This is a genomic window from Chelativorans sp. ZYF759 (genome assembly GCF_012911015.1).
GTDB lineage: Bacteria > Pseudomonadota > Alphaproteobacteria > Rhizobiales > Rhizobiaceae > ZYF759.
On record NZ_WVVV01000007.1, the window covers coordinates 164,726 to 214,775 of the forward strand.

Genomic DNA, 50,050 nt, shown 5'->3' on the forward strand with positions numbered 1-50,050 from the left:
GCGATCGGAAATCTCCTTGTCCTTGGCCAGCGTGTTGTGGATCAGCGTGAAGGTTCGCAGGTTCTGCTTCAGCGTATCCGCCAGCGCCTCGGAAGCCTCGCGACGCACCTCGCCATCGGGATCCTGCAGGCGGTTGAGCGTCGGTTCAAGCGACAGTTCCTCGTCGCCCACGCGAAAGCGAAGCCCCGTCATCGTCTCGTCGAAGAGCCGGTTCCATGCGCCGCGCCCCGTCAGCGATTTCTCATGGAAGAGCTGCTCGATGCGGTCTTCCAGTTGGTAGGGCCGGTCCATGCGCAGGTCGACGACCCATGGCCGGTAACGGGCAAGGCCCGGCGACGTCTCCAGCGCCCGTTCGATGACCGTGTCGTCGATGCGGTTCAGTTCGAGCGGAAAGAAGAGGAGGTGAGACCCGATGTCGGTCAGCTTCTGCTGTACGTCGCCATAGAGCTTGGCGCGGGCCGGGTCGGAGGTATCTCCCGCGTAGAGCAGGCCGGCATAGGAACCTATGCGCCCCGTCAGGTCCTCCAGTGCATCGAACTCCTCGATGGCCTGTCCCAACCGGCCCTCAGGGCCCAGGGCTGCTTCATCCGCCAGCCTGCCCTTCCACATGCCTTCGAAGGCGGTGGCATTTTCGGCCGCGCGTGTGAGATCGCGCGCAAGTTCAGGCGACTCCATCCCGGGATAGAGGTCGGCGAGGTTCCATTCCGGCAAGTCGCCGAACTGGCGCTGCGCATCGCGCGCTGACGGTGAGCGCGATTCGGCAATTGCCTGCACGCTTGGCTGGTTGGCCTTCATAGAACGTCCTTGCCTCATCTCGTGATCGCCCCCGACCCCGAAATCCTGCTCCATGTCGATCCGCGTCCTAAGAAATCATTCACCCGACTTCTTGAACTCTTGTTCACGGGGATGTGCCACTTTGAAGCAGGCCCAAGCCGCAACCACAATTACGGATCGCAAGCAGACTTCATGTCACGAAGAATCCTTATTGTCGACGACGACCCTGTCCAGTTACGCCTGCTCACGGCGGTACTGTTGAAGCTGGGCCACAGGCCGCTGGCCGTGGCGAGCGGTCAGGCGGCGCTGCAACAGCTTTCCGGGGACGGTGCGCAGACCATTGCCGCGATGGTGCTCGATCTGGTCATGCCGGCCATGGATGGTCTTGCCGTGCTCGATACGATGCGGCGCCAGGGCGTGAGGGTACCCGTCATCGTGCTGACGGCACAGGGCAGCATCGAGGTCGCGGTTTCGGCCATGCGGGCAGGCGCTTTCGATTTTGCCGTCAAGCCGGTCGCACCGGATCGGCTCGGGAAACTGATCGAGAACGCGCTGAAGGTGGGATCGGTGGAAGCCGGGAGGGCGCCGCACGGGCACAAGGCAGCGGCTGAAGCAGGCGTTGGTGATTTCGTCGGCCAGAGCGCGGCCATGGAGCGCGTCCTGCGACTGGCGCGCAAGGCTGCGACCGCGGAGATACCGGTGCTGATCGAAGGCGAGTCGGGCGTCGGCAAGGAACTCGTGGCCCGTGCGGTTCATGCGGGGTCGCCGCGCAATGACCAACCCTTCGTCACCGTCAATTGCGGCGCCATTCCCGAAAACCTCGTCGAGAGCATCCTGTTCGGACACGAAAAAGGCTCCTTCACGGGAGCAACCGAGAGGCATGTCGGCAAATTCGCCGAGGCCGATGGCGGCACGCTGTTCCTCGACGAGGTTGGCGATCTGCCGATCAGCGCCCAGGTGAAACTCCTGCGAGCCGTCCAGGATGGCGAGATCGACCCCGTGGGAGGCCGAGCGACGCTCCAGGTCGATGTCAGGATCATCTCCGCCACGCATCGCGACATCCTGCAGATGGTCAAGGATGGGGAGTTTCGCGAGGACCTCTTCTATCGCCTTCACGTCTTCCCCATCCACGTTCCGGCTCTCAGGATGCGGCGCGGCGACATTCCGCACCTCGTCAGGCATTTCCTGGGGCGGGCATGCCGGCAGGCCGGACGCAATGTGGCGGGCCTCACGGCCGAAGCCCTGGAGTTGCTGACGGCGTGCGACTGGCCGGGCAACATCCGCCAGCTGGAGAACGCAATATTGCGGGCCGTGGTGCTGGCCGATGGCGACACGCTGACAGTCGACGAGTTCCCGCAGATACGCGCGCTCGTCGAGGGGATCGACGCCGTGCGCAAGGAAATCGCGGCGCCGCCAATGGCCGACGAAGAAATTATCGCCTCCTTTGCCCAGGCGCTGGCCGAGCCCGACCAAGACGCCGCCGGGCCGGCGAGCCTGCTGGCCGCCTTGGATGAGGTCGGCGAGGTTCGCAGCCTCGCCGGGGTGGAGGAAGACCTGATTCGTTTTGCCATCTCCCACTATGGCGGGCAGATGAGCGAGGTTGCCAGGCGGCTCGGAATCGGGCGCTCCACCCTGTATCGTAAACTGAAGGAATTCGGCATCGAGGTGGAAAAGAGCGGAGAGCGAATCGCCTCCTGAGGTGCGCGTCAACGCTTCGTTCACCATGGCGACCGGGTCCGAAGGAATGTGGCAGGCGGCCATCTGGTTGCCACCGTCTCGTCCCATTTCTCCTTCTATAATTGCTGATTAACCATTAGTATCGATACTCAGGCCAGTAGGGTGACCCGGGGGACGATATCCGGGGAAGCCAGGTTTCAAACCACAGGCGTAGTTTTGAAAATCACAGCGAAGACCACACTGGGGACAAGGGTCTTGGACAGAGCAACGGCATTCGTGCCGCTCTCGCTCGCCTTGGCGCTGGTTATCCTCCTGATGGCGTCCGTTTCGGCAAGCGCGGAGACCCGGACGCTCAGGCTGCACTTCACGCACACCAATGAGCGTGCCGAGATCACCTTCAAGCGCAACGGGCGCTACATCAAGGAAGGCCTCGACAAGATCAACTGGATCCTACGTGACTGGCGGCGCAACGAGGCCACCGAGATGGACCCCCAGGTGCTGGATCTCCTCTGGGAAGTCTATCAGCAGTCGGGCTCGCGCGCCTATATCCACGTCATTTCCGCCTATCGCTCGCCGGCCACGAACCAGATGCTGCGCAGCCGCAGTTCGGGCGTTGCCGACAACAGCCAGCACACGCGCGGCAAGGCGATCGACTTCTTCCTGCCGGACGTCTCGCCCGCCAAGCTGCGTGAACTCGGACTGCGCCGTCACGGCGGCGGTGTGGGCTACTACCCGAGCTCGGGCTCGCCCTTCGTCCATCTCGATTCGGGCAGCGTGCGGCACTGGCCGCGCATGAACCGCCAGCAATTGATGGCAGTGTTCCCGGACGGCAAGACCATTCACGTGCCGAGTGACGGCAGGCCGCTTCCCGGCTACCAGCAGGCCATGGCCGAATATGAATCCCGTCAGCGCGGCCGCGGCTCCGTCCAGGTTGCGAGCGGGGATTCCTCCCCGGCAGGCTCCTCGTCAGGGGGCGGGTTCCTGAGCGCGCTGTTTGGCGGCAATCGTTCCTCTTCCAACCAGCAGGCTGCCCAGGCCGCCGCTCCGGCAAGCGCGGGCACTGCGACCGCCCGCGCAGCCGCACCGACACCTTCGGCCCCCGTGCGCCAGAGCGAAGAGCGCCCGGCCACGCCGGAGACAATCCTGGCCGCCCTTCCGCCCAGCCGGGTTCCGATCCCCATGACCGCGCCGCGGCCTTCCGCCCCGGTAGGCGTTGCAACGCAGGCCGCGCCTTCGCCGGAGGCAGCGCCCACGGCGCAAGCCGTGGCAGAGGCCCGTCCCGTGCCGCCCGCCGAGGTGCCCTTCGAAGTGCGCGACGAAGCTGAAATCCTGCGCGAGCTGGAAGAGCGGCGCTCGGCGCAGACGACGCAGACTGCCCAGATGGCTCCCATTCCCATGCCACGCCCTGATCGCGGTGCGCCGGCCGAATCGTCGCTGGTGGTCGCCTCTGCCGACTCCATCCCCGAATCGATTTCCGCGCTTTCCAGCCAGTCACGTGATGCCGGAAGCGAAGCCATCGAAGGGCTGTTGGCTTCCGCGGGCGGTGGGAGCGTGCCTGTTCCCCTCATGCGGTCGCGCGCCTCCGAGCCGGAAGCACCGACATCCGGCATGATGGCCGGCGACAGCGAACGTTCGCCCATCGTGTTGGCCGCGCTTCCCGAATCCGCGTCCGCGCGCGCCAGCGGCGCCCTGTCGAACAGCGATAGCGCGGATGCCGCCGCCGCCAAGCAGCGCGCCCTCGCGGCGACCGGCGACAACCGGCTTGCACCGATTTCGGCGGCTGCCTCGCCGCGTCGTGCCATCATGGCCCGTCAGGAAGGCGTCGATGCGGTCGCGGCTCTCGATTCGGGCGTGCGCACGACCGGCAAGTCGGCGCGGCCGAGCGTGCAAGATGCACGCACCCGCTCGCGCCGGCCCCAAAACATGCCGGTCGAGGCCGAGAGTGCACGCTGGGCGTTCGAGACGGCCTCGATCAGCACGGTCACCAATGGAACGCGCGCGCCGTCCTTTGCCCAGGGTCCGCTGACCAGCACACCGCAGGCCGTCTACACGGCCGGTTTCCAGCAGGTCGCGGTTGCTGACGTGCACCGGTTCCGCGGCAACGCCGTGCAGTTCATGTCGGTTGCGCGCTTCCGCGCCAACTGAGGCTAGGACAAAGGGGTCAGGCGCGGCGTAGCCGCGCGGCCTCGCGTGCGAGATCCTCGATCGCCTGCCAGTCGCGGTTCTCCACCAGATCGGCCGGTGCAACCCATGACCCGCCCACGCAGACGACGTTAGGCAGTGCCAGATAGCGATCGGCGCTTTCGCGCGTGATCCCGCCGGTGGGGCAGAAGCGCGCTTCCGCCAGAGGAGAGGCCAGCGCCTTCAGATAGTCGGCGCCGCCTGCCGGTTCCGCCGGGAAGAACTTCATCATTGTCAGTCCTTCTTCCAGCATGGCCATCGCTTCGCTCGGCGTTGCCACGCCCGGCAGGAACGGCACGTCGCTGATATTGGCCGCATCGATCAGTTCCTGCGTGGTACCGGGGCTGACAATGAAACGTGAACCGGCCGCCGCGGCCTCCTGGAACTGAATGGCGTTGCGCACCGTGCCGGCGCCGACGATGATTTCAGGCGCTTCGTCCGCGATCAGTCGGATGGCGTCCAGCGCATGCCGGGTACGCAGCGTGATCTCGATGGCGGGCAGGCCGCCGCGCATCAGTGCCTGCGCGAGCGGCACAGCGTCGGAGAGCCTGTTGATCACGAGGACGGGCAGGACGGGTTGTCCGTCGAGAACCGCAACCAGGGATTGGTTCTTCATGGCGTGCCTGCTTCCTTCTGCTTCCTTCATCGCGCCGATTATCAGACGCTGCGGAAGCTGTCCATTTCATACGCGGCCTTAGCCCGCTGCCTCAGGAAGGACGCGCACGCCAGCGGCTGAGAAGACCCGTCGAGGGCAACCGGAAGCGGGATCGCCCGGACGGAACGCACGCCAGAGCCGCCAAGGTCGACGCGCAGGCTTCTCCGGTCTCCGGGATAGCGGAACCTCGCTGGAAGTTTCGGAGGGCCTTTTCGGTCGCCGGGCCGAATATCGCGTCCTGGGCGAGTTGAAATCCATGCCGTCCGAGGCGCGCCTGCAATTCGCGCACAGCTTCGCCCTGCGATCCGTGTTTAAGGACCTGCGGCCCGGGGCTGTTCTTTGCCGTCCTTGCATGGCGCTCATAGGCTGCCTTGAGCCGCGTGTCGTAGGCGTTCCTGTGGAAGGCAGGGCCGTTGTAGCCACGCGCGAAGGCCTGCCAGTCATGGCTGCGCAGCGCCCGTGTCAGACCGGACCGGTCGATGAAGGCGGCCATCAAACGGACCTGGCCGGCAATTCCCGACCGCGCTTCGACAACGAAGGCATCGACGCTGGAATAGCCGAGCCAGTCCCAGTGGGCGCCCATCACCTGCCCCAACCCCCAGGATGTAGATTCCCAGGCCGCCTTGCGATCGATTGCTGCGGCGCGTTCGAGAAGTGTCCAGCGCGCCGGCTGCCCGGCAGGGTTGGCAATGGCGCCAGCCTTTGGCGAGGATAACCCCGCCCGGCGCGCCCGATCACGCGCATTCGGGCCAAGTCGTCGGTCGAAATAGTGCCCCTCGAACCTGATCAGCGGTTCGTTGCGGCCATTGACCATGGCGAATGGCCGCAAGGCGGTCTCGAGTTGCGCCACTGCCAGTAGCAGCGCCGGTTCCAGCGCGCGCTCCTCTGCCACCTGCACGAATTCTCCGATGATGTCCTGCGATGCCATGACGATGGTCTCCGATGTTGGGTGCGAAGATCATCTTGTGCCCATGGCGAGGGAGGTGGATCGGACGATGCCGTAAATCGCCCGCACCCCGCCTCGGCAATGCTGGAAGGCCATGGAACCTGCCGCTTTGGCTTGCGCCATGACGGCCATCGGCCTATGGGCAGCCGATGATCTCATCCACGCCCGAACGCGGCCTGCTGGTCGCAGCGCTCTACAAGTTCGTGCCGCTACCCGGCTTCCGCGATCTGCGACAGCCGCTGCTCGATCTCTGCCTGCAGCTCGGCATCCGGGGAACGCTGCTGCTTGCCGAGGAGGGCATCAACGGCACGGTGGCGGGCCCGCGCGCCGCGGTGGCCGAACTGATCGCCTGGCTGGAAGCGCGCAACGAAATCGGCCGCCTTGACGTGAAATATGCCGAGGCCGCGGAAGCGCCGTTCCATCGGATGAAGGTGCGGCTCAAGCAGGAGATCGTCACGCTGGGTGTCGAGGGCATCGATCCGGTCGGCGAGGCCGGCATCCGCATCCGCGGCGAGGAATGGAACCAACTGATCGCCGATCCCGAGACCGTGGTCATCGACACGCGCAACGACTACGAGGTCAAGCTGGGAACGTTTCCCGGCGCGCTCGATCCCGGAACGCAGACCTTCAGGGATTTCCCCAGCTGGGTGGCGGCCAATCGCGACCGGCTGGAAGGCCGCAAGATCGCGATGTTCTGCACCGGCGGCATTCGTTGCGAGAAAGCGACCGCGCTCATGCGCCAATCCGGCTTCGACGATGTCTATCATCTCGATGGTGGCATCCTGCGTTATCTGGAGGAGATGCCGCCAGAGGAGAACCGGTGGGAAGGGGAGTGTTTCGTCTTTGACGAACGCGTCGCGGTCCGTCACGGGCTGGAACGTGGCGAGGCGCGCCTGTGCCGAGCCTGCCGGCGGCCTTCTACACTGGAAGAGCGGCAATCTCCCCTCTTCGTGGAGGGTATTTCCTGCGTCCATTGCCATGACGAGCGAACGGAGGCCGATCGGCTTCGCTACCGCGAGCGGCAGCGTCAGCTGGAATTGGCGGCCCGGCGGCGGTCGGGCCAGCATATGGGCGGCCGGAAGTGACTCCCGATCTAGGATACGCCTTGGCTATGATGCGGGCGACCGCGGCAAAAGCTTGAGTAAATAGGGCCGGCAGGATTAACTTTCGGTTAACGGAATCGGTCCATTCTTCAGGGATCGAATCGGCTTTCCTCCTCCCAAGACGGTTCGCTCGGGCGGCCACAGTGGCCGCCCATTTTCTTGGCAAAGTCTTTCTCGCCCTTGTCAGCGTGGCCGCCATTTGCGATCTGCTTAGTCAGATCAGCAAGGGGACGGGCATGAGTGAATCGGGATACGCGGTCGTGACAGGGGCGGGGTCGGGCATCGGCCGCGCCGTGGCGAGCGCGCTCGTGGCCCATGGCTGGAGCACCGTCTTCACCGGGCGCAGGCTGGAGAAGTTGGAGGAGGCCGCCGGCGAGGCGCAGGCCGGCGCGCGTGGCGACGCCCGTGCCGTGCCGATTGCCTGCGATGTCTCGCGGCCCGAACAGGTCGAGCGGCTGTTTGACCGGGTTGCCGAGGAGTTCGGCCGGCTTGACCTCCTGTTCAACAATGCAGGGATGGGCTTCAAGTCGATGCCGATCGACGAGATACCGGTCGATGTCTGGCACGACGTCGTCGACGTGAACCTGACCGGCTCGTTCCTTTGCGCGCGGGCCGCTTTCGGGATGATGCGCAACCAGGAACCGATGGGCGGACGCATCATCAACAACGGTTCGATTTCAGCCCATGCACCGCGCCCGGGCTCCGTTCCCTACACCACCACCAAGCACGCCATCACGGGGCTGACCAAGACACTCGCGTTGGACGGCAGGCCGTTCGACATCGCATGCGGGCAGATCGACATCGGCAATGCGTTCACGGAAATGGCCGCCCCCATGGCTGAGGGTGTCCCTCAGGCCAATGGGGAGATCGCGCCCGAGGCGGTCATGGACGTGCGCCACGTCGCAGACGCCGTTCTCCACATGGCGGGGCTGCCGCTTGACGCCAACGTGCTTTTCATGACCGTGATGGCCACCAAAATGCCGTTCGTCGGACGGGGCTGACCCGCGAGGCTGGGCCTTGCGGGCACGGCACAAGATGGAGACGGGGATTCTTGGAAGGGTTCATTGCCGGCTATGAGGCCTACATCGCGCTGGCGCTCGTCGTGTTGCTCTTCATCGGGTTCATGACCGAGCGTTATCCCGTGGAGGTAACTGCGGCGGCCGGGGCCGCGGTTTTCCTGGTGCTCGGTTTCGTGCCGGCGGCCGACGCCATGTCTGTGTTCTCCAATTCTGCGCCGATCACCATTGCCGCGATGTTCGTGCTGACCGGCGCGCTGGTGAGGACCGGGGTGATCGAGGGCTTTGCATCTAGCGTGCTCCAGCGATCGACCAACCGTCCGGTTCTCGCCGTCGCGATGCTGCTCCTGGCGACGATCGCTGCGTCGGCCTTCATGAACAACACGCCGATCGTCCTGATTCTCATCCCCATCGTTGTGCGTATGGCGCACTCGCTGGGCATGGCTTCGACGCGGCTCCTGATCCCGATTTCCTACGCCGCCATTCTCGGTGGCACGTGCACGCTGATCGGGACGTCGACCAATCTGCTGGTCGACGGCGTGGCACGCCGGGAAGGGTTGGAAGCCTTCACGATATTCGAGATCACTCCCGTGGGCCTGGCGGCGGCGGCCACGGGGATCACCGTCATGCTTCTTTTCGGCCGCTTCCTGTTGCCCGACAGGCGCGAGGAGGTGGCCCGCAGCGAGGGCGTCGAGACGGAATTTCTATCCGAGCTCATGGTGCGGGCCGAGGGCACCTTTACCGAGCAGAAGATTTCGCGAATCGCAGCGCTCAACCGCCCGGGCCTGCGGATCCTGGCAATACGCTCGGGTGGCGGGCTGATTCGCACCGGGATCCCGGATTACCAGCTCAAGAAGGGGGATTCGCTCGTCGTCCTGGCCAACACGTCGGAACTTCTCACCCTCAATGAACGCAAGACATTGCGCGTGGGCTTGCGGCGAGGCGCTGAACGCGGCGGCGGGCTGGTCGCCGTCGAAGCGGTCGTGGCACCCCAGAAGTCGACGGTTGGCGAACGTATCGCGGATCTCACGCTTGGCCGGCGCTTTGGCGTACGGGTGCTGGGCGCACACCGCCACCGCCACATACCAGGCCCCGATCTCGAAAACGTGCGTCTCCGGCCGGCCGACAAGCTGCTTCTCGAAGGGCCTCCGGCAAGTTTCGACGCGCTTGCCGAAGAGGCCGAACTGATCTCGGTCTCGCGGCCCTCTGGGCGCGCCTACCGCCAGAACAAGGCGCCCATCGCCATCCTGGCGGTTGCCTCGGTGGTTTTCCTCGCGGCCATGAATTTCATGGATATCGGCATACTGGCGATGATCGCGGTGGCCGCCATTCTTGTCCTGCGTTGCATCGACAGCGAGGAGGCCTGGGGCTCGATCGAGGCATCCATCCTGATCCTCATCTTCGCGATGCTGATCGTCGGCGTGGGCCTGCAGAATACGGGGGCGATCGCGCTGATCGTCGACCTCACCATGCCCGCCATGGTCGGCATGCATCCGTTCCTGATGCTGCTCGCCGTCTATGTCCTGACCTCGGTGCTGACGGAAACGGTCACCAACAATGCCGTCGCCGTGCTTGTGGCGCCGATCGCGATCGCTCTGGCGCTGCAGTTGCAGATCGACCCTCGGCCCTTCGTGGTCGCCGTGATGTTTGGCGCCAGTGCGAGCTTTGCCACGCCGATCGGCTACCAGACCAACACGCTCGTCTATGGCGCGGCCAATTACCGCTTCTCCGACTTCGTGAAGGTTGGCATCCCGATGAACATCTCCGTGGGACTGGCAAGCTGCACGGCGATCTATTTCTACTACGGGATGTAGCGATCAGCCTTCAAGGAAGCTTCGCATGCGCTGGAGTGCCCGCTCGATGTTTTCTTCGGAATTGGCGTAGGACAGGCGGATGTAGCCTTCGCCCAGGACCCCGAAATCCGGGCCGCCGATAAGCGCCACGCCGGCATCCTCGAGCAGCGAGGAGGCAAGCTTCTTTGCCTGCCAGCCGGTGCCGGCAATATTGGGGAAGGCGTAGAAAGCGCCCTTGGGGGTTATGCAGCTTACGCCCGGCAGCGCGTTCAGCCCGTCGACGACGAGCGTTCGGCGTCGGTCGAAGGCGGCCATCATGCGCGCCACCTCGTCCTGGGGTCCGTCGATGGCGGCGATGCCGGCAAATTGCGACGGGGCGTTGACACATGACCAGCAATTGACCGCGAGCTTGCGCACCTTGTCGTAGAGGCCCTGGCCCCTGCCTGAATTCGGCCAGATCGACCATCCCATGCGCCAGCCCGTCATGGCCCAGGTCTTCGACCAGCCGTTGAGCACGATCAGCCGGTCGCGGATCTCGGGAAACTGCAGGAGCGAGGTATGCGCCTCGCCGTCATAGGTCATGACGTCGTAGATCTCGTCGGACAGGATCGCCACATGCGGGTGGTCGTCGAGGCCTTTCACGAGCTTCTCGATCTCTGCGCGCGGTGTCACGCCGCCGGTCGGATTGGCCGGAGAGTTGAGGATCAGGAGCCGTGTCTGCGGGGTGATCAGCGACAACGTCTCATCGGCCGAGAAGGCGAAGCCGTTTTCCTCGCGGATCGGCACTGGGACCGGCTCGGCGCCGGTGAACTCGATCATCGAGCGGTAGATGGGAAAGCCGGGGTCGGGATAGAGGATCTGTGCTCCAGCTTCGCCGAACATCAGGATTGCGGCAAACATGGTGGGCTTGCCGCCCGGCATGATCATGATCTCCTCCGGCGAAACCTCGACGCCGGTCGTCGTCAGGGTCCGGCGCGCGACTGCCTCGCGCGTGGCCAGCAGGCCGTTGGCTGGCGTGTAGCCGTGATGGCCGTCGCGCAGCGCCTTGATCGCGGCCTCCACGATGTGCGCGGGCGTCTGGAAATCGGGCTGGCCTATGCCCAGATTGATGATGTCCTTGCCCTGCTGGGCCAGCGCCGTGGCGCGGGCGAGCACGGCAAAGGCGTTTTCCTCGCCGATGCGATCGAATGCTGAAATCGTCTGGACCATCACGTGCGAACCTCCCGGGCAATGCACTGGACGCCATAGCTGCATATGCTGCATAGCTGCAAGCCGTGAGGATACATGCATGCCAGAGCTTTCAGACTGGTCGCCCAGACCGCTCCCCACTCGTGCGCCGATGGATGGGCGCTTCGTCCGTCTCGAACCCATCGATCCCCGTGTCCATGCCGAGGGTCTGTTCGATGCGTCGACGACACCCGATGCCGGCGACCGTTTTCGGTTCCTGTCGGATTTTCCGCCGCCCAATCGCGAAGCCTTCGACGAGTGGATCATCAAGGCCAGTTCGACCGTCGATCCGATGATGTTCGTGCTGATCGACAAGACGACGGACAAGATCGGCGGGCGCCAGAGTTTCATGCGTATCGATGCCGGAAATGGCGTGATCGAGGTGGGCAACATTCTCTGGACCGGCCTTGTGGCACGTCGGCCCGCCGCCACCGAGGCACTTTTCCTCTTCGCGCGCCATGTCTTCGACGATCTCGGCTATCGCCGGTTCGAATGGAAGTGCAACGATTTGAACGAACCGTCCAAGAGTGCCGCGCTGCGCTTCGGCTTCCTGGCCGAGGGCGTTTTTCGCAAGCACATGGTCGTCAAGGGCGAAAACCGTGACACGGCATGGTATGCGATGACCGACGAGGACTGGCCCACCATCCGTGACGCCTTCGAGGCGTGGCTGGACCCGTCCAATTTCGACGAGACCGGGAACCAGGTTGCTCGACTTCAGGCGCTGAGGGAAGAGATCGAGAATGGCAGGACGGCTTGAGGGCAAGCGGGCGGTGGTGACGGCGGCAGGGCAGGGCATCGGCCGCGCCATCGCCGAGGCATTCGTGGCGGAGGGCGCCGAGGTCTTCGCCTCCGACGTCAACCCTGACCTTCTCGCCGATCTTGCAGGGGCGGATGTCGCAGCGCTCGATGTCACCTCGGCGGAGGCGATCGCATCCTATGCCCGCCAGGTGGGCGCGATCGACGTGCTCGTCAATGTGGCCGGCTACGTCCATCACGGGACCGTTCTCGACTGCTCGGAAGACGATTGGGATTTCTCCTTCGATCTCAACGTGAAGTCCATGCACCGGATGATCCGCATGTTCCTGCCTGGCATGCTGCAACGCGCTGCCGCTTCGGGGATTTCGGCCTCGATCGTCAACCTGTCGTCGGGCGCGTCGTCGATCAAGGCTGCGCCCAACCGCTATGTCTACGGCGCGACCAAGGCGGCGGTGATCGGACTGACGAAGTCGGTCGGGCTCGATTTCGTGGCACGCGGCATACGCTGCAACGCGATCTGCCCCGGCACGGTGCGCTCGCCCTCCTGGGAGGCGCGAGTCGAGGAACTCGGCAGGCAGATCGGCGGACGCGACAAGGCGGAAGAACTCTTCGTCTCTCGCCAACCCATGGGACGGGTTGGAAAGCCTGATGAAATCGCCGCGCTGGCGGTGTATCTGGCTTCAGACGAGTCGGCCTTCACCACAGGCACGGCGATCCCTATCGACGGAGGCTGGACGCTTTGAAACCCGAAACCCGCAGTGCCATGATCGGCGCAGCCGTCTTCCTGGCCATTTTCGGCATAGTGGGCTTCTTCATGCCCGGCATCCTCATTGCGCTGGCCGAGACGTCGCCATGGCTGGCAGTCGTGATCGCGGCGCTCTTCATCGGCGCGTTCTTCATCGTCTTCTGGCTTCGCGGCCGCTATCAAGATCGCAGGAGGGGCTGATGCGGGTCCTCGTTACAGGCGCGGCAGGAATGATCGGCCGCAAACTCGTCGCCCGGCTCATGCAGGAGGAGGCCATCGGCGATCGCGCGATCACCGCCCTGGACCTGCACGACGTCGTTCCGCTCGAGCAGGAATCGATTGCTTCAGCGCATGTCGCCATCCATGTCGGCGACCTCTCCGAGCCCGGGGAAGCGGCAAAGCTGATGCGGGAGAAGCCGGACGTGATCTTCCACCTGGCCGGCGTTGTCTCGGGGGAGGCGGAAACCAATTTCGCGCTTGGCTACAGCGCCAACCTGGACGGCGCGCGTCTCCTCTTCCACGCGATACATGAGGCAGGGCATTGTCCGCGGGTGGTCTTCTCGTCCTCCATCGCTGTCTTCGGAGGCCCGTTTCCGGACGTCATTCCCGACGATTTCCATACGGTCCCGCTTGGCTCCTACGGCACCCAGAAGGTAATGGTCGAAGCGCTGCTCGTCGACTACACGCGGCGCGGGCTTCTGGACGGTGTCGGCATCCGCCTGCCATCGATCAGCGTGCGCCCCGGCAAGCCCAACAAGGCCGCCTCCGGCTTTCTCTCCAACATCATTCGCGAGCCGCTGGTCGGACGCGAGGCAATTCTGCCGGTGCCGCGCGACGTGGTGCAGACCCATGCCAGCCCGCGCTCTGCGGTCAGCTTCCTGTTGCATGCCGCGCAACTCGACGGTGCCGCGATCGGACCGCGGCGCAATCTGAGCATGCCAGGGGTCGCGGTCACGGTCGGCGAACAGATCGAAGCTCTGGAGCGGGTCGCTGGCAAGGAAACGGTCGCGCTGATCCGGGAGGAGCACGACGAAGCGATCTGGAGCCTGGTGCAGAACTGGCCGACCCGATTCGAGGCCAGGCGGGCGCGCGATCTGGGTTTTGTCACCGAGCAGACCTATGACGAGATCATCAAGGCCCATATCGAGGATGAGCTCGGCGGCTGAGTTCAGGCCGAGAGCGCAGCCAGAAGCAGGGTGAGGCCGAGCAGGAAGACCAGGGCGGCACCGGAGATTTCGATGCCGGCATGGATTCTGTTGCCGGCGCGTCCGTCTCCGCCGATCGCCACCGCCCAGTTCTTGGCCATCACGGCCAGGGTGGCGAGCACGGACACCGTCAGCGCGGTGCCGATCGCCATGGCGAACACCGACACGATGCCGCTGATCCAGAGCCCGTTCAGAAAGGCAAAGGACAACACCACCAGCGCGCCGGTGCAGGGACGAACGCCGACGGCGACGATGGCCGCCCAGGCCGTCTTCCAGTCGAAGCGGTCCCCCGAGATCAGCCTGGGATCGGGCGCGTGGCTGTGGCCGCATGTGGAGCAGACTTCATCCGGACCGTGATGATGATCGTGATGGTGGCCGCCTTGTTCATGAGCATGGGACGCGTGACCCGTCGCGACCGCGGCAGACAGGCTGCGGACCGGGGCGCCCCAGAAAAGGGCTTTCAACCGCGGAAAAGCCTTGCGCCACAAGAGCCAGGCTCCGAAGGCGGTCACCAGCGCGTAGCTTGCCACCTCGAGGTACCGGGTTGCGTCCGCCATCGAGAATGCCGTCCCGCGCAGGAACAGGAAGACCGCGCTCATGACCACGATCGCCGTCACCGCCTGCAGCAAGGAGGAGAGGAAGGACAGCAGAACGCCGCGCCGAAGCGCGACTTCGTTGGCGAGCATGTAGGAGGAGATGACGGCCTTGCCGTGGCCGGGCCCGGCGGCGTGGAAAACGCCATAGGCAAAGGAGATCGAAACCAGCATCCAGGCGCCCGTGCCTTCGTCGCGCATGGTGCGCAGCGCCGTCGTGAGCGTGCGGTAGAACCCTTGCTGCTGTACGTTGATCCAGGCGAGCCAGCCGCCAAAGAGACCGGTCGTCGGCAGGGCCGCTTCCGTGGCCCCGATGCCGAGTGGGCTCTGGGCAAGAGCCTGTCCCGTGGCGGCCGCGAGAATGAGCCCGCAAACGGCCAGGCAAAGCGCTCCGGTTGTCGTCCCCCTCAAGAGACCCCTCCTTGAAATGGTCTTATCCGCTTGCCTGGCAATTCAGCTGCAGGCGGGTGGCAAACAAGCTGCTGTAGTCGACGCCGCCGGGCTCGTTGAAGAATGCCTCGGTCAAGGTGTCCTGGTTCTGCTGGAGCGCCTCCATCGGATCGGGACGTATGACTTCCCTGCTGCAATCATCCGGCATGCCGGCGACTATCATCAGGTCGTCCTCGTAAAAATCGATGGCGGTGAAAAAGGTCGGGTCGTAGACGCCGAAATCGACCTTGCCATCGAGGCGCAAGGTTTCGGAGGGATGGGATTCGAAGGCCACGATGAGGTGATCGCCGTCGAAATTGGCGATCATGCGCTCGGGCGCTTCCATGGAAACGCGTATTCCCTCCCGGTTGACCATCTGGAAGTAGTCGAACTCGGCCAGAGATTCGTGGATGACGGAGGCCACTTCCTCCAGTTCCGCCGCACTCAGCTTCAGGTCCCGGTCGGTATCGAACTCAAACAGCACCGTGCTGGAAAAAAGCTCGTCGAAGCGCCACACATGCCGCAACCACTTGACCTCGCGATCGGCCGACACCCCGACTTCGAGGCGTGCTTCCGCCCAGATGTGCGGATGCGCCTTCGCGCTCGCGCTCGCGCCAATGGCCAGGGTGAGCGCCAAGACCAGGATTTGCGTCAGTCGAAGCATGTGTCCCGTTTCTGTCGTGCGAAGCAGTGGAGATTCTATCAGAAAGCTGGCGAAAATGGGACACCTGCCGATCATTCAGACGCGGGCGTTGTCCTTGAACCATTTGGCGAGGAAATCGACCAGGACCCTCACCTTGGCGGGCAGGTAGCGTCGATGAGGATAGACGGCAAAAATTCCTCCATTGCGCGGCGCGAATTCGTCGAGGACGGTGACGAGACGACCGGACTCCACGTCTTCGCGGGCGATGAAGTCGGGCAGCGGCGCCACGCCCAGTCCGGCGAGGGCGGCGGCCAGCGTCACGCGAGGGCTGTTGGCCTCGATCGGTCCGGAGACGGCGACGCTCACCATCTCGCCGCTTTCCTTCTGGAACGGCCAGTTGGACAGCCACCGTCCATTGGTATCGATGATACAGGGCATCTTGGCGAGGTCATGGGGGACCTTCGGCACGCCGTGCCGGGCCAGGAAGTCCGGCGAGGCGCAAAAGCGGATCGAGAATGGGCAGAGGCGGCGCGCAATCATGGAGGAATCCTCCATGCGCGTGATACGGATCGCCATGTCGAAGCCCTCCTCGACAAGGTCCACGAAACGGTCATCGAGGCTGATCTCGAGGACGATGTCCGGGTACTCGCGGGCGAAATCGATCAGCGACTGGCCGATATCGGCGTCGGCGAGCGTGCGCGGCGCCGACAGCTTGATCCGGCCCTTCACGTCGCCTGACGATTCGCGGACCGTGTCGGCAAGGCTGTCTACCTCGCGCACGATTTCGGACGCCCGCTTGAAATAGGTGTGGCCGGCTTCCGTCAGCGAGAACTGGCGGGTGGTTCGGTTCAGGAGCAGGGCGCCAAGCTCGTCCTCCAGTTCACGGACATATTTCGACAACAGCGCCTTGGAGCGGCCGATCTTGCGCGCCGCCGCCGAGAATCCCTCCGCCTCCACCACGGCGATGAAGGCGCGCATGCGGGTCAGCGTATCCATGCTCATCGCCTTTTCATGATCCGGCCGGCCAGCCCTATCAGTTTCAGATCCGACCCTGCCGGGCCGATCAGGGAGATGCCGAAAGGAGCGCCGTCGATGCCGCCAAGCGGCAGTGTGATCTGCGGGAAGCCCGACAGGCCGGAGAGGCACAGGAGCCGCAGGGCACGTTCGCGATAGTCCTGGATTGTCTCGAAGGATGCGGATCTGAGCGGGGCCGCGCTGGGCACCGTCGGCAGGACCAGAAAGCCGTCATCGCCAAGAAGCGCGCGCAGCTCTTCGCGAAATGCCTGGCGCTTCTTCGTCTCGGCGGCGGCAGTTTCGCAGCCAAGCGTCGCTCCGAACTCGAACCTTTCCTTCACCCCCGGTCCCAATTGCCGGTCGCCGCCCGTCAGGAAGGGCCCGTGGACGGCCCAGGCCTCGTATGCCTGGATCCGTCGGAACGACCAATAGAGATCATCGACCGGCAGCGTCGGCGCCGGCACCGTGCGGGGCTCGCCCATCGCGCTGCGGACGCTTGCCAGCATGCGCTGGTATTCATCCCGCTCTGCCTGGCCCAGCAGCAGCGCGTCGAGAACCTCCATTCGGAGGAGCCGCGGCGAGGCCGGGGCTTCGGCATTGCCGGCCAGCAATAGCGCGCCCACCCGGGCGTAGGTCTCGATGTCCCTGGCAAACCAGCCGAAAGTATCGAGACTCGGCGCCAGCGGCATCGCGCCTTCGAGCGTGATTGCGCCATGGGTCGTGCGAAGGCCGATCAGGCCGCAAAAGCTTGCCGGGGCACGGATCGATCCGCCCGTGTCGGAGCCGAGCGCGATGTCGGCCAGACCGCCCGCCACCGCCGCTGCCGAGCCGGAGGAGGAGCCGCCGGTCACTCGGTCGGGCGCGGCCGGGTTCACCGGCTCGGGATAGTGGGCGTTCTGGCCCATGAGCGAGAAGGTCAGTTCGTCGGTCTGCGTCCGGCCGATGAAGCGTGCGCCGGCATTGAGGAGTTTCTGCAAGGCGGGGGCCGTCCGGACGGCGGCAGGGGCTTCGGCGAGCTTGTGCGGATTGCCGCCGCCCGTCTTCTGCCCGGCGATGTCGTAGATGTCCTTGACGGCGAGCGTCAGCCCGGAGAGCGGCCCGCTAGCGGCATGCGGGACCTCGGCTTCGGGGCGCTCGAGAAAAGCATTCAGGGGGTCGCTGGCTGCGAGCATCGTTCGCTCCGGTTTGACGTTATCGGGAGCATCGTTCATCGGCACGATCTTTTCAACCGGCGCCAGAATTCCATTGATCATGACAGCGGGAATCACTATATCCGCGGCTGCCCAAAGTCGCACGTGCCTGTGGGTGTCCGCCGACCCTCGATATGGTGAGGAGTCGGTAAGGTACCTGGAACTAACCCCTCCAGTCGGTCTAGCGGCCACCCGCCAGTCCGAGGACATCTTGAAGCAACGACGGTGCGGGCCTTTCTGGTTCTCTTCCGGTCGTCCAAAGACCGGGGTTACTGAAGAGGCACACCATCATTGCCGGCAGTGCGGTTGGGTCTCCCATCCAAAGCTGAGGCAGACAAAGCGAGCTTTCGCCGCAGGGCGCAGGCTCTCCGCCGCGTAATTCGCAGAACTGGCTCCGGACATTTCCACCGGCCGGTGCCTCGATCTGCCGATTCACGCGCTTTGTCCACCATGGGCGGGGCCGATGTGCCTTGCCCGCAGCCAGATGAAGCGGCGCAAGCCGTGCCGGGAGATGACACATGGCCACCCAGCGCATTATCGATTTCCTCGCCACCCGACGACCCGAAGGCCCCTGCCTTGTCGTCGATCTCGACGTCGTGCGTGAGAATTACCGCGCCTTCGAGCGCGCGCTGCCGCAATCGGCGATCTTCTATGCCGTCAAGGCAAACCCTTCACCGGAGATCCTGCGCCTGCTCGCCTCGCTTGGCTCCTCCTTCGATACGGCTTCCGTGGCCGAGATCGAGATGGCTCTCGATGCCGGCGCACAGCCTGAGGCGATCTCCTATGGCAACACGATCAAGAAGGAGCGCGACATTGCGCGGGCCTTCGAACTCGGCGTGCGTCTTTTCGCGGTCGACTGCGTGGAAGAGGTCGAGAAGGTTGCGCGTGCGGCGCCTGGATCGAAGGTCTTCTGCCGTGTCCTGACCGATGGCGAGGGCGCCGAATGGCCTTTGTCGCGGAAGTTCGGCTGCGTGCCGGAGATGGCGATTGCGGTGCTGCGCCACGCCGTGCGGACCGGGCTTTCGGCTCATGGCGTCTCCTTCCATGTCGGCTCGCAGCAGACCGACCTGACTGCATGGGACCGCGCGATCGCCGACGCCAAGCGGGTCTTCGTCTCGCTGGCCGAGGAGGGCATCCTGCTCAAGATGGTCAATATGGGCGGTGGCTTCCCGACCCGTTACCTGCGCGACGTGCCGGCGGCCCAGGCCTATGGCCAGGCGATCTTCGGCGCGCTCAGCAAGCATTTCGGCAATCGACTGCCGGAAACCATCATCGAGCCGGGCCGCGGCATGGTCGGCAATGCGGGCGTCATCAAGTCGGAAGTGGTGCTGATCTCGCGCAAGTCGGACGACGATCCGCTGCGCTGGGTCTATCTCGACATCGGCAAGTTCGGCGGGCTGGCCGAGACGATGGACGAGGCGATCCGCTACCCGATCGTCACGCCGCGCGACGGCGATGAGGTCGCGCCTTGCGTTCTCGCGGGTCCGACCTGCGATTCAGCCGACGTGCTTTACGAAAAGACGCCGTATCCCATGCCGGTTTCGCTGACGATCGGCGACGAGGTGCTGATCGAGGGCACCGGCGCCTACACCACGACCTATGCGTCGGTTGCCTTCAACGGCTTCGAGCCGCTTCGATCCTACGTCATCTGACGCTTTGACATCAAAAAAGCCCCCGGTACCGCGCGGTGCCGGGGGCTTTCTTGTTCTGCTCTACAGGGTCAGTCGGTGACGGTGTAGCTGCCGGTCTCGCAAAGATCGACCGTGTCGGTCAGCTCGTCGTCATCCTCGAAAACGACCAGGACGTCATATTCGCACTGCGTGCGCGCATCGGCGATGGTGACGCGCACCGCTTGGCCGGATGGCAGGATGTCGGGCCCGAGAATATCGTCTTCCCAGTCGCCCACGTCGATCGGCGAGGCATAGAACTCGTAGATGTCGTAGCTGCTCTGGTTGTCGAGCATGAATATGAGGTCCTGCGCCAGTGCCGACGGCACGGGCGCAAGCATCGCTACCGCAAGGGCGGCACCAAGAAACTTGCGCATGAGTAACTTCCAGGAAAGTGGCGGAAACCGCCTGCGCAGATCCTATAGCAGTTGGCTGAGCTGCATGGCTACGGACATGTCGCCGTCGACCTTCAGTTTTCCCTGCATGAATGCTGCGGTGGGATTCAGGTCGCCCGATACCATTGCTTCGAAATCGTCCTTCGACATCGCGATCGTGCAGTCGGCGGCACCGTCCTCGGTGGAGACGGTCTGGCCGTCGATCAGCAGCTTCTCGTCGCCGAAATCGAACTTCACCGAACGGTCGAAGCCCGAAGCGGCGACGCGTTCCTGCATCTTTGCGGCGATCTCGTTGATGTCCATCGTCATTCTCCTTGGCTTCCTGATCGGGACGTTCCTCGTGGTACGGAGACGTCATTTTTCCGAATGCGAATTAGCAGTTGATTGACGTTTACGTCAACGTGATTTAGCCTCCTTTCCGACCCTTGGGAGGAAAGGTCGCTTGGCTTACCGTAGCATTCGGCGAATGGATTGCCATTCGGGTCTGACGCTTGTCACCCGGGCCGCTTTCCGTCGTGGACGTCGTTGATGGCGAAACTTGTCTCGCGGATCGAACCCAGCTCTGCCGACTACGCACGCAATGCCGAAGCCATGCATGCGCGGCTGGCCGAGGTGCGGACGCTCGAACAGGCGGTGCGCGACAACTCCGCCGCGCGCAAGGCGGTATTCGAAAAGCGCGGACAGATGTTGCCCCGCGCGCGCGTCGAGGCGCTGCTCGACCGAGGCACGCCTTTCCTCGAGCTGTCCGCGCTCGCCGGCTACAAGATGCATGACGACGATGGCGGGAAGAACATCATGGGTGGCGGCGCGATTGCCGGCATCGGCGTCGTGTCCGGGCGGCGGGTTGTCGTCTCGGCTTCCGACAGCGGGATCAAGGGAGGCACGATACCTCCCACCGGGCTGAAAAAGACCTTGAGACTTCAGGAGGTCGCCTTCGAGAACAGGCTGCCGCTGGTCTATCTGGTCGAAAGCGGCGGTGCCAATCTGCTCTACCAGTCGGAAATGTTCGTCGAGGGCGGTCGAGCCTTCGCCAACCAGGCAAGGCTCTCGGCGGCGGGTATTCCGCAGATCGCTGTGGTTCACGGTTCCTCGACGGCGGGCGGCGCCTATCTGCCGGGCCTTTCGGACTACGTCGTTCTCGTGCGCGGGCGCTCGAAGATCTTCCTGGCCGGTCCGCCGCTGGTCAAGGCGGCCATCGGTGAGGACGCCGACGACGAAGCGCTTGGAGGGGCGAACCTGCACGGTGAGGTGACGGGCCTCGGCGAGTATGTCGCGGAGGACGATGCCCAGGCCATCGCCTATGCACGCGAGATACTGGCCCATCTCGGCTGGAGTGACGCGGAGCCGGGTCCCTCTGTTTCGCCACCCGATTTCGAGCCGGAAGAACTCATGGGCATCGTGCCTGCCGGCGAGAAGACAAGCTTCGACATGCGCGAGGTGATCGCCCGCGTGGTCGACGGGTCCAGTTTCCTCGAATTCAAGCAGGCCTATTCGCCCGACATGCTCTGCGGCCATGCGGCAATAGAGGGTGTGAAGGTCGGCATCCTGGCCAACAACGCCCCCATCATGCCGACGGGCTCGCTCAAGGCTGCGCAGTTCATCCAGTTGTGCGATCAGGCCGGAACGCCGCTCGTCTTCCTGCAGAACACGACCGGCTACATGGTCGGCTCGGAGGCCGAAAGGGCAGGGGCGGTCAAACATGGCTCCAAGATGATCCAGGCCGTTGCCAATGCGCGGGTGCCCAAATTCACCATCCTGATCGGCGGTTCCTACGGTGCCGGCAATTACGGGATGTGCGGGCGGGGCTTCTCGCCGCGATTTATCTTCTCCTGGCCGTCGGCGAAGACGGCGGTGATGGGGGGAGAACAGGCGGCAAAGGTCATGGAGATCGTGGCGCGCGGCAAGGCGGAACGCGCTGGCGCAGCGGTCGACGAGGAGGCGCTTGCCAAACAGGGCGCCGGCATTCGTGCCGGCATCGAGGCCCAATCGGGCGCGCTGTTCGCGACCGCCCGGCTCTGGGATGACGGCATCATCGACCCTCGCGACACGCGCCGCGTGTTGGGGCTGTGCCTGACCATTGCTGCCGAAGGAGATCGTCGCACGCTCAGACCCAACAGTTTCGGGGTCGCGCGCGGCTAGGGAGGAGACGGGACCATGCAGTTCACGCCCGAACATGAGGCTATCCGCAGAACGGTGGCGAAGTTCGTCGCGACCGAGATCAATCCGCATGTGCAGGAATGGGAGGATGCGGAAGAGTTTCCCTCGCACGACGTGCTCAAGAAAATGGGCGATCTCGGGCTTCTGGGCGTCAAATACGATCCCGCCTATGGTGGGTTGGGGCTCGACTTCTCCTATTCGATGGTGGTCGCCGAGGAACTCGGCCTCATCGATTGCGGGGGCGTACCGATGGCGATCGGTGTCCACACGGACATGTGCACGCCGGCGCTCAACAGGTTCGGTTCTGACGACCTTAAGCGCAACTATCTCGCCCCCTCCATCGCCGGTGACGTCGTGGGCTGCCTCGGCGTGTCGGAGCCCGGCGGCGGCTCGGACGTCGCGGCGGTCAAGACCACGGCGCGTCAGCAGGGCGACGACCTGGTGATATCCGGCACCAAGATGTGGATCACCAACGGCATGAAGGCCGACTGGTGCTGCCTGCTCGCCAACACTTCCAATGGCCCGGTGCACAAGAACAAGTCGCTCATCGTCGTCCCGTTGGACGCAAGGGGCATCACGCGTCAGAAAATCCACAAGATCGGCATGAACTCCTCCGACACCGCGCAACTCTTCTTCGACGAGGTGCGCGTCCCGGCCACGAACATCATCGGGCAGGAAGGCATGGGCTTCACCATGCAGATGCTGCAATTCCAGGAAGAGCGGCTTTATGCGGCGGCCAGTTCGCTGAAGGCGTTCGACAGGCTTATCGACATCACCATCGATTATGCCGCGCAGCGGCAGACCTTCGGCAAGGCGGTTCTCGACAACCAGGTGGTCCATTTCCGGCTTGCGGAACTGCGCACGGAGGTGGAACTCCTGCGCGCGCTCACCTGGAGTGCGATCGAACAATATATCTCCGGCAAGGACGTGACGCGTCTGGCGTCCATGGCCAAGCTGAAGGTCGGCCGGCTGGGGCGCGAACTTTCCGACTCCTGTCTGCAGTTCTGGGGTGGCATGGGCTACACTCAGGACAACCCCGTCGGCCGGGCCTATCGCGATACGCGGCTCTATTCCATCGGAGCGGGTCCCGACGAGATCATGCTCGGCATCATCGCCAAGCTCGAGGGCACGCTGCCGGGCACCGGCAACCGGCCGGCGTGGAGCTGATCCCCGCATGATCCGCCGACTCCTCATCGCCAATCGCGGCGAAATCGCCTGCCGCATCGTCCGTACCGCAGGGCGCATGGGGATCGAGACGGTGGCCATCTATTCGGATGCCGATCGGGAAGCGCTTCATGTCGAGAGTGCCGACCTCGCGGTTCGCGTCGGGCCCACGCCGGCGGCTCAGTCCTACATGAACATCTCCGCGATACTTGCTGCGGCGCGCACCAGCGGCGCGGATGCCGTACATCCTGGATACGGCTTTCTGTCGGAAAACGCAGATTTCGCGGCGGCTTGTCAGGCTGCTGGTCTCATCTGGGTGGGGCCTTCGGCGGAAGCCATAGCAGCGATGGGCGACAAGGCGGGCGCCCGTCGCCTGATGATGTCGGAGGGCGTGCCTGTCGTTCCCGGCTATGACGGGGAAGAACAGAGTGACCAGCGGCTTGTCGCAGAAGCGGAGCGCGTTGGCTTCCCGCTTCTCATCAAGGCGGTATCCGGTGGTGGCGGCCGCGGCATGCGCCGGGTGCCCGACGCCGCGGGATTCCAGACGGCGCTCGAGAGCGCGCGACGCGAGGCGCTGGCCGCCTGCGGCGATGGCAGGGTTATCCTCGAAAAGCTGATCGTGGATGCGCGCCATATCGAGGTCCAGGTGCTCGGTGACCGCTACGGCAACATCATCCACCTTGCAGAACGCGACTGCTCCACCCAGCGGCGCCACCAGAAAGTCATCGAGGAGCAGCCATCACCATTTGTCAGTGATGACTTACGGATAAGGCTGACCGCCGCCGCGATTTCTGCCGCCAGGGCCGTGACCTATGAAGGGGCGGGCACCGTCGAATTCATCGTCGGCGAGGATGGTGGCTTTCACTTCCTCGAGATGAACACGCGGCTCCAGGTGGAACACCCGGTGACGGAGATGGTCACCGGTCTCGATCTCGTCGAATGGCAGATCCGGATCGCGCAGGGCGAGGCCTTGCCACCGCAGGAGACGGTCTGCTTCGAAGGCCATGCAATCGAGGCGCGCCTGTATGCCGAAGACCCGAACGCCGATTACGCCCCGCAAACCGGTCGTATCAGCTATTGGCGGCCGCGGGCCGCGCTTGCGCTTGAGGGTGTCCGCGTTGACGCGGGCATTCGCGAAGGGGATGTCGTCTCGCCCTTTTACGATCCGATGGTCGCCAAGCTGATCGCTCACGGCCAGACCCGTGCACAGGCGACTGCGCGCCTTGCTGCGGCGCTCAGGGCAAGCCCGCTCCTGGGTGTGCGCAATAATGCAGGCCAGCTTCTGTCAATTCTATCGGGAGAGAGCTTTGCCGAGGGCGGCATGACGACCGGCCGGCTCGACGCCGAACCCGCATCGCTTCGTGATGCAGACCCGATCGCCCTCGTGCTCGCGGCAATGATCCTGTGTCTGGCTCCGGGGGGCGACTGGTTTCGGAGCTCGGGACGTGCCGAGACAAGCGTGACCCTTGTCTCGCGGAGCGTTGCGGTCCCCGTGGACCTCGTCTTCGACCGTTCCCGTCTCGTGTCGGCCGCCGCGGGCGGAGCGTCGTTCCGGATCGAGGAAGCCCGGATCGAGAACGGGCGGCTGCGATGCAAGCTGGACGGAAACGCATGCTCGGTCCTCTTTGCCCTCGACAAACGCCAGGTCTGGCTCTTCCACGGCGACGAGGTGCATGGGTTCAGCGAACCCGACCCTCTGGCACGCGCGAAGGACCAGCTCTCCGGCGGGTCTGTCGTGGCGCCGCTCGCCGGCGTCGTTTCCTCGATCGAGGCCGACATCGGTGATATGGTCGCCGCCGGTCAGACGGTGGCGACCATCGAGGCCATGAAGATGGAAACCCGGCTTGTGGCCGGCATTGCCGGAACGGTCATGAGCGTCGAGGTGGCGGTCGGTCGACAGGTGCAGGCCGGGGACCCCATCCTCCTGATCGAAGCCGCCGGCGAGGCATGAGGTTGGGATTGCTCCGGGCAAGGACCCGCCATTCGTCTTGATGCGCCCGGAAAACATTGTTATTGCGAATAACAATGTATCCGGGGAGGATTTTTCATGCCGGTTGTGAATGTTCCGGGCATGCGGCCCGTCAATATGGGTGAACTTGCCGTCGAGCACGAAATCAGCGCGGATGGCGTATTCCAGATTCGTTCCAGACTGCCCTTGGGCGAGTACCCGCGTTCGCTGATCGACCGCGTCGATCACTGGGCCTCCGTCGCGCCCGACCGGGTGCTGTTCGCCGACCGGGGCCAGGATGGCGAATGGCGCAAGGTGACCTATGCCGAAGCCGCCCGCCACGCCCGTTCGATCGGCCAGTTCCTGCTCGACAAAGGGCTGAGCGCCGAGCGACCCCTGGTAATCCTGTCGGGCAATTCGCTTGAACATGCGCTGCTTGCGCTGGGGGGCATGGCCGCCGGCGTGCCTTTCTCGGCGATCTCGCCCGCTTATTCGCTGGTCTCGACGGATCACGCCAAACTGAAGCACATCTTCAAGCTGCTGACGCCCGGCATGGTGTTCGTGGCCGAAGGCATGCCGTTTTCCAAGGCGCTCGATGCGGTCATGGAAGATGGCATCGAACTCCTGATCGCGCGCGACCCGATTCCCGGCCGCAAATCTGTAACCTTCGATGCGGCGCTTGCCACCGAGGCGGGGGCGGAAGTGGAGGAAGCCAACCGCGCGGTGAACCGCGACACGGTTGCCAAATTCCTCTTCACCTCGGGCTCGACGGGCATGCCCAAGGCGGTCATCAACACGCACAGGATGGTGACCTGCAACCAGGTCATGATCGCCCATGCGCTGGCGTTCCTGCAGGATGAGCCTCCCGTCATCGTCGACTGGCTGCCCTGGAACCACACGGCCGGCGGCAACCACAATTTCGGCATCACCATCCACAATGGCGGCACGCTCTACATCGATGACGGCGCGCCCACCCCGGGGGGCATCGCCAAGACCGTACGCAATCTCGAGGAGATCGCGCCGACGCTCTATTTCAATGTGCCGAAAGGCTTCGAGATGCTCTGCGAGCATCTGGAAAAGAACGATCGCCTGCGCGACAATTTCTTCTCGCGCCTCAACCTCCTGCAATATGCAGGCGCCGGCCTGTCGCAGCATGTGTGGGATTCGCTGGAGCGGCTGGCTCAGAAGGCCATCGGTCAGAAGATCATGATCATCACGGGCTACGGCTCGACCGAAACCGCGCCCTTTGCGTTCACCACGACCTGGGCGGTCGACCGTCCGGGCGAGGTGGGCTTGCCTGCCCCGGGCATGGAAATGAAGCTCGTGCCGGATGCCGAGAAGCTGGAGCTGCGCCTGCGCGGTCCCAACATCACGCCCGGCTATTGGCGCCAGCCCGACAAGACGGCCGAGTGCTTCGACGAAGACGGCTTCTACAAGATCGGCGACGCGCTCAAGCTGGTCGACGAGAGCGACGTGAACCGGGGCTTCATCTTCGATGGCCGCGTGTCGGAGGATTTCAAACTGTCGACGGGCACGTGGGTCAACATGGCCGGCGTGCGCGGCAGCCTGGTTCGCGCCTGCGCACCCTACGTCCGGGAGGCTGTCATCACGGGCCTTAACCGCAACCATATCGGCGCCATGCTCTTTCTCGACGTGGACGCGGCGCGCAAGGTCGATCCGTCGCTGGCCGACGCCGACGAGGCGACCATCGCCCGCCACCCGAAATTGCGCGAGTTCCTCCAGGAACGTCTCGATCAACTGGCAAGCCAGTCGACGGGAAGTTCCAACATGGTTGCCCGCGCGCTGGTGCTCGACACCCCGCCTTCGATCGATTTGCATGAGGTCACCGACAAGGGCTCGATCAACCAGCGGGCCGTGATGAGCGTGCGCGCCGATCTGGTGGAGGATCTCTATGCCGACACCCCGCCGGAGCACGTGATCGTCGCACGCAAGAAGAAGGCGTGAGCGGCATCGCAGCCCTGACCTGAAATGAGCCGGCTTGCCGGCTCATTTCGTCTTCGGGGCTGCCTTCCATTCATGGATGCGCTCGAGCAGTCCGATCAGCTGCGCCTTGCCTTCCGGACCGCCCAACTGCTCGATCACGCGCCCCTCGTGCCGGTTCCAGACATCGATCATGCGGTTGACGAACTGACGGCCGTTCTCGGTGAGATGAAGTGCGTGTGAGCGCTTGTCATGCTCGGACTTGCGTCTTTCGGCGAGACCACGCTGTTCCAGGCCGTCCATGAGCGAAACGAAATTGGCCCGCTTGATGCCGAGCTTTTCGGCGATCTCGCTCTGCTTGAGCCCGGGCTGGCGCGCCATGATGGCCAGGACGGAGAATTCGGCTGGTCGCAGCTTCAGCTTGGCGAAACTCTCGATGAAGTCCTGGAAGACCGCCAGCTGGGCACGTCGTAGCATATAGCCGACGATTGCGCCCATCTCGGGTATTTCGTCCACCCGCACCTGGGTCGCTTCGGCAGGTTTCGAAGTTTTGGCCGCGTCACGTGTCGTCTTGGAGCGAACGTTCATAAGACCTCGAAAATGGCAATCCTGACGCAGTCGGGCTCGCGGGCGCCGGTGCCTACGCAAATCGTGCGGTTCAGCCAGGCGTAGCGCGCGTCCCCCGTCTCGAAGCGAGGATGGGTGCGCATGTAATAGGATGCCGGGTTCACCTGCTCTCCCCGTGCCAGAGCCTGGATAACCTCGTCAGGTCCGTGGCGGAAGCCGAAATTGCGGATGTCGATGATGGCGCCATCATGCGTTTCCATCGCGTAGCGCGTGTCGAGTTCAGCCGAATGATCGGAAAACACGGTCTGCCAGTCGGCCCCCAGATCGAGGATTCGACCCGACAGACGCTCGCCTGTGACGGTTCCCCCGATGATGGGAATGATGCGCCTGCGGCCACGCACGGATGTACCGAGTTCGATGGGGGACGCCAGCTCCACATGCAGGTCGCAGAGATGGGCGAGCTCGATCTTCATGAAGCTGTCTTTCCGGGCAGGGCCCAGGACACGGGCCGACGGTGATCCGTCGGCCCGTTCATCGATTATTCGAACAGCGAGTTATGGCGCTGCAAGGCTTCGACATAGGACTGGTAGAGCTCGTCCGCATCGCCGCCAACGGCTTCGACATCGGCCCGCCACTGGTCGATCAGCGGCTGGGAGGCTTCGCGCCACATGGCCACTTCCTCTTCCGTGGGCGTGTAGACCTCGTGGTCCGCATTGTCGACCATCTTCTGGCGACCGGAAGCTTCGTTCTCAGCCCAGCCGGTCGAGAAGCGCTTCGACCATTCCGGCGTGCAGTGGTCCTCGATCACCTGACGGTTTTCCTCCGACAGACCGTCGATCACGTCACGGTTGAAGAGAAGCATCTGCGACGACAGGTAGAAGGGCATGTCGAGGCTGTAATTGACCGCGGAATCGATGCCGAAGATGTAGATCGAGTTCCATGGGAAGGTGATGGCGTCCGCGATGCCGCGCGAGATGGCGTCGCGGGCCTCTGGAGCCGGAACCTGGTACGCGTTGCCGCCGAGCAGCGAGACGAAGCGGGCCATGGTGGCGTGTGCCGGCCGGATGTTCTTGCCTTCGATGTCGGCCGGAACGCGGATCGGCGAGCTCGAATGGATCGTGCCGGGATCGTGGGGGTTGATCAGGCAGAAATAGACGTCCGACATCTCGGTCTCGGCGATCGGCTCGTACCATTCGTGGAGAGCGGCCGCGCCGTCGGTGGCGTTGTTGCCGTGGAAGGGAATCTCGGCCAGACCGTAGATGGGGAACCGGCCGGCCTGGTAGCCCGGATTGGTGTAGGTGATGTCGGCGATACCGTCGCGGGCCATGTCGTAATGGTCGGGGGCGGCGCCGAGCTGCTGGCCGGGATAGACGGTGATCTCGATGCGACCTTCGGAAGCTTTGCGAATGGATTCGACCCAGTCGGCCATACCCATTTCATGCACCGGATGCGTGGCGGGGACCCAGTGCGACAGGCGCAACTGAACCTCCTGGGCATTCGCGGTGTAGGCAGTGGAAGCGAGCAAGGCCGCAAGGCCAAGCTTGATTGCGGATTTCATTTTGAGAACTCCTCCCTGATGCACAGCTTCCACCGAAAACTCCTCCCTGAAGCGTCGGACTTGAAGCAGCTTCGATTGTTATGATACGAAACAAAATAATCAAGGGGCTGCAGAGGAAATCATAGCGGCCTCCTCTCACGAGGGCATCAGAAAAATGAAGTCAGTGGCAAGCGCGCAGCCGGCGGCGGAAAACCCGCTTCTCGTCGAGGTTGCAGGCAAGGTCGCCCGCCTGACCATCAACAGGCCCGACAAGCGCAATGCCATCAATGACACGCTTCTCGATGCGATGCGGGACTTCTTCGTGGCAATCCCCGAGCAGGTGCGCGTGGTGATCATGGACGGCGCGGGGGGGCATTATTCTTCCGGGCTCGATCTTGCCGAACAATCCCAGCGCGAACCCGTCGAGGTGATGAAGCATTCGCGCGGCTGGCACGAATTGATGGACCGCATCCAGTTTTCGGGCGTTCCGGTCGTCTCCGTCCTCACCGGTGCCGTGATGGGCGGCGGTCTCGAGATCGCCACGGCCACCCATGTGCGCATTGCCGAACCCTCGGTCCGTTTCAAGCTGCCCGAAGGCAAGCGTGGCATTTTCGTTGGCGGTGGCGCGACGGTTCGTGTGGGCCGTATTCTTGGCCCGGACCGCATGACGGAAATGATGCTGACGGGACGCGAATACGGTGCCGAGGAAGGCCAGGCGCTGGGTCTGTCCCATTATCTCGTGGGCGAAGGCGAGGGGCTCGACAAGGCGCGCGAGCTGGCCGCCGGCATCGCCGAGAATGCCTCGATGGTGAACTACCTGATCATCCAGTCGATTGCGCGTATCAACGACATGTCGCATGCCGACGGGCTTTACGCGGAAAGTCTCAGCGCGGCGCTGTCGCAGACCGGGCCCGATGCAAAGGAGGGCTTGATGGCCTTCCTGGAGAAGCGCAAGCCGCGCTTCCGTTGATCTCACATTTCTGAACCGGCGAAGCCGCGCATCATGCTGTTGCGGATGTCGGCCTTGGTCAGGAAATCCATCTGCTCGACAAGGATCTCCCGAACGAGATCTTCGCCGACGCGGCGGTTGATGCTGTCCTTGATACCGTTCCGGAAAGCGTCCAGATCGAATGTCTCCTTGCCGGAGAAGTCGATCAGCTCGTTGCCGAAGAGGTATGAATAGACCTCGTCGAAGATGATGGCTTCGGGCGGCATCACCATGCGGTGCAGCTTTTCGGCCTCGGCCGTGTAGACCAGTCGCGCCAAAAAATAGCCGTGGACTTCGTTGTTCTTGAGAACGGGCACGGAGATAACCTCGGTCTGGACATAGTCCAGACCGCCGAAATATGTGGCCTGTTGCTCCGTTTCCGGGTCAGTGCCCGCGCTCTGGTAGGCGAACAGGACCGTCCCGGTGGTGACCGCGATGATCCACAGCGCCGCGAGCGCGAACTTGATCATCGGGCGGCCGCCCCCTGGCCGCCAAACGCGCCAGCCGAGTAGGTGCCGTCACCTTCCGATTTCTGGATGGCGCTCTGGATGATCGAGGCCACTTCCGAAACCGCATTCAACTGAGCCCGGATCGCCTGTTCGTTCCGCTCGAGCTTCTCGCGCAGACGGACCATGCCGTCCCGGTGCTCGGGACGCAGTTCGTCCGGGCCCATGCCGCGCATCGCCTTCGTTAGCTCATAGAGGTAGCGGCTCTTGCGGATGTTCGACTGCTTGATGTCGAAATTGACATCCGTGCGGATGGCGAGGGTCTCCCGCTCGATAGCTTCCTCGATGCGGCCGATGATCGACACCAGGCTCACCGGGGATGCGTGCGAGGCTGTGTGGCCGGGCAGGGGCTGGCTTGGTATGTGCATGTTCATGTTGAGGAACTCATCCTTGTTTGCGGTCCGTAAGGAGACCGTCGTTCTTCCCTAGCGAGTCGCCGATCTGGCGTTGGATTTCATGCACGATGGCGTGTGAGGTCAGGTTGCTGGTCTCTTCGGCACGCTTCTGGTCCGCTGCGGCGGCGTTACCTGCCTGGCCGCGCGCGTAGTAGTCGGTGAGGATCCGGTCCGCGATCCCGATACCGCCCGCCTTGGCCAGCTGGTTGGCGAGCTGCTCGGCCATCATCGACTTCCACATCCCACCAGCAAGGCCGTTACCGAATACCGCCTCATTGTCTTCCGGCAGCATGTTCTCGAGGAAGGATTGCAGAACGAAGGCCTCGAATTGCTGGAACGGTCCTGCCGGGGCGCTCGCTCTGGCTGTGCCTGCGGGAGACGCATCCAGCGTCGCGGCGAAGCTGGTCGCTGCGGGCGCCTGGCTGGCATAGGATGAAAGCCGGTCGCGCGCCGCCTGAACCCTGTCTGGGTCTGCGGCGCGGGCCACATCCATGATGATATCGGTTGGAAGCGAGACGGCCAACGGTTCCCCACCCTGTAACTTTATCTGTTGCGACCATAAGCCTGCTTAGCTTGTGGCAGGCTTACTTGCGTGAAGCGCGGGCGCGATCCAGGCCTTCAAGCTGTTCCTTCTCGCTGCGCTGGCGGTCGTCCATCTGCCTGGCCTCGCGATAATTGCGCTCGACAATGTCGGTTCGCGCATTGGCCTGGGCCAGGCGCTCTGCCTCCACTCTCGCATTGGCCAGATGCTCCATGCGCAACTGGTTCGCCCGCGCGATGCGGCGGTGGTAGATTTCGGGGAACAGGTCCGACAGGGAGTCGTCGCGTCCGACACGCTGCATGATGTCCTCGGCTTCGCGCTCCGCGGCGATCGCTCCGGACAGGAGCATGGCATGGCGCGTCTCGTGCAGTCGCTTCAGCTGTTCCTGAAGCGCCAGCACCTTTTTGAGCCGGTCTTTGCGCGATTGGGCCATCGTCAACGTCCGATCGTGGTGGGAATGAAGCCATCGGCCATGAGGCTCAGCATCGGGGAAATGGCGAAGTACATCATCACCAGGGCGCCGGCGATGACGAAGGGCAGCGCCACGAAGTAGATCGGGATCTGCGGCGTCAGCTTGTTCACCAGGCCGATCGCCAGATTGACCAGGATCGCATAGGCGATGAAGGGGCTGCCGAGGCGGACCATCACGAAGAACGCGTCGGAGATCGTGTCGACGAGGTTCATCAGCGCGATGCGCGGATCGAAAAGCGCCTCCAGCGGCATGACCTCATAAGTGTCCACCAGCGCGTGGATCACGGCGTGGTGGAAGTCGAGCGTGAACAGGATCATCAGCGCCGAGAAGGAAATGATGGCGGCCAATGGCGATTGCGGATCGCTTTCCTCGACGGCCACACCCGCCATGGCGTTGAACCCCGAGACCATCGCGATGACCGAACCTATGAACTGGACCGCCAGCAGATAGTAGCGGGCCACCAGCCCGATCGTGGCGCCGATCAGAAGCTCCGACCCGATCAGGGTGAAGAGGTGGCCCGCTCCCGCGCCGACATGGGGCACGATCGCCTCCCACAGATGGACGAACATTGCCATGCTGACGGCGACGGCGATGAACAGCCTCGCCTGCATGGGGACCCTGGCGCTCGACAGGCCCGGCATGAGCATGAAGCAGGCGCCGATGCGGCAGAAGGCAAGGAAGATTGCCAGCAGTGCGGTCTCGACTGTCACCTCAGCGATCATGCCACCTGTCCTGCGACGGGGTCGGTCCCGTCAGGAAATCGTGCCCAGTACCTTGACCTCGACGCCGCGGGCGATCTCGACGTGGCTGAGCACCGGCAAGGTCGGGAACAGTCGCTCGATGACCATGCGGACATAAGGGCGCGCTTCGGGGGCGGTGACGAGCGCGAAATGCCGGCCGCCATCGATGTGCTTGCGAATTGCCTTGGTCGCCTCCTCGCCGAACTCCTCGAGCTGGCGGGGGTCGATGTCGAACTCGCGGATCTCGCCTTTCGGGTCGCGCTTGAGCGCCTGATGGAAGGCGAGGTCCCAGCGATTGCCGAGGCGCAGGACGTCGAGCGAGCTGCCTTCGGTGAGATCGCCGCAAATCTGCTGTGCCATGCGGATGCGCACATGCTCCACGATCTGCTCCGTGCGTCGCACATGCGGCGCGATTTCTGCGACCGCCTCGATGATGAGATGCAGGTTGCGGATCGACACGCGTTCCGCCAGCAGGAGCTTGAGGACCGCCTGGAAGCCCGGATAGGAGATGTGGGTGGTGCAGATATCGTCGACCAGCTTCTTGTATTCGGGATCGAGCCGGTCGATCAGCAGCTTCATGTCCTTGTAGGACAGCAACTGGGGAAGGTTGTTGCGCACGACCTCGCTCAGATGGGTGAGCAGCACGGACATGTTGTCGGCATAGGAGAACTTGTCGCGCTTGAGGTCGTCGGTAAAGGTCTCCGGCACGGAATAGGCGCGCATGCCAAAAGCCGGCTCGCGTACCTCCTCGCCCGGAATCTCCGGCACCTCGCCGCCCCCGATCAGCACCATCACCTCGCCCACCCGCATGTCGTATTCGGCCACGACCGTGCCGTGGATCTTGATGCGGTAGGTCTTGGGCTGGATGGTGAAATCGTCGGTCAGCTTCACGTCGGGGACAACGAAGCCGTATTGCTGGGCGAACTTCTTGCGCATCTTGCCCATGCGGAAGGCCAGCTCCTGATGCGAGGTGAGGAGCCGCGTGGAGAGCTGCTTGCCGATGAGAAGTTCGATCTCCGCCGTGGCGAGCGAGTTCTTCAGCGAGTTCTTCTCTTCCTCTTCCTTGGTTCGCTCCTTCTCGGTCTCCACCGCCTGGGCGCTTTCTTCGGCGCGCCGACGGCGCAGCGGCACGAGATAGGCGATCGTCGCCATCGCGCCGCCGAGGACGAGGAAGGGCAGGGCAGGAAGACCCGGCATCAGGGCCAGAACGAAAAGCAGCATGGCGGCGACGAAGAGCGCGCGGGGATACGCGCCCAGCTGACCGAAAACCGCCTTGTCGGCGGAGCCGCGCGTGCCGCCCTTGGAGACCAGCAAGCCTGCGGCCAGCGACACGACGAGCGCCGGGATCTGCGTGACCAGGCCGTCGCCGACCGACAGTTTGACGAAGACGTCCGCGGATTCCGCCATCGACATGCCGTGGCGCGAATAGCCGATGGCGATGCCGCCGATGATGTTGATGGCGGTGATGATGAGGCCGGCGATCGCGTCCCCGCGCACGAATTTGGAGGCACCGTCCATGGAACCGAAGAAGGAGGATTCCTCCTCCAGCTCGCGGCGGCGTGACTGGGCCTCCTTCTCGTTTATGAGGCCGGCCGAGAGGTCGGCATCGATCGACATCTGCTTGCCCGGAATGGCATCGAGGGTAAAGCGTGCCCCGACTTCCGCGATGCGCGTCGCGCCCTTGGTGATGACGACGAAGTTCACCACGATGAGGATCAGGAAGACGATGAGGCCGATGACGAAATCGCCCGCCATGACGAGGTTCTGAAACCCGCCGATGACGTGGCCGGCGGCGTTCACGCCCTCGTTTCCGTTGGCCAGGATCATGCGGGTGGTCGCGATGTTCAGCGACAGCCGCAGCATGGTGGCGATCAGAAGAATGGTCGGAAAGGACGAGAAGTCGAGCGGCCGCTGGATCCAGAGCGCCACCATGAGAATCAGAACCGACAGCGCGATGGAAAACGCCAGTCCCACATCGACCATGAACGCCGGAATGGGCAGGAACAGGACTGCCAGGATGATGAGGATGCCGACAGCGAGGCTGACGTCGCGCCATTGCCTCGGTGCCGCTGGCGCCATAGCGATATCGTTCAATGCCATTCCAGCCGCTGCGCTCCCACGCCGATTGCCCGGCACCAGGCCGGATTTCGACTGAGAGACTAGCGGGTCAAACTTGCGCGAGGATGGGAAGGAGCGCCGAGGCTCAGAAGCCCGTCTCGATGCGCTGGAAGATCACGGTGGTGAACGCGTTGATCTGGCCGCCGACGAAGGGGCCGGAGAAGGCCACTGCCAGCATGATGGCGACGATCTTCGGGACGAAGGTGAGGGTGATCTCCTGCACCTGCGTCAGGGCCTGCACGAGGGCGATGCCGACGCCGACCACCATCGCGACCACCACCGCCGGCCCGGAAGCCGTCAGCACGGTCCAGATCGCGAACTGGACGATATCGAGGGCATCGGCCTCGGTCACGGATCAGGCAGTTTCTTCTTCGTCGCCGGGAGCCTGGCCCGGGGCGCGGACCTCGATGCCCGGCTCGATCAGGACCTTCTCGCCACTTTCGAGGACGGCAATGACGCCGTCGGAGTAGAGCTTCACCTCTTTGACGATGCCGGAGACTTCACCGCCGGCCGAAGTGATCTCCTTGCCGATCATCGCGGTGGCCTGGGTCAGGGCCGAGGCCTGAAGGATGTTGTCCAGCTTGGCGTTGATCTGCACCGACTGCTCGACCTGCGAGAACGCGGCCAGCTGGGCGACATACTCGGTCGATTCCATCGGGCTGGTCGGGTCCTGGTTCTTCATTTCGGCGACCAGGAGCTTCAGGAAGGCGTCATAGTCGACCATGTTGGAGGAGGTCGCCGATGTGAAGTTCGCGGGCGACGTGCTGCTGGTGGCGGATACGGGGTCCATGCGTCTATTCTCCTATGGCGATCGGGCGAGGTGTGGAAGCCGATCGTTCCAACTGCGGGTCACTGACGCCATCCACGAGCTCGTTCTCGAGATCGAAGAAGTTGCGCAGCAATCTGAGCGCTTCGAAGACCTGGCCCTCTGCGACGAGCTGGTCGACATGCTTCAGGGCGGATTGAACCCGTGCATCGGGGTAGCATCCGAGGACGAGCGGAAGCGACGTCCGGAACAGCTCCTTCGCGCTCACGGCGTCGCCCGGCGTCATCAGCATGACCTGAATGATGAAGTAGAGCTGCCGCAGCGGCGTCACCGCCTCTTCCGGCTGCATGACGTGGGCTTCAAGCAGGAAGTCCACGTCGTTCAGAAACTCCAGCGAGACCTTCCTGTCCGTCTTGAGGACGGCGCCGTTGACGTAGATCTTCTCGTTGGGCTTCAGGCTGATCTTCAGCGTCTTTCTCATTGCATTCCGTCCCGGATGATCTGGGAAACCTCGATCAGCCCCTCGACATTGTCCGAGCGGCCCTGGCGGATCTCCTCGGCCTCACGCAACAGCCAGAGGCCGATCGAAATCAGGTTGGCGCGAAGCTCCTTGGGCAATGCGTTCTCGGGATTTCCCAGATCCTCCACGAACAGCGTCCAGACGCGCCTCAGGAAGATCAGGGCCTCGATGGTCTCGCGCGACTGCAGTCCGACTTCCCGTGCCTCGACCAGCATGTCGATCGAGCGCGTCAGGAGCTGCTTTTCCCGATCCCTGGCATCGGCAACCGAATCTGATTGGATCTCGGCATAGGAGAATTGATACATGATCCGTCTGTCTTCCTGGCTGCGGTTCAGTTCGTTTGGGTCATCCGAGGAACCTGACGAGGCTCAACTGCTGGATGCGTGAAGTCAGCGTGTAGGACACCTCGATCTGCGTGAGCAGGCTGGTGATGCGGGACGAAGCCTCGTAGGGATCGACACCCTCGAGGTCGTTGATGTTCAGCTTGAAGAGATCGATCTGCATGGAAACGCGCTCGCTGGCGCTGGTCACCCGCTGCTGGATGATGCCGACCTCAGCCTGGGAAGAGCCGAGCATCGCCACCGCCTCGCCAAGTCCTGCCACCGACCGCTCTATCGCTGCCCTGGCAACGTTGTCCTGGATAGCGCCATCAAGGAAGAAGGAAGCGAACGAAGCGGCCATGACCAGCTTCTTGATGCCCTCTTCATTCGCGCTGATGGAGGCCTTCGAGGTTTCCGAAAGGGTGATGCGGGCACTGATTGTCTGGTCAGAGGCCGACGACCAGTTGGTGCCCCAGCCGGGCCCGTCGAATTCATCGGCCTCCAGCTGGTCCATGAAGTCGTTGAGTTGCTGGGCCGTTATGCCGGCCGCAAGTGGATCGGAGATCGCAAAGCCGAAGGTCGCCTGAAAGGCGGTGTCAAAAGCGGCACGCGCGGTGGAGCCGGGCGCATCGAAATCGGCAAGCGGTTTATGGTCGGTATTGATGCCCGCGAATAGATACTCGCCGTTTTGCGTCGTGTTGAGGATCGACGTGATCGTGCTGAGCGCCGATTTGGCCTGGTTGCGCGGTATCGTCTGATCGGTCGGTCCGCTCAAGGCTGTGGTCAGAGCGGGCATCAGATCGTTGGCGATGTCGGTGAGTTGGACCAGGCTCGTCTGCGTGGAGGCAAGCCGCGCGGCGGCGAGGCCGTTGGAATCCAGTAGCGCGCCCAGACGATCGACGTCGCGCGACAGCGAGATCGACTGCCCGGCGCGCGCACCCAGCTTGAGCCCGGCGTCGGCCACGCGCATGGTCACGACCTCCTTCTCGGCCTTAACCAGATCGGCCTGCATGCGCATCATCTGGTAGCGCATGGCTTCGGAAATGGCGTGGGAGGAGACGAACGAGGCCTTCATGACGTTACCTGACCGAGTTGAGCAGCGTGGCGAGCATGTCGTTGACCGCTTGAAGCATCCGCGCCGAGGCCGCATAGGAATGTTCCAGATCGAGCAGCATCGCCATTTCCTGGTCGATGTTGACGCCCGTCTGGTTCCACAATGCCTGCTCCGTGCGCATGAGCGTGGCGCCCTTGTTCTCCATCGCGAAGTCCGCCGCCTTGCGGTTGCCTTCAAGCCAGCCCACGGATTCGGTGGAGAAGTTCGTCAGGCTGCCCTCCGCGAAAAGCCCTGCGGCGGGATCGAAATCCATGTCGGATTCAAGAGCATCCAGATAGGCCAGCAAAGTGTCCGAAAATGACGCCGCGCCTGACGGGTTGAGGTTCACCGTGGCGCCGTCGCGCAGGGCTTCCGGATTGCCACCCTGTTGTGAATCATAGGCAGGGTTGATCCGGATCATCCCGGCCAGACCATCGATGAGCGTGGTTCCTGGGAACGGACCGGTCGATGTGAAGAGGCCGGGAATACCGCCTGCCTCGTCCTCCGCAAAGGCGAGGATCAGCCCACGCGCCATCTCGTCGAGCTGGGCCTGCTGCTTGACGGCGACATCCTCGCGCAACTGGATCATGGCTGCCAGCTTGCCCGAGGCGGTCGTGTTGGCCCCCTTGCCCGCGGCGATGGGCACGCCGTCGATGCGGATGGGCTCGCCGCTCATGCCGGCTTGATAGGCGATGGTCGAGTCGAAGGTGACCTTGCGGGGAATGGTCTCGAACAGCGTCGCGCCATCACTCGTGGTGATGACGATATCGTTCTGGCCGCGCACGATCGTCGAGATCGAGACGTATTCCGAGATGTCCTTGAGCAGCTTCTCGCGCTGGTCGAGTGCGTCCGAGATGTCGCGGCCCATGCGGGTCCCGTTGATGACTTCGGCGTTGACCTTTTCGAACTGCCCGAGAAGCGTGTTGAGCTCATCGACCGCCGTGCTGATCTGCCGGTCCATGTCGGCGCGCATGGTCTGGATTTCGCGGCTGCCCTTGTTCAGCGATGAAACCACTGCGCGGGCTGACTCGACGGCCGATTCAGCGAGGTTTCGATTGGAGGGATTGGAGGAGTAAAGCTGCATGGCCTCCTGCAGCTTGCCAATCATCTTGGCCGGCGAGGTCATGCTGTCGGGGCCGTTGACCGACAGGCCGATCCGGTCGAGGCCGGACATGAGGAAATTCTGTCCGCTGAAAGCCGAGAGAGCCGACAAGTTCTGGCGGAAGAGGGATTCGTCTGCCAGGCGCTTCACATTGAGAATGCGCGCGCCTGGCGCCATGGAGATCGTCTGGGCGAGCCGGCGGGTATAGTTGGGGTCGTTGGCGTTGGAAATGTTGGTGGCGACGACACTCGTCTGCCGGGACGTGTTCATCAATGCGTTTTGCGCGGTTCCCAGCGCCGATGTCAAAGACATGTTTCAAGCCCCATCGTGCCCCGCCGGCACGTTACCTCTTGAGATTGACCAGCACGTCCAGGAGGTCGGATCCTGTCTGGAAGATTTTCGAGTTGGCCGTGTAATTGCGTTGTGATTCAATCATGTTGGTCAGCTCCTCGGCGATATCGACGTTGGAGCCTTCGAGCGCGCCGGATACGACGGAGCCAAACTGGCCGCTCTCGGGAAAACCGATCTTGATGTCGCCCGAATCCGGGCTCTGGGTGTAGACGTTGCCAGGCAGCACCGCGAGCTGGTCCGGGCTCTGCACGGAGGCAAGCGGAATGCGGAAGAGAGGCTTTTCCGCACCGTTCTTGTAGAGCGCGCTGACGACGCCGTTGCTGCTGATCTTGACTTCCTGGATCTGGCTCGGCGCGCTGCCGCTGACGAAGGAGGTCGCCACGTTATAGCCCGTCGCGAACTGCGTCATGCTGGACAGGTCGAGGGTCACCTGAGCGGCAGGGCCAGGAATTGCCGTGCCGGGAATATCGAAAACGATGGCGTCGCTAGATGCGGCATCCAGCCGGCCGGTCGTAGGATCGAATAGCAGGTTCTCGCTTTGCAGGGAGTTGCCCGCTTCATCGAAGATCTCCAGCGTCCACTCGTTCGCGGCGGCCGTTTTCGTGAATATCAGATCCACAATCTGCTTGCGGCCCATGTGGTCGTAGACCACCAGCGACGATTTCTCGGTGTCGCCATTCACCGCATCGGCCGGCAGGTTGGCGGCGAAGACGCCCGTCTCGGAGACTTCCGCCGACAATTCCGAATCCGCGATCGAGATGATCTCCAGCCCGTCGAAGCCGTTGGCGACGACGGCGGGGTTGCCATTCTCGTAGCTGTAGCCGGTCAGGTAGAAGCCGGCCGCATTGACGAGGCGGCCCTGGCCGTCGGGGACGAAGGTGCCGGCGCGTGCCAGGAAGGGTGATCCGGAAGAATCCTTCACCACGAAGAAGCCGTCGCCGTTGATGGCGAGGTCGTTCGAGGAGGCGGTGAACTGCAGCGGTCCCTGCTGGGAGATGGCGTAGCGCACGCTCGTCTTCACGCCGCCGGAATTGTAGTTGCCCTGCGTTCCCGGGATGATGAGGGAAGAGAACTCGGTATAGGCCCGCTTGTAGCCCGTGGTATTCGAGTTGGCGATGTTGTCGGCCACGGTTGCGAGACGATTGGCCTGTGCCGCCATTCCCGACACGCCGGTGCGCATCATTCCATAAAGGCCCATCGAAGTTCTCCTCGTGATTTGGACGCTGGTGCCGAGTATGGGTCGTCAGACTTGCGTGAGGCTGTTCTCAGCCGGCAAGATTGCGGCCCATCCTCAGGTCATCAGGCGGTAGCCGAGGAAACGCTTGGAATCGATGGGGTCATGGCCAAGCTTCTCGCGCAGCTTTCTGCGCAGCTTGCTGATGTGGCTCTCGACCACGTTCTCCTCGACCTCCTCGTCGAAGATGCCATAGATCGCGTTGAAAACCTGGGTCTTCGTGACGCGTCGGCCGGCATTGACCGCCAGATATTCCAGGATGCGTCGCTCGCGCCGTGGCAGCGGCATCACCTTGCCGTCAATTTCCGGGTCGCGCCCATCGGTATAGATGCGAAGCGCGCCGATCTCGGTGAAGGAGGCTTCGTCCTGGGCCCGGCGGCTGATCGCCGCGATGCGTGCGAGGATTTCGCGAACATGAACCGGCTTGCGGATCACGTCGTCGACGCCGGCTTCGAAGAAACCGAGGATCTTGTCGAGTGAATGTTGTTCGCTGAGCGCTATCACCGGGGCGCTGGAGCGGCCCTTGATCTTGCGTGGTGAAATCTCGGTCTTGTCGCAGTCGCCAATCAGGAAAGCGCGTACCGCCTTCAGATCGTCATCGGCCGCGCTGTCGACCCAATCCTCGAACTCGCTTGGCTTGAAGCCTGCAGTTGCAACCCCTTCACGATCGAAAAGTGAGTTGTACCCATCCGTAACCAGATCGCGTTCGTCCACGATCACTATCATCGGCCCGCCCTCCGAATCATTAAGTGAATCCAATGTCTCAAGGGGTACATGTTGGCCGGATTCACACACAATGGTGATTTCTTGTAGCCAGAAATTGGGGGGTATCGGGGGAGGGTCGATCCAAATGTAAGTTAGCGCTTACATAACAATTATGGGTTGCAGAAGTCCTTGGCTGCCGGCGTCCATTGTCCGAACCCCGTCGCCACCATGTTCGTGACGACCCGGCAGATATAGCGCTTCTGAGCCGGGTCGTTGTCGGGTCCGGCATGGTAGCGGGCGACCGCCATCGACCACGAATTGTGTCGGGTCTTGAGCTGGGCCAGGAAGCGCGCGGCGTAGTCGACGTTCCGGCGTGGATCGAGCATGGCCTCGACGGACGGAAAATGCTCCGCATGATAATGGTGGTTGATCTGCATGCAGCCGAGATCGATCAGCTTGATGCCCTGCTGGCGCGCGCGGTCGAATTCGCGCACGGCGTCATCGCGGCTGCGTGCGAATACCGCCCGGCCCGCGATGTTGAGGGCATTGGGGTGCAAACTGCCGCGCTGCCCCGTTTCCGTCAGTCCCACGGCATAAAGGATGCCCTCGGGCACACCATGGTGTCGCGCCGCCCGCATGATCTCCGCCTCACAAGGATTTGCTGCCGCGAGGGAAGGCAGGGCGAGGAAGCTAGATAAACAGGCCGCCGCGATTGTCGTTCTGAGGCGTCGCATCCTGTCCATCCCCGAAAGCTTGACCGTCGCTGTTGCCGCCGCCGCGCTGGTTGCCCCGGCCGCTGGATTCGTCAGTACCGTTGTCTTGTCCGGCAGAGGTCCCCGCACCCCGATCCGGGGTGCCGGCCTGGCTCGCATTCGGGGAGAGCGGGGCCTGCTGGATCGTCACCCTGTCGATTTCAAAGCCCGCGGCCTTTAGTGATTTGAGAATGGCGTCGGTATCCTTGGCAAGGGCAGCCCTGGCCTGCTCGGTCTCCACCTGGAGTTCAACCCGAAGCTGTGCTCCGTCCAGGCTCATGCGGGCGTTCACGCGCCCGAGATCCGCCGGCTGTAGCTGGATCTGGAGGGTCTGCACGGGTCGGTTCTTGCTAGCCGTGGAATCGTGTGCCTCGATGGAAGCCGCCGCAGCGCGCGAAATCTCGTTCGCCTCTTCCCGGACCGCGGCCACCACCTGGCTAGCGGGGTTGGACAGGACCAGAGATGTCGGGGCGGGAGCCGGTGGCGTCAAAGGGGCGTTCTGGCTCGAGACTACCGTAACGCGCTGCGAGAGCGGATCGCTTCGAACCTGGTCCTCGCGGGACCGCCCATCGACCTTGGTTGCCGCATTCAGCGTCTGCCTTGTCTCATCGCCGATGGACGATCGCTCGTTGCGGTCGGACATGCCCTGGTCCGGCCCGGTTCGCATGGCCTCCGGGATCATGGGTGCACCGCGATCGGCAGCTGATGTTGACCGCTCCGCGCCGACCGAGATTGTCTCGCGAGCGGCGGTGCGTGCGTCGAGGCGCCTGTTGTCCGTGGCCCCTACGGCCGCGCTCTGGCGGGCTTCGGCATCTCCCTGGAAAGCGAGACGGGTGCCTCCCTCAGGATCGGCACCACGCACGGCGGAGCGTTGATCCACTGCTTCGCGCCCGCTGTCTTTTGCGGTTGCTTCATCTGCCGGTTCCACGGGCTTTTGTTGAACGCTCGGCAGGTCCTGGACCGGCGAAGCATTCTCCGGAAGTCCGGCCTTCGGCGCGATGCCATCGGCTTGCACAGCAACAGGAGCCCCAACGAGTTGTGGTTCTGCCTCTTTCGGTTGACCCGGATCGACTTCGTTCTCAGAGCGAGTTGCATCGTCGGCCAGGTCTGTCTCGGCCGTGTCGATGTCGGGATTTTCCGCGTCGGCATCGACTGCCGCAGCGTCCCGCTCGACGCTCCATTCCCTGGTATTCTTGGAAAGATCGAGACGAGACCACGCCCAGGACATGGAACGGTTCTCGCCAGACCTGTCGCTTGTGTCTCGCGCAGCCTTTTTCGGCTTGCCCAACAGCATGTCGTCGAACTTCGATGCACCGGTATCGGCGTCCGCAGCGCGATCGGCACGTGTGGCAGCGCCAGACGAAATGATGGCAGGAAGGTTCGCAGGCAAATTCATTGATTTCCGTCCTTGAGCATCCTGTCGATGGACTCGAGCTTGTCGCGTGCCGAGGTTATGAGATCGTCGGTCCGCATTTCGGACGGCGTGGCATCGATCATCGCGGGAGCGGCGCCGTCGGCACTCATCGTCGCCGGTATGGCTTCCGCATCGGAATTTCCGGCTTCCGGCAAATCGGTGAGGGGCGAGGAACCCTGAGGGCGGGCGACAACTTCCGCAGCGATCGCCTCGGCTGCGTTAAGCAATTCGAGATCCTCTGGCGAGAGACGGTTTCGATCGATCTGGCGCAATTGATAGACCACCGAATCCACCGTGTCGGACGTGACCGATGCAATACTGGAATACAGAAGGCTTCGCACGCTGTTGCCACCCTCTTCGGCGCTCGACATCTGGCGCGCCTTTGCCGAAGCGAACTCGAGCATGGAATCGTGCCCGTCGATTGCGGCCTGCCGGGCCAGCCGCAGATAGATCGTCTGGGCCTGCTCATGGGTCATCCAGGAAAGCGCGTCATCGATCGCGCGCCTGTCGATGTGATCGAACATGGCCGTGATGCCGGAGACCAGCGACTGGGCATATTGGCTGGCATAAGGCGAGCGCAGGAAGCGGCGGGCATATTGGCTGGCAGCACGCATGAACCGGTCGTGATCCATCGCGCCTGCGTGAAGAGCGATGGCGCGTCGCAGCGCTGCTTCCTCCACCAGCGTTCCGGGGCTGAGCAATCTTGCCTGGTCGAAATAGGCGACCGCGCTTTCCGGTTCGCTGCCGGCCATGACCGATCCCTTCACCAGGGCGGCGAAGGCAGCCACGGCCGGAGACCACCTGTCGAGATCAAGTTCGGCAAAGGCTTCCCGGGCCGCAGAGAGGTTTCCAGACGCGTAGTGCTTGACGCCGTTTGCGAGTTGCGCACTCGTCTCTTCGAGTTCCAGTCGAGACAGGACGACTTCGAAGGTGGCGGGGTTGCCCCCGCTCATGCCGTAGATCAGCAGAGCGTCAAAGTTCCGCTTGTCCTCGAAGACTTCCGCATCTGCCCGCCGCAGCCGCTCGTCGATCATCTCGATCAGCCGTGTCTGCATGGGCATGGCCGCGTGGTCTCCATCGGCTATGCGATCCTGGACCAGTTGCAGCGACCGGCTCATCTGATAGGGCTGCAGCCCGGTTGCCGCCGCCGGCAGCGCGACGCCGAGCAGAGCCATCACCAGACCGGCCGGCAGAGCCGCCCGCCGGATACGTCCTGCAGCTGAAGCCGATATCTTCACTCGACCTCCAGAAACAGCTCTATACGACGGTTGGCGTCATCAAGCGGGTTGTCGGCGATCTTCAGCATGCGATCGGCAAAACCCGCGATTTCCGTCACGCGCGATTCCTGCAGTCCTCCGCGCAGCAACATGTAGTAGGCCGCGTGCGCGCGGGCCGTCGAAAGGCGCCAATTGTCGTAGTCGGCGCTGCGGAACGGCCGCCCGTCCGTGTGCCCCATGATCACGATATTGCCCGACCGCGCGCCGAGTGACTGCGCGATCTTCTCCATGGCCAGGACCAGCTGACGCTGCGGGACGGCGGATCCGATCTCGAACATGCCGTAGTTCAGCTCATCCATCAGGGAGATCAGCACCCCGCTGCGGCGCGGCGTGATCTCGACCGTCTTGTTGAGCTGTTCGTCGCGGCCGAACACATCGGACAGTTCATCACGGAGTTGCTGGGCGAGATCGAGGGTCTGCTGGGTCGGGACGTTTTCGTCGGGCTCGACCTCGACGATCTCGACAGCCGCACTTGCTGCGGCCGTTGCCGCTATCGCGGGAGCTGCTTGATCGGCGATACGTTCGCCATCCTCGACCCTGGGGCCTTCCCGATCCGTGTTGGCCTGTTCGGTCACGTCTTGCGGCGCGGTGACGTCGGGCGCAGCAACCTGCTGCGACCAGAAATCGGGTGCGAAGGGGTCGCGATAGGATTCGCCGCCCTGCGCGCCACTCGCCGGCCCGGACGTCTGCGCGCCGCCATCGCCGCGCGCACTCACGTTCTGAAGCGTGCCCGTTTCGCGCGCGATCTCGGCCAGCACCGAAAAGGGATCGGCGAACAGGTTCTGGTCGGAGGTGCGATGGGTCTCCGACAGGTTGGAGGCGTTATCGTGGTCGGCCGGTCCGGACAGCTGCCGGCGGGAGCCTACGGGCCTGTCGCTGGTCTGGTCGTTGGCCATCTCGGGGTTGTTGGAGAACTGCTCACCTCGGCCAGGATCGTCGACGCCGCGCCGGTTCGCGTTGTGGTCCATCAGCTTGACCGGATTGAAGTAGCTGGCGACCGAAGCCTTGGTCTGCTCGTTGGCCGCATTGACCAGCCACATCACCAAGAAGAAACACATCATCGCCGTCATGAAGTCGGCGAAGGCTATTTTCCAGACACCGCCATGGTGTTCTTCTTCATGGTCGTTGCCGCCGCGGCGGACGATGATGATCTCCTGCCGGACTTCCTCGCCCTCGGGCTGTCCGGTGACGGGCGCGTTCATCAGAACACCTCCGACAAGGCGGACGACCACTCGCTCAGCCGCGTCTCGAAGATGGCGTCGTCGATCTCGACGGAAAGGTCGAACCCATCCGACAGATGGAACTCGACCTGGTCCGCATGCGCGCCCAGGGACTTCTCCAGAGCCTCGCAGAGCGAAGTCGCGCCGCGGACGCGGATGCGGACAGCCTCGCCGTCACCGAGTGCGGCGCGGATGGTTTCGGCCAGCTGCGCCACGGCGCGGTCGCGAATGTCGTCGGCCAGGCTCGCGCCCAGGATGCGCGCGGCGACCGTCGTGGTGATGTCGACGAGCTGCGCTTCAAGCGCGGCGAAGTGCTGGTCGATCATGTGGGCCACGTCCGTTCCGCGCTGCGCCGTCAGTTCCGCCATCTCGGCAGCATGGAGCTCCTGCTGACGGGCCATCTCGGCTGCGTGGCGGGCCTGCCATTCCCGCGCGGTATCAGCCCGGGCACGCTCGACCTCGAGCGCGATCAGTTCCTTGATCGATGCCTGGGGGACAGCCGGTTGAACGGGCCTCGCCGCCTCGTGCGAAGCGGCGCGCCGTTCTTCGATCGGCGGCTTGGGCAGGCTGGCGAAGTCGGGAAGCGCGTCCGCCAGGGAGTGCGTGGCCATCATGCGGCTTCCTTATGAGCCCATTTGCGCAGGATCGATGCGGTGCGCTCCTCGTTCAGGTCGACCATTCGAGCCAGCCGCTCCTGAGGCGCGGGTTTGATCCGGCTCTCGAAGTCGTCGCCCGGCGCGCCAGCAAGCTGGCTGCCGCCGAGCAGATTCGGGAGGGCGGGGGTATCCGCGGGATTGGGCAGCGAGCGCTGCATTTCCTCGGCCGTGGCCTGGTTGTCGTTGTCTGCGCGGCCGACAAGCACGGTGGTGAGCGGCCGCAGGCCGAACCACGTCACCAGGAAGACCACGAGCACAAAGGCGGTTGCGTTGATCAACGTACCGATGTGCCGGGAAAGGAGATCCGTCACGCCGGGTGCGGCCGCATCGACCCCTTCCAGTCCTTCCATGAACTCGACTGCCGACACATGCACGACGTCGCCGCGGGCTTCGCTGAACCCGGCTGCCGAAGTCACCATGGCGCGGATCTCGTCGATGCGGCCCTGAAGCTGTTCGGCGGTGCCGTCCACGCCGACCAGACTGGCGAGCCGCTCGCGGTTGACGACGACCGCGACGGAGAGCTTGTTGACCGAATAGCCGTTGGAGATGGTCGCGATGCGGGTCGTGTTCAGTTCGTAATTGGTCGTCTCCTCGCGCCGCTCGCGCTGTTCGGTGGATTCGGCGCCTTCGCCGGCGCCCGGCGCCTCGTCGGGCAGGTTCTGCTGCACCGTTACGGGAGGTGCGGCCTGGCGTTGGTTGGCCTGGTCGTTGGAACGCACGACCTGGACCGAACGCTCGACGCGCGAATCGGGATCGAAAATCGTCTCCTCGATCTGGCGCGCGTCGGTGTTGACCTCGGCGCGCACGCTGGCGCGGAAATTGTCGTAGCCCAGATAGGGGGCCAGTGCCCTGCGGATGTTCTCCTCGACCTGCACCTCGACAGTGCGCTCCACGCCGATGGCGCGGTTGGCCGCGTTGTTGGCCGGATCGTCGCCCGCCGCCAGTAGCGTGCCGGAGGAATCGAGCACGGTCACGCGTTCCGAGTTCAGTCCCGGTACGGCGGCCGAAACCATATGACGGATGGCATTGGCGGTGCGGACGGGCTCACCGCCTGCCATGCGGATGACGACGGAGGCTGACGGCTCCTGTTCGGCGGTGCGGAAGCTGCCGCGATCCGACATGACGATGTGGACCCGCGCGCCGCGAACATTGGCCATGGACTGGATGGTACGAGCGATCTCGCCCTCCAAAGCGCGGACCCGGGTGACCTGCTGCATGAAGGAGGTGAGGCCGAAGGAGCCGACCTCGTCAAACAGCTCGTAACCGGCATTCGAACTTGCGGGCAGGCCGCGTTCGGCAAGGATCGTGCGGGCGGCGGCGGAGCGGCCGACCGGTACCATGATGGAAGACCCGTCCGAGCCGACCTCCGTATCGATGCCGGATTCGCCCAGCACCAGGCCGATCTGGTTCACATCCGACCGGTCGAGGCCGACATAGAGGGTCTCGAAGCCCGGCCGGTTCAGGTAGATCGATGCCGCGATGATGACCACCAGCACGGTCGCGCCAATGGCGCCCATGATGCCGAGCCGCTTGGGGCCGAGCCCGGACAGATTGTCGATGACCGTCTTCAATTGTTCAGGCAAGCTTTTCACTCCGCAGCCGAATGCAGGGTGAGACTAGACGGCGAAGCTTGCGCGAAAATGTAAGACGGCCGCACCCTGGCGGGCACGGCCGTCAAAACGTGAGGTGCCGTCTCTAACCTAGCGGAAGAGCGCCAGGATGTTCTGGGCGTTGGAATTGGCAATGGAGAGCGCCTCGATGCCGAGCTGCTGCTGGACCTGGAGCGCCTGGAGACGGGTCGACTCGTAGTTCATGTCCGCATCGACCAGCTGGCCGATGCCGCGGTCGATGGAATCGATGAGACTCTGGGTGAATTCCTGCTGGAGAGCGACGCGCTTCTTGGCGGCGCCGATCGTGGTCGCGGCGTCGGTGAGGTCGGCCAGCGTGGCGTCGACCACATCCAGCATGGCTTCCAGTTCGGCATCCGACGCCCCAATGACGGAGAGGGACGCGACCGAGTAGAGGCCGTCAGTGTCGTCCCGCAGACCGGTGGCGGGATCCCTCAGACCCTCGAGCAGGCCGCGATTGACCTCATCGCCTGCGGCAGCCCCCGCATCGTAAAGCTTGATCGACTGGACGCTGATGTCGATGGTGCCGAGCGTAATGGCGCCTGTCGTGCTTCGGTTGAATGCCGAAACGATCTTCGCGTCAGCGGCCTCGCCGTCGGCCGGATCTCCATTTGCAGCCAGAGAATTGACGGAGAGCCAGTTGGCGCCACTGAAGGTGGCGGCATCCGCGATGAAGCGGAGTTGGTTCTGAAGCGACTGGATTTCCGTCTGGATCTTGTCCTTGTCGCTGTCGCTGGCGCCGATGGCGGCCAGGACCTTCTGCTTGATCTCGTCTGCCACCTCGACGACGCTGCTCAGGGCTGTGTAGGCCACGTCCACGCGGCTGGCTCCCAGGCCGAGCGCGTCCTGGACTGTCGAAAGCGCCTTGTTGTCGGAGCGCATGGTAGTGGCAATCGACCAGTAGGCGGCATTGTCGGCGGCCTCGCCCACGCGCAGGCCGGTTGAAATGCGGCTCTGAGTGGTTTCCAGGTTCTTGCTGACGCTCTTGAGGGTCTGTAGGGCCGTCATTGCCGACGGGTTTGTCATGATGCTTGCCACAATAAGACCTTTCGCAATGGCTAACGGCTATGGTTAACCATTCCTAATCTCACATGGTTAATGACCTCTTAAACGCATCGCGTTATCTCTTCGGTCCGTTCCGGTATTCAGAAAACCAGGGCCGTAGAACAGAAAAAGCCGCGCCCGGAGGGCGCGGCTTCTGTCTATCAGGTCGTTGGCCGGCCCATCAGGGCCGACCCTGGATTGCCTAGCGGAAGAGCGACAGGATGTTCTGTGCGTTCGCGTTGGCGATCGACAGCGACTGGATGCCGAGCTGCTGCTGGACCTGCAGGGCCGACAGACGCGCCGACTCTTCCTGCATGTCGGCATCGACGAGCTGGCCGACACCGCGGTCGATGGCGTCGCTCAGCTTGGAGACGAAGTCCATCTGCATGTCGACACGGCTCTTGGTGGCGCCGAGAGTGGCGGCAGCATCCGACATGAGCTTGAGCGCATCCTCGATGGTCGTGATGTGCGCTTCGATTGCCGCGTCGTCCTCGGTTCCGTCGAGCTCGATGGCCATGACGTCTTCCAGAATGCCGCCGTCTTCGCCGGTCTCGTCGAGAATCTGCGTGACCGAGAGGTCAAGCGTGATCTTGTTGACCGTGACGGTGCCATCAGACGCACGATCGTAGGAGGCGACGATGTTGAGCTCGGTCTCCGACTGGTCGTTGGCGATCAGGTTCGAGCCGGCATAGTTGGCGGCGAGGCCGATGCTGGTCAGCTGGCCCTGCAGTTCCTTSAGCTCGGTCTGGATCTTGAGCTTGTCGTCTTCCGAAGCGCCGACGGCGGAAACCATCTTCTGCTTGATCTGRTCGACAACTTCGATGGCGGCGTTGACGGCCGTGTAGGCGACGTCCAGCTTGCCGGCGCCGAGGCCCAGGGAGTCCT

At 63.6% G+C, this 50,050-nt stretch carries 50 protein-coding genes (1 of these 50 only partly in view); 15 read left to right on the plus strand and 35 right to left on the minus strand.

The genetic code is table 11. The annotated features are described in order from the left end of the window. On the minus strand, positions 1–795 hold the 5' portion of the coding sequence (locus tag GRZ55_RS13645; protein WP_169287487.1) for a M3 family oligoendopeptidase. 1,068 nt of this gene lie to the left of the window's left edge; only the first 795 of its 1,863 coding nucleotides appear in the window; its start codon is at positions 793–795; the stop codon falls past the left edge of the window. Between the two features lie 171 nt (positions 796–966). Here GRZ55_RS13645 and GRZ55_RS13650 point away from each other — a divergent pair, with 171 nt between their 5' ends. After that, a complete protein-coding gene (locus GRZ55_RS13650; RefSeq protein WP_169287488.1) occupies positions 967–2,472 on the plus strand; it encodes a sigma-54 dependent transcriptional regulator in 1,506 nt (501 codons plus the stop codon). A 234-nt stretch (positions 2,473–2,706) separates the two neighbouring features. Further along, positions 2,707–4,596: a DUF882 domain-containing protein gene (locus GRZ55_RS13655; protein WP_246734732.1), complete on the plus strand. Its 1,890-nt coding sequence runs from the start codon at positions 2,707–2,709 to the stop codon at positions 4,594–4,596. 16 nt (positions 4,597–4,612) lie between these two features. Here the strand turns inward: GRZ55_RS13655 and GRZ55_RS13660 are convergent, their stop codons facing one another. Continuing rightward, positions 4,613–5,248: a 2-dehydro-3-deoxy-phosphogluconate aldolase gene (locus GRZ55_RS13660; protein ID WP_169287489.1), complete on the minus strand. Its 636-nt coding sequence runs from the start codon at positions 5,246–5,248 to the stop codon at positions 4,613–4,615. 91 nt (positions 5,249–5,339) lie between these two features. Next, complete coding sequence (locus GRZ55_RS13665; protein ID WP_169287490.1) at positions 5,340–6,215, minus strand: N-acetylmuramidase domain-containing protein; 876 nt, start codon at positions 6,213–6,215, stop codon at positions 5,340–5,342. Positions 6,216–6,382: 167 nt separating this feature from the next. Here GRZ55_RS13665 and GRZ55_RS13670 point away from each other — a divergent pair, with 167 nt between their 5' ends. The 3 genes from GRZ55_RS13670 to GRZ55_RS13680 all read left to right on the plus strand — a co-directional run bounded on the left by GRZ55_RS13670 (position 6,383) and on the right by GRZ55_RS13680 (position 10,166). Next, positions 6,383–7,318 (plus strand): rhodanese-related sulfurtransferase, encoded by a 936-nt coding sequence (locus GRZ55_RS13670; protein WP_169287491.1) that lies wholly within the window; start codon positions 6,383–6,385, stop codon positions 7,316–7,318. Between the two features lie 254 nt (positions 7,319–7,572). Continuing rightward, a complete protein-coding gene (locus GRZ55_RS13675) occupies positions 7,573–8,337 on the plus strand; it encodes an SDR family oxidoreductase (RefSeq protein WP_169287492.1) in 765 nt (254 codons plus the stop codon). A gap of 50 nt (positions 8,338–8,387) precedes the next feature. Beyond that, positions 8,388–10,166, plus strand: a complete 1,779-nt coding sequence (locus GRZ55_RS13680) for an SLC13 family permease (protein WP_246734733.1) — start codon at positions 8,388–8,390, stop codon at positions 10,164–10,166. A 3-nt stretch (positions 10,167–10,169) separates the two neighbouring features. On the opposite strand, the gene GRZ55_RS13685 is transcribed toward GRZ55_RS13680, so the two are convergent. Then, on the minus strand, positions 10,170–11,354 hold the full coding sequence (locus GRZ55_RS13685; protein WP_169287546.1) for a pyridoxal phosphate-dependent aminotransferase: 1,185 nt from the start codon (positions 11,352–11,354) through the stop codon (positions 10,170–10,172). A 79-nt stretch (positions 11,355–11,433) separates the two neighbouring features. On the opposite strand from GRZ55_RS13685, the gene GRZ55_RS13690 reads away from it, so the two are divergent. Genes GRZ55_RS13690 through denD form a run of 4 tightly spaced genes read left to right on the plus strand, consistent with a single transcriptional unit; the run spans position 11,434 to position 14,039 of the window. Beyond that, positions 11,434–12,129 (plus strand): GNAT family N-acetyltransferase, encoded by a 696-nt coding sequence (locus GRZ55_RS13690; protein WP_169287493.1) that lies wholly within the window; start codon positions 11,434–11,436, stop codon positions 12,127–12,129. Beyond that, positions 12,113–12,871 carry an SDR family oxidoreductase gene (locus GRZ55_RS13695; protein ID WP_169287494.1) on the plus strand — a complete coding sequence of 253 codons (759 nt, stop codon included), beginning with the start codon at positions 12,113–12,115 and terminating at the stop codon, positions 12,869–12,871. The genes GRZ55_RS13690 and GRZ55_RS13695 overlap by 17 nt, the downstream gene beginning before the upstream one ends. Continuing rightward, positions 12,868–13,074, plus strand: a complete 207-nt coding sequence (locus tag GRZ55_RS13700) for a hypothetical protein (RefSeq protein WP_246734734.1) — start codon at positions 12,868–12,870, stop codon at positions 13,072–13,074. The genes GRZ55_RS13695 and GRZ55_RS13700 overlap by 4 nt, the downstream gene beginning before the upstream one ends. After that, complete coding sequence (gene denD / locus GRZ55_RS13705) at positions 13,074–14,039, plus strand: D-erythronate dehydrogenase (RefSeq protein ID WP_169287495.1); 966 nt, start codon at positions 13,074–13,076, stop codon at positions 14,037–14,039. Before GRZ55_RS13700 ends, denD begins: the two co-directional genes overlap by 1 nt. 2 nt (positions 14,040–14,041) lie before the next feature. On the opposite strand, the gene GRZ55_RS13710 is transcribed toward denD, so the two are convergent. The 4 genes from GRZ55_RS13710 to GRZ55_RS13725 form a co-directional block, all read right to left on the minus strand. After that, positions 14,042–15,052: a nickel/cobalt transporter gene (locus tag GRZ55_RS13710; protein ID WP_246734744.1), complete on the minus strand. Its 1,011-nt coding sequence runs from the start codon at positions 15,050–15,052 to the stop codon at positions 14,042–14,044. Between the two features lie 52 nt (positions 15,053–15,104). Continuing rightward, positions 15,105–15,764: a DUF1007 family protein gene (locus GRZ55_RS13715; RefSeq protein ID WP_169287497.1), complete on the minus strand. Its 660-nt coding sequence runs from the start codon at positions 15,762–15,764 to the stop codon at positions 15,105–15,107. A 75-nt stretch (positions 15,765–15,839) separates the two neighbouring features. Continuing rightward, entirely contained in the window at positions 15,840–16,739 is a 900-nt protein-coding gene (locus GRZ55_RS13720) for a LysR family transcriptional regulator (protein ID WP_169287498.1), read from the minus strand. A 2-nt stretch (positions 16,740–16,741) separates the two neighbouring features. Next, complete coding sequence (locus GRZ55_RS13725) at positions 16,742–17,929, minus strand: amidase (RefSeq protein ID WP_169287499.1); 1,188 nt, start codon at positions 17,927–17,929, stop codon at positions 16,742–16,744. 536 nt (positions 17,930–18,465) lie between these two features. On the opposite strand from GRZ55_RS13725, the gene odc2 reads away from it, so the two are divergent. Further along, a complete protein-coding gene (gene odc2 / locus GRZ55_RS13730; protein WP_169287500.1) occupies positions 18,466–19,599 on the plus strand; it encodes an ornithine/lysine decarboxylase in 1,134 nt (377 codons plus the stop codon). Between the two features lie 68 nt (positions 19,600–19,667). Here the strand turns inward: odc2 and GRZ55_RS13735 are convergent, their stop codons facing one another. Beyond that, on the minus strand, positions 19,668–19,991 hold the full coding sequence (locus tag GRZ55_RS13735; RefSeq protein WP_169287501.1) for a hypothetical protein: 324 nt from the start codon (positions 19,989–19,991) through the stop codon (positions 19,668–19,670). A 42-nt stretch (positions 19,992–20,033) separates the two neighbouring features. Next, complete coding sequence (locus tag GRZ55_RS13740; RefSeq protein WP_169287502.1) at positions 20,034–20,312, minus strand: SCP2 sterol-binding domain-containing protein; 279 nt, start codon at positions 20,310–20,312, stop codon at positions 20,034–20,036. A gap of 225 nt (positions 20,313–20,537) precedes the next feature. On the opposite strand from GRZ55_RS13740, the gene GRZ55_RS13745 reads away from it, so the two are divergent. The 4 genes from GRZ55_RS13745 to GRZ55_RS13760 all read left to right on the plus strand — a co-directional run bounded on the left by GRZ55_RS13745 (position 20,538) and on the right by GRZ55_RS13760 (position 27,243). Beyond that, entirely contained in the window at positions 20,538–22,148 is a 1,611-nt protein-coding gene (locus tag GRZ55_RS13745) for an acyl-CoA carboxylase subunit beta (RefSeq protein WP_169287503.1), read from the plus strand. A gap of 15 nt (positions 22,149–22,163) precedes the next feature. After that, the gene (locus GRZ55_RS13750) at positions 22,164–23,333 is read left to right on the plus strand and encodes an acyl-CoA dehydrogenase family protein (protein ID WP_169287504.1); all 1,170 of its coding nucleotides are present in this window, start codon (positions 22,164–22,166) and stop codon (positions 23,331–23,333) included. A gap of 7 nt (positions 23,334–23,340) precedes the next feature. Continuing rightward, on the plus strand, positions 23,341–25,281 hold the full coding sequence (locus GRZ55_RS13755) for a biotin carboxylase N-terminal domain-containing protein (RefSeq protein WP_169287505.1): 1,941 nt from the start codon (positions 23,341–23,343) through the stop codon (positions 25,279–25,281). A 96-nt stretch (positions 25,282–25,377) separates the two neighbouring features. After that, on the plus strand, positions 25,378–27,243 hold the full coding sequence (locus GRZ55_RS13760; RefSeq protein ID WP_169287506.1) for a feruloyl-CoA synthase: 1,866 nt from the start codon (positions 25,378–25,380) through the stop codon (positions 27,241–27,243). 42 nt (positions 27,244–27,285) lie between these two features. On the opposite strand, the gene GRZ55_RS13765 is transcribed toward GRZ55_RS13760, so the two are convergent. From GRZ55_RS13765 to GRZ55_RS13775, 3 genes are all read right to left on the minus strand, one after another. Then, the gene (locus tag GRZ55_RS13765) at positions 27,286–27,807 is read right to left on the minus strand and encodes a MarR family winged helix-turn-helix transcriptional regulator (protein ID WP_169287507.1); all 522 of its coding nucleotides are present in this window, start codon (positions 27,805–27,807) and stop codon (positions 27,286–27,288) included. Beyond that, the gene (locus GRZ55_RS13770) at positions 27,804–28,259 is read right to left on the minus strand and encodes a DUF3237 domain-containing protein (RefSeq protein ID WP_169287508.1); all 456 of its coding nucleotides are present in this window, start codon (positions 28,257–28,259) and stop codon (positions 27,804–27,806) included. Before GRZ55_RS13770 ends, GRZ55_RS13765 begins: the two co-directional genes overlap by 4 nt. A gap of 65 nt (positions 28,260–28,324) precedes the next feature. Further along, positions 28,325–29,344, minus strand: coding sequence for a TRAP transporter substrate-binding protein (locus GRZ55_RS13775; RefSeq protein WP_169287509.1), 1,020 nt, complete (start codon positions 29,342–29,344; stop codon positions 28,325–28,327). A 154-nt stretch (positions 29,345–29,498) separates the two neighbouring features. Here GRZ55_RS13775 and GRZ55_RS13780 point away from each other — a divergent pair, with 154 nt between their 5' ends. Continuing rightward, on the plus strand, positions 29,499–30,293 hold the full coding sequence (locus GRZ55_RS13780; protein ID WP_169287510.1) for a crotonase/enoyl-CoA hydratase family protein: 795 nt from the start codon (positions 29,499–29,501) through the stop codon (positions 30,291–30,293). 2 nt (positions 30,294–30,295) lie between these two features. Here the strand turns inward: GRZ55_RS13780 and GRZ55_RS13785 are convergent, their stop codons facing one another. The 22 genes from GRZ55_RS13785 to GRZ55_RS13890 form a co-directional block, all read right to left on the minus strand. Continuing rightward, positions 30,296–30,781, minus strand: a complete 486-nt coding sequence (locus GRZ55_RS13785; RefSeq protein WP_169287511.1) for a hypothetical protein — start codon at positions 30,779–30,781, stop codon at positions 30,296–30,298. Next, positions 30,778–31,191: a hypothetical protein gene (locus GRZ55_RS13790; protein ID WP_210257344.1), complete on the minus strand. Its 414-nt coding sequence runs from the start codon at positions 31,189–31,191 to the stop codon at positions 30,778–30,780. Before GRZ55_RS13790 ends, GRZ55_RS13785 begins: the two co-directional genes overlap by 4 nt. A 10-nt stretch (positions 31,192–31,201) precedes the next feature. Beyond that, positions 31,202–31,735, minus strand: a complete 534-nt coding sequence (locus GRZ55_RS13795) for a rod-binding protein (RefSeq protein ID WP_169287512.1) — start codon at positions 31,733–31,735, stop codon at positions 31,202–31,204. Positions 31,736–31,796: 61 nt separating this feature from the next. Then, positions 31,797–32,186: a hypothetical protein gene (locus GRZ55_RS13800; protein WP_169287513.1), complete on the minus strand. Its 390-nt coding sequence runs from the start codon at positions 32,184–32,186 to the stop codon at positions 31,797–31,799. A gap of 2 nt (positions 32,187–32,188) precedes the next feature. Beyond that, entirely contained in the window at positions 32,189–32,947 is a 759-nt protein-coding gene (gene fliR / locus GRZ55_RS13805; RefSeq protein WP_169287514.1) for a flagellar biosynthetic protein FliR, read from the minus strand. Between the two features lie 30 nt (positions 32,948–32,977). Beyond that, positions 32,978–35,044, minus strand: coding sequence for a flagellar biosynthesis protein FlhA (gene flhA / locus GRZ55_RS13810; protein WP_246734746.1), 2,067 nt, complete (start codon positions 35,042–35,044; stop codon positions 32,978–32,980). 124 nt (positions 35,045–35,168) lie between these two features. Beyond that, positions 35,169–35,435, minus strand: coding sequence for a flagellar biosynthesis protein FliQ (fliQ, locus tag GRZ55_RS13815; protein ID WP_169287516.1), 267 nt, complete (start codon positions 35,433–35,435; stop codon positions 35,169–35,171). 3 nt (positions 35,436–35,438) lie between these two features. Further along, a complete protein-coding gene (gene flgD, locus GRZ55_RS13820; protein ID WP_169287517.1) occupies positions 35,439–35,873 on the minus strand; it encodes a flagellar hook assembly protein FlgD in 435 nt (144 codons plus the stop codon). 4 nt (positions 35,874–35,877) lie between these two features. Beyond that, the gene (gene flbT, locus GRZ55_RS13825; RefSeq protein WP_169287518.1) at positions 35,878–36,330 is read right to left on the minus strand and encodes a flagellar biosynthesis repressor FlbT; all 453 of its coding nucleotides are present in this window, start codon (positions 36,328–36,330) and stop codon (positions 35,878–35,880) included. Further along, entirely contained in the window at positions 36,327–36,674 is a 348-nt protein-coding gene (flaF, locus tag GRZ55_RS13830) for a flagellar biosynthesis regulator FlaF (RefSeq protein WP_169287519.1), read from the minus strand. Before flaF ends, flbT begins: the two co-directional genes overlap by 4 nt. Before the next feature lie 40 nt (positions 36,675–36,714). Then, complete coding sequence (locus GRZ55_RS13835; protein WP_169287520.1) at positions 36,715–37,764, minus strand: flagellar hook-associated family protein; 1,050 nt, start codon at positions 37,762–37,764, stop codon at positions 36,715–36,717. A 4-nt stretch (positions 37,765–37,768) separates the two neighbouring features. Then, positions 37,769–39,196, minus strand: coding sequence for a flagellar hook-associated protein FlgK (gene flgK / locus GRZ55_RS13840; protein WP_169287521.1), 1,428 nt, complete (start codon positions 39,194–39,196; stop codon positions 37,769–37,771). 31 nt (positions 39,197–39,227) lie between these two features. Then, positions 39,228–40,433, minus strand: coding sequence for a flagellar hook protein FlgE (locus tag GRZ55_RS13845; protein WP_169287522.1), 1,206 nt, complete (start codon positions 40,431–40,433; stop codon positions 39,228–39,230). A 93-nt stretch (positions 40,434–40,526) separates the two neighbouring features. Next, the gene (locus GRZ55_RS13850; RefSeq protein ID WP_169287523.1) at positions 40,527–41,195 is read right to left on the minus strand and encodes a response regulator transcription factor; all 669 of its coding nucleotides are present in this window, start codon (positions 41,193–41,195) and stop codon (positions 40,527–40,529) included. Between the two features lie 149 nt (positions 41,196–41,344). Continuing rightward, entirely contained in the window at positions 41,345–41,908 is a 564-nt protein-coding gene (locus tag GRZ55_RS13855) for a transglycosylase SLT domain-containing protein (protein ID WP_169287524.1), read from the minus strand. After that, positions 41,865–43,322, minus strand: a complete 1,458-nt coding sequence (locus GRZ55_RS13860) for a flagellar hook-length control protein FliK (protein WP_169287525.1) — start codon at positions 43,320–43,322, stop codon at positions 41,865–41,867. Before GRZ55_RS13860 ends, GRZ55_RS13855 begins: the two co-directional genes overlap by 44 nt. Continuing rightward, positions 43,319–44,578 carry a chemotaxis protein gene (locus GRZ55_RS13865; protein WP_169287526.1) on the minus strand — a complete coding sequence of 420 codons (1,260 nt, stop codon included), beginning with the start codon at positions 44,576–44,578 and terminating at the stop codon, positions 43,319–43,321. The genes GRZ55_RS13860 and GRZ55_RS13865 overlap by 4 nt, the downstream gene beginning before the upstream one ends. Continuing rightward, entirely contained in the window at positions 44,575–45,819 is a 1,245-nt protein-coding gene (locus GRZ55_RS13870; protein WP_169287527.1) for a MotB family protein, read from the minus strand. The genes GRZ55_RS13865 and GRZ55_RS13870 overlap by 4 nt, the downstream gene beginning before the upstream one ends. Then, positions 45,819–46,451 (minus strand): hypothetical protein, encoded by a 633-nt coding sequence (locus tag GRZ55_RS13875; RefSeq protein WP_210257345.1) that lies wholly within the window; start codon positions 46,449–46,451, stop codon positions 45,819–45,821. The genes GRZ55_RS13870 and GRZ55_RS13875 overlap by 1 nt, the downstream gene beginning before the upstream one ends. Continuing rightward, a complete protein-coding gene (gene fliF, locus GRZ55_RS13880; protein WP_169287529.1) occupies positions 46,448–48,076 on the minus strand; it encodes a flagellar basal-body MS-ring/collar protein FliF in 1,629 nt (542 codons plus the stop codon). Before fliF ends, GRZ55_RS13875 begins: the two co-directional genes overlap by 4 nt. Positions 48,077–48,193: 117 nt before the next feature. After that, entirely contained in the window at positions 48,194–49,159 is a 966-nt protein-coding gene (locus GRZ55_RS13885; protein WP_169287530.1) for a flagellin, read from the minus strand. 208 nt (positions 49,160–49,367) lie between these two features. Then, positions 49,368–50,050 (minus strand): flagellin (locus tag GRZ55_RS13890; RefSeq protein ID WP_169287531.1); only part of this gene is annotated, 683 nt, incomplete at its 5' end.

What these genes read in the sequence shown, in the direction of transcription:
- GRZ55_RS13785 (WP_169287511.1), bottom strand. Translation starts at nt 30,781, where the DNA reads ATGATCAAGTTCGCGCTCGCGGCGCTGTGGATCATCGCGGTCACCACC.
- GRZ55_RS13735 (WP_169287501.1), bottom strand. Translation starts at nt 19,991, where the DNA reads ATGCGCAAGTTTCTTGGTGCCGCCCTTGCGGTAGCGATGCTTGCGCCC.
- GRZ55_RS13740 (WP_169287502.1), bottom strand. Translation starts at nt 20,312, where the DNA reads ATGGACATCAACGAGATCGCCGCAAAGATGCAGGAACGCGTCGCCGCT.
- GRZ55_RS13770 (WP_169287508.1), bottom strand. Translation starts at nt 28,259, where the DNA reads ATGAAGATCGAGCTCGCCCATCTCTGCGACCTGCATGTGGAGCTGGCG.
- GRZ55_RS13780 (WP_169287510.1), top strand. Translation starts at nt 29,499, where the DNA reads ATGAAGTCAGTGGCAAGCGCGCAGCCGGCGGCGGAAAACCCGCTTCTC.
- GRZ55_RS13720 (WP_169287498.1), bottom strand. Translation starts at nt 16,739, where the DNA reads ATGGATACGCTGACCCGCATGCGCGCCTTCATCGCCGTGGTGGAGGCG.
- GRZ55_RS13790 (WP_210257344.1), bottom strand. Translation starts at nt 31,191, where the DNA reads ATGAACATGCACATACCAAGCCAGCCCCTGCCCGGCCACACAGCCTCG.
- flhA (WP_246734746.1), bottom strand. Translation starts at nt 35,044, where the DNA reads ATGGCGCCAGCGGCACCGAGGCAATGGCGCGACGTCAGCCTCGCTGTC.
- GRZ55_RS13765 (WP_169287507.1), bottom strand. Translation starts at nt 27,807, where the DNA reads ATGAACGTTCGCTCCAAGACGACACGTGACGCGGCCAAAACTTCGAAA.
- GRZ55_RS13850 (WP_169287523.1), bottom strand. Translation starts at nt 41,195, where the DNA reads ATGATAGTGATCGTGGACGAACGCGATCTGGTTACGGATGGGTACAAC.
- GRZ55_RS13760 (WP_169287506.1), top strand. Translation starts at nt 25,378, where the DNA reads ATGCCGGTTGTGAATGTTCCGGGCATGCGGCCCGTCAATATGGGTGAA.
- GRZ55_RS13745 (WP_169287503.1), top strand. Translation starts at nt 20,538, where the DNA reads ATGGCGAAACTTGTCTCGCGGATCGAACCCAGCTCTGCCGACTACGCA.
- GRZ55_RS13875 (WP_210257345.1), bottom strand. Translation starts at nt 46,451, where the DNA reads ATGATGGCCACGCACTCCCTGGCGGACGCGCTTCCCGACTTCGCCAGC.
- GRZ55_RS13855 (WP_169287524.1), bottom strand. Translation starts at nt 41,908, where the DNA reads ATGCGACGCCTCAGAACGACAATCGCGGCGGCCTGTTTATCTAGCTTC.
- GRZ55_RS13755 (WP_169287505.1), top strand. Translation starts at nt 23,341, where the DNA reads ATGATCCGCCGACTCCTCATCGCCAATCGCGGCGAAATCGCCTGCCGC.
- GRZ55_RS13800 (WP_169287513.1), bottom strand. Translation starts at nt 32,186, where the DNA reads ATGGCCCAATCGCGCAAAGACCGGCTCAAAAAGGTGCTGGCGCTTCAG.
- GRZ55_RS13775 (WP_169287509.1), bottom strand. Translation starts at nt 29,344, where the DNA reads ATGAAATCCGCAATCAAGCTTGGCCTTGCGGCCTTGCTCGCTTCCACT.
- GRZ55_RS13670 (WP_169287491.1), top strand. Translation starts at nt 6,383, where the DNA reads ATGATCTCATCCACGCCCGAACGCGGCCTGCTGGTCGCAGCGCTCTAC.
- odc2 (WP_169287500.1), top strand. Translation starts at nt 18,466, where the DNA reads ATGGCCACCCAGCGCATTATCGATTTCCTCGCCACCCGACGACCCGAA.
- flaF (WP_169287519.1), bottom strand. Translation starts at nt 36,674, where the DNA reads ATGTATCAATTCTCCTATGCCGAGATCCAATCAGATTCGGTTGCCGAT.
- GRZ55_RS13715 (WP_169287497.1), bottom strand. Translation starts at nt 15,764, where the DNA reads ATGCTTCGACTGACGCAAATCCTGGTCTTGGCGCTCACCCTGGCCATT.
- flgD (WP_169287517.1), bottom strand. Translation starts at nt 35,873, where the DNA reads ATGGACCCCGTATCCGCCACCAGCAGCACGTCGCCCGCGAACTTCACA.
- GRZ55_RS13725 (WP_169287499.1), bottom strand. Translation starts at nt 17,929, where the DNA reads ATGCTCGCAGCCAGCGACCCCCTGAATGCTTTTCTCGAGCGCCCCGAA.
- GRZ55_RS13650 (WP_169287488.1), top strand. Translation starts at nt 967, where the DNA reads ATGTCACGAAGAATCCTTATTGTCGACGACGACCCTGTCCAGTTACGC.
- flbT (WP_169287518.1), bottom strand. Translation starts at nt 36,330, where the DNA reads ATGAGAAAGACGCTGAAGATCAGCCTGAAGCCCAACGAGAAGATCTAC.
- GRZ55_RS13660 (WP_169287489.1), bottom strand. Translation starts at nt 5,248, where the DNA reads ATGAAGAACCAATCCCTGGTTGCGGTTCTCGACGGACAACCCGTCCTG.
- denD (WP_169287495.1), top strand. Translation starts at nt 13,074, where the DNA reads ATGCGGGTCCTCGTTACAGGCGCGGCAGGAATGATCGGCCGCAAACTC.
- GRZ55_RS13690 (WP_169287493.1), top strand. Translation starts at nt 11,434, where the DNA reads ATGCCAGAGCTTTCAGACTGGTCGCCCAGACCGCTCCCCACTCGTGCG.
- flgK (WP_169287521.1), bottom strand. Translation starts at nt 39,196, where the DNA reads ATGTCTTTGACATCGGCGCTGGGAACCGCGCAAAACGCATTGATGAAC.
- GRZ55_RS13860 (WP_169287525.1), bottom strand. Translation starts at nt 43,322, where the DNA reads ATGAATTTGCCTGCGAACCTTCCTGCCATCATTTCGTCTGGCGCTGCC.
- GRZ55_RS13870 (WP_169287527.1), bottom strand. Translation starts at nt 45,819, where the DNA reads ATGAACGCGCCCGTCACCGGACAGCCCGAGGGCGAGGAAGTCCGGCAG.
- GRZ55_RS13695 (WP_169287494.1), top strand. Translation starts at nt 12,113, where the DNA reads ATGGCAGGACGGCTTGAGGGCAAGCGGGCGGTGGTGACGGCGGCAGGG.
- GRZ55_RS13685 (WP_169287546.1), bottom strand. Translation starts at nt 11,354, where the DNA reads ATGGTCCAGACGATTTCAGCATTCGATCGCATCGGCGAGGAAAACGCC.
- fliR (WP_169287514.1), bottom strand. Translation starts at nt 32,947, where the DNA reads ATGATCGCTGAGGTGACAGTCGAGACCGCACTGCTGGCAATCTTCCTT.
- GRZ55_RS13845 (WP_169287522.1), bottom strand. Translation starts at nt 40,433, where the DNA reads ATGGGCCTTTATGGAATGATGCGCACCGGCGTGTCGGGAATGGCGGCA.
- GRZ55_RS13750 (WP_169287504.1), top strand. Translation starts at nt 22,164, where the DNA reads ATGCAGTTCACGCCCGAACATGAGGCTATCCGCAGAACGGTGGCGAAG.
- GRZ55_RS13835 (WP_169287520.1), bottom strand. Translation starts at nt 37,764, where the DNA reads ATGAAGGCCTCGTTCGTCTCCTCCCACGCCATTTCCGAAGCCATGCGC.
- GRZ55_RS13675 (WP_169287492.1), top strand. Translation starts at nt 7,573, where the DNA reads ATGAGTGAATCGGGATACGCGGTCGTGACAGGGGCGGGGTCGGGCATC.
- GRZ55_RS13665 (WP_169287490.1), bottom strand. Translation starts at nt 6,215, where the DNA reads ATGGCATCGCAGGACATCATCGGAGAATTCGTGCAGGTGGCAGAGGAG.